Annotated in this window: 54 protein-coding genes and 1 pseudogene (2 of these 55 cut by a window edge); 22 read left to right on the plus strand and 33 right to left on the minus strand. The window is 68.9% G+C overall.

Going from position 1 to position 55,883, the window contains the following annotated elements; all coding sequences use genetic code 11:
• The 7 genes from epsD to D7Y04_RS38250 all read left to right on the plus strand — a co-directional run.
• Positions 1-592, plus strand: the 3' portion of a protein-coding gene (gene epsD / locus D7Y04_RS38220) for an exopolysaccharide biosynthesis glycosyltransferase EpsD (RefSeq protein WP_120599194.1). Its footprint begins 446 nt before the window's first position; the window shows 592 of its 1,038 coding nt (coding positions 447-1,038); its start codon lies off the left edge, out of view; the stop codon is at positions 590-592.
• Between the two features lie 5 nt (positions 593-597).
• Positions 598-1,134 carry a serine O-acetyltransferase EpsC gene (gene epsC / locus D7Y04_RS38225; protein WP_169827560.1) on the plus strand — a complete coding sequence of 179 codons (537 nt, stop codon included), beginning with the start codon at positions 598-600 and terminating at the stop codon, positions 1,132-1,134.
• 61 nt (positions 1,135-1,195) lie between these two features.
• Positions 1,196-3,334, plus strand: coding sequence for a GH44 family glycoside hydrolase EpsB (gene epsB / locus D7Y04_RS38230; RefSeq protein ID WP_121762534.1), 2,139 nt, complete (start codon positions 1,196-1,198; stop codon positions 3,332-3,334).
• A gap of 10 nt (positions 3,335-3,344) precedes the next feature.
• On the plus strand, positions 3,345-4,148 hold the full coding sequence (gene epsA / locus D7Y04_RS38235; RefSeq protein WP_121762535.1) for an exopolysaccharide biosynthesis glycosyltransferase EpsA: 804 nt from the start codon (positions 3,345-3,347) through the stop codon (positions 4,146-4,148).
• A gap of 260 nt (positions 4,149-4,408) precedes the next feature.
• Positions 4,409-7,258: an Ig-like domain-containing protein gene (locus D7Y04_RS38240; RefSeq protein WP_120599190.1), complete on the plus strand. Its 2,850-nt coding sequence runs from the start codon at positions 4,409-4,411 to the stop codon at positions 7,256-7,258.
• An 89-nt stretch (positions 7,259-7,347) separates the two neighbouring features.
• A complete protein-coding gene (locus D7Y04_RS38245; RefSeq protein ID WP_121762578.1) occupies positions 7,348-8,688 on the plus strand; it encodes a restriction endonuclease fold toxin 5 domain-containing protein in 1,341 nt (446 codons plus the stop codon).
• A 14-nt stretch (positions 8,689-8,702) separates the two neighbouring features.
• Positions 8,703-9,416, plus strand: a complete 714-nt coding sequence (locus D7Y04_RS38250; protein ID WP_121762579.1) for an immunity 52 family protein — start codon at positions 8,703-8,705, stop codon at positions 9,414-9,416.
• Positions 9,417-9,425: 9 nt separating this feature from the next.
• On the opposite strand, the gene D7Y04_RS38255 is transcribed toward D7Y04_RS38250, so the two are convergent.
• The 3 genes from D7Y04_RS38255 to D7Y04_RS38265 form a co-directional block, all read right to left on the minus strand.
• Entirely contained in the window at positions 9,426-9,911 is a 486-nt protein-coding gene (locus tag D7Y04_RS38255; protein ID WP_120599189.1) for a cupin domain-containing protein, read from the minus strand.
• Positions 9,912-9,939: 28 nt separating this feature from the next.
• On the minus strand, positions 9,940-10,320 hold the full coding sequence (locus D7Y04_RS38260) for a helix-turn-helix domain-containing protein (RefSeq protein ID WP_120564778.1): 381 nt from the start codon (positions 10,318-10,320) through the stop codon (positions 9,940-9,942).
• 149 nt (positions 10,321-10,469) lie between these two features.
• Positions 10,470-10,979 (minus strand): hypothetical protein, encoded by a 510-nt coding sequence (locus D7Y04_RS38265; protein WP_121762536.1) that lies wholly within the window; start codon positions 10,977-10,979, stop codon positions 10,470-10,472.
• A gap of 312 nt (positions 10,980-11,291) precedes the next feature.
• On the opposite strand from D7Y04_RS38265, the gene D7Y04_RS38270 reads away from it, so the two are divergent.
• Complete coding sequence (locus D7Y04_RS38270) at positions 11,292-11,561, plus strand: hypothetical protein (RefSeq protein ID WP_147454858.1); 270 nt, start codon at positions 11,292-11,294, stop codon at positions 11,559-11,561.
• A gap of 37 nt (positions 11,562-11,598) precedes the next feature.
• On the opposite strand, the gene D7Y04_RS38275 is transcribed toward D7Y04_RS38270, so the two are convergent.
• Positions 11,599-11,988 carry a response regulator gene (locus tag D7Y04_RS38275; protein ID WP_233601772.1) on the minus strand — a complete coding sequence of 130 codons (390 nt, stop codon included), beginning with the start codon at positions 11,986-11,988 and terminating at the stop codon, positions 11,599-11,601.
• Positions 11,989-12,111: 123 nt separating this feature from the next.
• Between D7Y04_RS38275 and D7Y04_RS46055 the strand changes: the two are divergent.
• From D7Y04_RS46055 to egtD, 4 genes and pseudogenes are all read left to right on the plus strand, one after another.
• Positions 12,112-12,339, plus strand: a pseudogene (locus D7Y04_RS46055) (TRIC cation channel family protein); the annotation flags it as partial.
• 128 nt (positions 12,340-12,467) lie between these two features.
• The gene (locus tag D7Y04_RS45295) at positions 12,468-12,773 is read left to right on the plus strand and encodes a TRIC cation channel family protein (protein WP_233601773.1); all 306 of its coding nucleotides are present in this window, start codon (positions 12,468-12,470) and stop codon (positions 12,771-12,773) included.
• Positions 12,774-12,983: 210 nt separating this feature from the next.
• Complete coding sequence (egtB, locus tag D7Y04_RS38290; protein ID WP_121762538.1) at positions 12,984-14,318, plus strand: ergothioneine biosynthesis protein EgtB; 1,335 nt, start codon at positions 12,984-12,986, stop codon at positions 14,316-14,318.
• A 7-nt stretch (positions 14,319-14,325) separates the two neighbouring features.
• Positions 14,326-15,348: an L-histidine N(alpha)-methyltransferase gene (gene egtD, locus D7Y04_RS38295; protein ID WP_121762539.1), complete on the plus strand. Its 1,023-nt coding sequence runs from the start codon at positions 14,326-14,328 to the stop codon at positions 15,346-15,348.
• 98 nt (positions 15,349-15,446) lie between these two features.
• Here the strand turns inward: egtD and D7Y04_RS38300 are convergent, their stop codons facing one another.
• The 6 genes from D7Y04_RS38300 to D7Y04_RS38325 all read right to left on the minus strand — a co-directional run bounded on the left by D7Y04_RS38300 (position 15,447) and on the right by D7Y04_RS38325 (position 19,232).
• A complete protein-coding gene (locus D7Y04_RS38300) occupies positions 15,447-15,623 on the minus strand; it encodes a hypothetical protein (protein WP_233601774.1) in 177 nt (58 codons plus the stop codon).
• 278 nt (positions 15,624-15,901) lie between these two features.
• A complete protein-coding gene (locus D7Y04_RS38305; protein WP_121762581.1) occupies positions 15,902-16,351 on the minus strand; it encodes a CoA-binding protein in 450 nt (149 codons plus the stop codon).
• A 51-nt stretch (positions 16,352-16,402) separates the two neighbouring features.
• Positions 16,403-16,963, minus strand: coding sequence for a hypothetical protein (locus tag D7Y04_RS38310; RefSeq protein ID WP_370457306.1), 561 nt, complete (start codon positions 16,961-16,963; stop codon positions 16,403-16,405).
• A 2-nt stretch (positions 16,964-16,965) separates the two neighbouring features.
• Positions 16,966-17,412, minus strand: a complete 447-nt coding sequence (gene bacM / locus D7Y04_RS38315; RefSeq protein ID WP_014400844.1) for a bactofilin BacM — start codon at positions 17,410-17,412, stop codon at positions 16,966-16,968.
• 3 nt (positions 17,413-17,415) lie between these two features.
• A complete protein-coding gene (locus D7Y04_RS38320) occupies positions 17,416-18,324 on the minus strand; it encodes a ParB/RepB/Spo0J family partition protein (protein WP_121762583.1) in 909 nt (302 codons plus the stop codon).
• Between the two features lie 116 nt (positions 18,325-18,440).
• A complete protein-coding gene (locus D7Y04_RS38325) occupies positions 18,441-19,232 on the minus strand; it encodes a ParA family protein (protein WP_120596385.1) in 792 nt (263 codons plus the stop codon).
• A gap of 2,321 nt (positions 19,233-21,553) precedes the next feature.
• Here D7Y04_RS38325 and D7Y04_RS44210 point away from each other — a divergent pair.
• Positions 21,554-21,766 carry a hypothetical protein gene (locus tag D7Y04_RS44210; RefSeq protein ID WP_147477283.1) on the plus strand — a complete coding sequence of 71 codons (213 nt, stop codon included), beginning with the start codon at positions 21,554-21,556 and terminating at the stop codon, positions 21,764-21,766.
• Positions 21,767-23,000: 1,234 nt separating this feature from the next.
• On the opposite strand, the gene D7Y04_RS38335 is transcribed toward D7Y04_RS44210, so the two are convergent.
• Positions 23,001-23,393, minus strand: a complete 393-nt coding sequence (locus D7Y04_RS38335; RefSeq protein WP_121762541.1) for a VOC family protein — start codon at positions 23,391-23,393, stop codon at positions 23,001-23,003.
• Positions 23,394-23,492: 99 nt separating this feature from the next.
• On the opposite strand from D7Y04_RS38335, the gene D7Y04_RS38340 reads away from it, so the two are divergent.
• Positions 23,493-24,446: an oxidoreductase gene (locus D7Y04_RS38340; protein ID WP_121762542.1), complete on the plus strand. Its 954-nt coding sequence runs from the start codon at positions 23,493-23,495 to the stop codon at positions 24,444-24,446.
• 25 nt (positions 24,447-24,471) lie between these two features.
• Here the strand turns inward: D7Y04_RS38340 and D7Y04_RS38345 are convergent, their stop codons facing one another.
• Complete coding sequence (locus D7Y04_RS38345; RefSeq protein ID WP_233601775.1) at positions 24,472-25,260, minus strand: helix-turn-helix transcriptional regulator; 789 nt, start codon at positions 25,258-25,260, stop codon at positions 24,472-24,474.
• Between the two features lie 289 nt (positions 25,261-25,549).
• Between D7Y04_RS38345 and D7Y04_RS38350 the strand changes: the two genes are divergently transcribed.
• Complete coding sequence (locus D7Y04_RS38350) at positions 25,550-26,704, plus strand: NAD(P)/FAD-dependent oxidoreductase (protein WP_233601777.1); 1,155 nt, start codon at positions 25,550-25,552, stop codon at positions 26,702-26,704.
• A gap of 27 nt (positions 26,705-26,731) precedes the next feature.
• On the opposite strand, the gene rsmG is transcribed toward D7Y04_RS38350, so the two are convergent.
• The 6 genes from rsmG to D7Y04_RS38380 all read right to left on the minus strand — a co-directional run bounded on the left by rsmG (position 26,732) and on the right by D7Y04_RS38380 (position 34,461).
• On the minus strand, positions 26,732-27,385 hold the full coding sequence (gene rsmG, locus D7Y04_RS38355; protein WP_120596378.1) for a 16S rRNA (guanine(527)-N(7))-methyltransferase RsmG: 654 nt from the start codon (positions 27,383-27,385) through the stop codon (positions 26,732-26,734).
• 76 nt (positions 27,386-27,461) lie between these two features.
• The gene (mnmG, locus tag D7Y04_RS38360) at positions 27,462-29,303 is read right to left on the minus strand and encodes a tRNA uridine-5-carboxymethylaminomethyl(34) synthesis enzyme MnmG (RefSeq protein ID WP_121762545.1); all 1,842 of its coding nucleotides are present in this window, start codon (positions 29,301-29,303) and stop codon (positions 27,462-27,464) included.
• Positions 29,304-29,780: 477 nt separating this feature from the next.
• Entirely contained in the window at positions 29,781-30,371 is a 591-nt protein-coding gene (locus D7Y04_RS38365; protein ID WP_147454584.1) for a hypothetical protein, read from the minus strand.
• An 82-nt stretch (positions 30,372-30,453) separates the two neighbouring features.
• Complete coding sequence (locus D7Y04_RS38370) at positions 30,454-31,131, minus strand: glutathione S-transferase family protein (RefSeq protein WP_121762546.1); 678 nt, start codon at positions 31,129-31,131, stop codon at positions 30,454-30,456.
• A gap of 37 nt (positions 31,132-31,168) precedes the next feature.
• The gene (locus D7Y04_RS38375; protein WP_120596374.1) at positions 31,169-31,630 is read right to left on the minus strand and encodes a macro domain-containing protein; all 462 of its coding nucleotides are present in this window, start codon (positions 31,628-31,630) and stop codon (positions 31,169-31,171) included.
• An 11-nt stretch (positions 31,631-31,641) separates the two neighbouring features.
• Positions 31,642-34,461: a pitrilysin family protein gene (locus tag D7Y04_RS38380; RefSeq protein WP_199749803.1), complete on the minus strand. Its 2,820-nt coding sequence runs from the start codon at positions 34,459-34,461 to the stop codon at positions 31,642-31,644.
• 230 nt (positions 34,462-34,691) lie between these two features.
• On the opposite strand from D7Y04_RS38380, the gene D7Y04_RS38385 reads away from it, so the two are divergent.
• Positions 34,692-35,102 carry a hypothetical protein gene (locus D7Y04_RS38385; protein ID WP_121762547.1) on the plus strand — a complete coding sequence of 137 codons (411 nt, stop codon included), beginning with the start codon at positions 34,692-34,694 and terminating at the stop codon, positions 35,100-35,102.
• 21 nt (positions 35,103-35,123) lie between these two features.
• On the opposite strand, the gene D7Y04_RS38390 is transcribed toward D7Y04_RS38385, so the two are convergent.
• Entirely contained in the window at positions 35,124-36,110 is a 987-nt protein-coding gene (locus D7Y04_RS38390; protein WP_121762548.1) for an aldo/keto reductase, read from the minus strand.
• Positions 36,111-36,357: 247 nt separating this feature from the next.
• Here D7Y04_RS38390 and sppA point away from each other — a divergent pair, with 247 nt between their 5' ends.
• A complete protein-coding gene (gene sppA, locus D7Y04_RS38395; protein WP_120596370.1) occupies positions 36,358-38,151 on the plus strand; it encodes a signal peptide peptidase SppA in 1,794 nt (597 codons plus the stop codon).
• Between the two features lies 1 nt (position 38,152).
• Here sppA and D7Y04_RS38400 read toward each other — a convergent pair whose 3' ends face one another.
• On the minus strand, positions 38,153-38,716 hold the full coding sequence (locus tag D7Y04_RS38400) for a cysteine dioxygenase family protein (protein WP_233601778.1): 564 nt from the start codon (positions 38,714-38,716) through the stop codon (positions 38,153-38,155).
• 323 nt (positions 38,717-39,039) lie between these two features.
• Here D7Y04_RS38400 and D7Y04_RS38405 point away from each other — a divergent pair, with 323 nt between their 5' ends.
• Positions 39,040-40,050, plus strand: a complete 1,011-nt coding sequence (locus D7Y04_RS38405) for a general secretion pathway protein GspE (RefSeq protein WP_121762549.1) — start codon at positions 39,040-39,042, stop codon at positions 40,048-40,050.
• 10 nt (positions 40,051-40,060) lie between these two features.
• Here the strand turns inward: D7Y04_RS38405 and D7Y04_RS38410 are convergent, their stop codons facing one another.
• The 11 genes from D7Y04_RS38410 to D7Y04_RS38460 all read right to left on the minus strand — a co-directional run bounded on the left by D7Y04_RS38410 (position 40,061) and on the right by D7Y04_RS38460 (position 49,845).
• The gene (locus D7Y04_RS38410; protein ID WP_120576125.1) at positions 40,061-40,669 is read right to left on the minus strand and encodes a Uma2 family endonuclease; all 609 of its coding nucleotides are present in this window, start codon (positions 40,667-40,669) and stop codon (positions 40,061-40,063) included.
• Between the two features lie 77 nt (positions 40,670-40,746).
• The gene (gene mnmE / locus D7Y04_RS38415) at positions 40,747-42,105 is read right to left on the minus strand and encodes a tRNA uridine-5-carboxymethylaminomethyl(34) synthesis GTPase MnmE (protein ID WP_121762584.1); all 1,359 of its coding nucleotides are present in this window, start codon (positions 42,103-42,105) and stop codon (positions 40,747-40,749) included.
• A gap of 59 nt (positions 42,106-42,164) precedes the next feature.
• Positions 42,165-42,392: a hypothetical protein gene (locus D7Y04_RS38420; RefSeq protein ID WP_120576126.1), complete on the minus strand. Its 228-nt coding sequence runs from the start codon at positions 42,390-42,392 to the stop codon at positions 42,165-42,167.
• A 46-nt stretch (positions 42,393-42,438) separates the two neighbouring features.
• Positions 42,439-43,227 carry a hypothetical protein gene (locus D7Y04_RS38425; protein ID WP_121762550.1) on the minus strand — a complete coding sequence of 263 codons (789 nt, stop codon included), beginning with the start codon at positions 43,225-43,227 and terminating at the stop codon, positions 42,439-42,441.
• Entirely contained in the window at positions 43,224-45,044 is a 1,821-nt protein-coding gene (gene yidC / locus D7Y04_RS38430) for a membrane protein insertase YidC (RefSeq protein ID WP_120596366.1), read from the minus strand. The genes D7Y04_RS38425 and yidC overlap by 4 nt, the downstream gene beginning before the upstream one ends.
• 54 nt (positions 45,045-45,098) lie before the next feature.
• On the minus strand, positions 45,099-45,317 hold the full coding sequence (yidD, locus tag D7Y04_RS38435; protein WP_120576129.1) for a membrane protein insertion efficiency factor YidD: 219 nt from the start codon (positions 45,315-45,317) through the stop codon (positions 45,099-45,101).
• On the minus strand, positions 45,314-45,733 hold the full coding sequence (rnpA, locus tag D7Y04_RS38440; RefSeq protein ID WP_014400871.1) for a ribonuclease P protein component: 420 nt from the start codon (positions 45,731-45,733) through the stop codon (positions 45,314-45,316). Before rnpA ends, yidD begins: the two co-directional genes overlap by 4 nt.
• A gap of 15 nt (positions 45,734-45,748) precedes the next feature.
• Positions 45,749-45,901, minus strand: a complete 153-nt coding sequence (gene rpmH / locus D7Y04_RS38445; protein WP_120526629.1) for a 50S ribosomal protein L34 — start codon at positions 45,899-45,901, stop codon at positions 45,749-45,751.
• A gap of 227 nt (positions 45,902-46,128) precedes the next feature.
• The gene (locus D7Y04_RS38450) at positions 46,129-47,841 is read right to left on the minus strand and encodes a protein kinase (protein ID WP_120596365.1); all 1,713 of its coding nucleotides are present in this window, start codon (positions 47,839-47,841) and stop codon (positions 46,129-46,131) included.
• Entirely contained in the window at positions 47,838-48,755 is a 918-nt protein-coding gene (locus tag D7Y04_RS38455; protein ID WP_158627666.1) for a DUF2381 family protein, read from the minus strand. The genes D7Y04_RS38450 and D7Y04_RS38455 overlap by 4 nt, the downstream gene beginning before the upstream one ends.
• Before the next feature lie 370 nt (positions 48,756-49,125).
• Positions 49,126-49,845 carry a hypothetical protein gene (locus D7Y04_RS38460; protein WP_147477284.1) on the minus strand — a complete coding sequence of 240 codons (720 nt, stop codon included), beginning with the start codon at positions 49,843-49,845 and terminating at the stop codon, positions 49,126-49,128.
• Positions 49,846-50,145: 300 nt separating this feature from the next.
• Between D7Y04_RS38460 and dnaA the strand changes: the two genes are divergently transcribed.
• Positions 50,146-51,501 carry a chromosomal replication initiator protein DnaA gene (dnaA, locus tag D7Y04_RS38465; protein WP_120598953.1) on the plus strand — a complete coding sequence of 452 codons (1,356 nt, stop codon included), beginning with the start codon at positions 50,146-50,148 and terminating at the stop codon, positions 51,499-51,501.
• 5 nt (positions 51,502-51,506) lie between these two features.
• On the opposite strand, the gene D7Y04_RS38470 is transcribed toward dnaA, so the two are convergent.
• Positions 51,507-51,947 carry a CBS domain-containing protein gene (locus D7Y04_RS38470; RefSeq protein ID WP_120598958.1) on the minus strand — a complete coding sequence of 147 codons (441 nt, stop codon included), beginning with the start codon at positions 51,945-51,947 and terminating at the stop codon, positions 51,507-51,509.
• 184 nt (positions 51,948-52,131) lie between these two features.
• Here D7Y04_RS38470 and D7Y04_RS38475 point away from each other — a divergent pair, with 184 nt between their 5' ends.
• Both D7Y04_RS38475 and D7Y04_RS38480 read left to right on the plus strand, forming a co-directional pair.
• Entirely contained in the window at positions 52,132-52,947 is an 816-nt protein-coding gene (locus tag D7Y04_RS38475) for a hypothetical protein (RefSeq protein WP_121762553.1), read from the plus strand.
• A gap of 10 nt (positions 52,948-52,957) precedes the next feature.
• Entirely contained in the window at positions 52,958-53,725 is a 768-nt protein-coding gene (locus D7Y04_RS38480) for a hypothetical protein (RefSeq protein WP_147477285.1), read from the plus strand.
• Positions 53,726-53,734: 9 nt separating this feature from the next.
• Here D7Y04_RS38480 and D7Y04_RS38485 read toward each other — a convergent pair whose 3' ends face one another.
• Positions 53,735-54,556 carry a hypothetical protein gene (locus tag D7Y04_RS38485; protein ID WP_121762555.1) on the minus strand — a complete coding sequence of 274 codons (822 nt, stop codon included), beginning with the start codon at positions 54,554-54,556 and terminating at the stop codon, positions 53,735-53,737.
• Positions 54,557-54,688: 132 nt separating this feature from the next.
• On the opposite strand from D7Y04_RS38485, the gene D7Y04_RS38490 reads away from it, so the two are divergent.
• Positions 54,689-55,883: the 5' portion of a pitrilysin family protein gene (locus tag D7Y04_RS38490; protein ID WP_121762556.1), read on the plus strand. It continues 212 nt past the right edge of the window; only the first 1,195 of its 1,407 coding nucleotides appear in the window; the start codon lies at positions 54,689-54,691; its stop codon lies beyond the right edge, outside the window.

Here is a 55,883-nt window from a genome sequence, read left to right on the forward strand (position 1 = left end):
CAACCGCATGGCGGAGGAGCTGTCCGTCCCCGGCGTGAAGGCGCACGGCAACCACCTCTACACGGGCAACGTGTCCTTCCCCCGCGCGGACTACGTGGGCGTGGGCGGCTTCGACAAGACGCTGGGCCAGTCCGAAGACGTGGAGCTGGGCGTGCGCCTGGAGAAGGCTGGCTGCGCATTCCACTTCGCGCCGGACGCGTACGTGCTGCACGGCAGCGACCACGTCAGCTTCGAGAAGTGGATCCGCCGCGCCCACCGCTACGGCATGTTCGACACCCACGTCTCCGTGAAGCACCCGGACGTGAAGGGCGTGAACCCGTGGCGCCTCTTCTTCGAGACGAACCTGCTCTCGCGCCCGCTGCTCGCCTCCGCTGTGGTGGCGCCGCAAGCGTCCCGTAGGCTGACGGAGGCCGTGGTGAAGGCCTCCAGCGTGGCGGACAAGCTGGGGCTCACGGGCGCCGCGTACGCGGGCACCTCCGTGGCGTACGGCATGGAGTACCTGCGCGGGGCCCGCACGGAGGCCGGCGGCTGGGTGGGCGTCGCCAAGGGCCTCGCGCGCTACCTGCAGGGCCGGGGAAATCCCCAAGGATGAAAGCCATGTTCGGAGCCCTCATCTCGGACGCGTTGGAGATGGCCAAGGCGGCCACCGGTACGACGGACGCGAAGTCCATCGCCAAGGTGGTGCTGACCAGCGACTCGTACCGCATCACCGCGCTCAACCGCGCGCGGGAGGCGGCGCTGGCCTTCCACATCCCGCTGGTGAACCACGTGCTGCGCGTGGCCCAGACGGCGGTGATGGGCATCGAAATCGGCAAGGACGTGACGCTGGGCAAGGGCGTGTACTTCGTGCACAGCCTGGGCGTCGTCATCGGCGGGGACTCCCGCATTGGCGACCGCGTGCGCTTCTACGGCAACAACACCGTGGGCACCGCCAAGGACAACGGCTACCCCACCATCGAGGACGACGTCTGGATTGGCGCGGGCGCCCGCATCCTGGGGCCCGTGCGCATTGGCGCCCGCTCGCGCATTGGCGCGAACGCCGTGGTGCTCCAGGACGTGCCGCCGGACAGCGTGGCGGTGGGCATCCCCGCGCGCATCTTCCCGCGCAAGGACCTGGACGAGGTCCCGCTGTAGCCGTTGTGGATTGCTGATCCGCTGTACCGGGTTCGTTCCGGGGGATGCGTTGAGGAAGGTCATGGCAGAGACGAAGCACGGACGGTGGAAGCGGACCGTCATCCTCACCTGCGCGGTGCTGGGCGGCGGCGCGGGCGTGGCCATGGCGCAGCAGGGCTCGACGAAGGACGCGGCGCCCACCGCGCAGCCCGCCGCCACGGACACGGTGGCCGTGTACGACGGGGGCATCCAGGCCGGATGGAAGGACATCGGCTGGGCGCCTCGCGAACTTCCCAAGGGCGCGCCCGCGCGACTGCGGATGTTCAACTACGGCGGGTGGATCCTCTACCGGCCCAAGCTCCCCGGCGCGTACGGCGCGCTGACGTTCCGCTTCACCGCCCCGGAGTCCTACGGCGAGTTCCTGGACGTGCGCCTGGACGCCCCCGGCGCCACGACGTTCCCGCACGTGCGGATCAGCCCGGAGTTCATCGTCAAGAAGGACCGCGAGTGGGCGGAGGTCGTCGTGCCCATGGAGATCCTCAACCCGCGCAGTCAGCCCTTCGACCGCCTGGTGCTGCGCGCGTCGAAGGAGGTGGGCCGGGACTGGGTGCTCTTCGACAAGGTGGCCCTGGTGCCGCTGTCGCCTGACGTGGCGGCGGCTCGTGCAGCCGGTGGTGGCCGCATGGGCCGGGGCGACGGCCGCGAGTCGAAGATGATCATCGACTGCGCCTCTCCGTCCAAGCCCATCAACCCGCTCATCTACGGCATCGCGCTGGACGGCAACAAGGAGACGACGGACACGCACCAGTGGAAGCTGGGCGCCACCATCCGCCGCTGGGGCGGCAACCCCACGTCCCGCTACAACTGGAAGCTGGGCCGCGCGTGGAACACCGGCAACGACTGGTACTTCCGCAACGTGCAACTGGGCTTCGGCGCGGATGACTTCCTGGAGTCCAACCGGAAGAACAACGTCCAGTCCGCGCTCACGCTGCCGCTCATCGGCTGGGTGGCCAAGGACACGTCCGCCGTGGGCTTCCCGGTGTCCTCGTTCGGCCCGCAGCAGGCCCAGGACGACACCGACCCCGCGGGCGGCAACGGCGTGCGCCGCGACGGCACGCCCCTGGTCCCCGGCGCTCCCACGACGACCAGCGTGCAGGCCCCGCCGGAGTTCATCTCCGAGTGGGTGAAGTCGCTCAAGGCCGCCAAGCGCGGCGTGAACATGTACATCCTGGACAACGAGCCCGCCCTCTGGAGCTCCACGCACCGGGACGTGCACCCTGAGCCGCTCACCTACGACGAGCTGCTCAAGCGCACCATCGAGTACGGCTCCGCCGTGCGGAAGGCGGATCCGGAAGCGGTCATCGCCGGTCCCGCGGAGTGGGGCTGGACGAACTACTTCTGGTCCGCCGCGGACTTCGCTCCCGGTCGGCCGCCGTACACGGACCGCCGCGCGCACGGCGACGTGCCCCTGCTGCCCTGGTACCTGCGCGAGCTGCGCGACCACGAGAAGAAGACCGGCGTGCGCCTGCTGGACGTGGTGGACGTGCACTTCTACCCGCAGACCAACGTGGGCCTGGGCCTGGAGGGCGCCACCGACCCCGACACCAACGCGCGGCGGATCCGCTCCACCCGCGCGCTGTGGGATCCGACCTACAAGGACGAGTCCTGGATCGCCGAACCCATCCAGCTGATCCCTCGCGTGAAGCAGTGGATTTCGGAGAACTACCCCGGCCGGGGCATGTCCATTGGCGAGTACAACTTCGGCGCCATGAAGCACATGAGCGGCGGCCTGGCGCAGGCGGAGGCCCTTGGCCGCTTCGGGCAGCAGGGGCTCACGTCCGCGTTCTTCTGGCAGTACCCCGCGGAGAACAGCCCCACGTTCTGGGCGTTCCGCGCGTATCGCGACTTCGACGGGCGAGGCGGCCGCTTCCAGGACAACGGCCTGTCCACCACCGCGGCGGAAGGCACCAGCCTCTTCGCGTCCCGCGATGCTTCCGGCAAGAAGCTCACCGCCGTGCTGCTCAACTTCGACCCCGAGCAGGCCGCCCAGGCGCAGCTGGAGTTCAAGGGCTGCGGCTCGCTCAACACCGTGCGCGTCATGGGGTACTCGGGCGCGCCGGGCGGTTTCACCGAACAGGCCACCGGCAAGCAGGCCGAGCAGACCCTGTCGCAGCGCCTTCCCCCCTACTCCATCACCGTGCTGGACCTCACGGTGAAGTGAAGACGACGCCTTGACCACCGTACACGCCCCCGCCGCCGCTGCCCCTCGCCCGCGCCTGAACATCGGCCAGCTCACCATCGACCAGCTCACGTTCCCGGAGGCCATCACGGCCATTGGCGAGCTGGTGGACGCGCACCAGGGCGGCTACGTCTTCACCGCCAACGTGGACCACGTGGTGCTCGCGGAGACGAACACGCGCTTCCGCGACGCGTACTCCAAGGCCACCATCTCCGTGGTGGATGGCATGCCCATCGTCTGGGCGTCGCGCATGCTGGACGTGTCCCTGCCGGAGCGCATCGCGGGCTCCGACCTCATCCTCCCGCTGGTGAAGATGGGCGCCGAGCGCAAGTGGCGCATCTTCCTGCTGGGCGCGGGCCCCGGCGTCGCGGAGAAGGTGGGCAAGCAGTTCCAGGCGGAGTACCCCGGCATCGAGGTCGTGGGCTGGGACTCGCCCATGGTGAACCTGGACGCGGGCGACGCGCAGAATGATCCCATCGTCGCGCGCATCCGGGAGATGGATCCGCACCTGCTCTTCGTCGCGCTCGGCAGCCCGAAGCAGGAGGTGTGGATTTCCCAGGTCGCCCAGAAGCTGGGCCCCACGGTGGCCATCGGCATCGGCGCGGGGTTCGACTTCATCGCCGGCACCGCCAAGCGCGCCCCCGAGTGGATCGCCAAGGCCGGCTTCGAGTGGCTCTACCGCCTCACCCACGAGCCCAAGCGCCTGTGGCGCCGGTACATCCTCAATGACTCCCAGTTCGGGATCATCCTGCTGCGCGAGCTGTGGAAGCGCACCCGGGGTTCACAGGAAGGCTGAGTCCCCAGGGATTCGTGTGACTGGCCGTATGTCCTTGATTTCTAAGGCTTGGGGGCTTTGCCCCTCCCTGGACAGTTACAGCCAAGCTTGAGTATTCTAGCCCCGCACGCCTTTCGCGGGGTGCTTCTTCCAGCCGGACGCGGGTTTCGGATCACCGGGGCGCTGAGGTGAGGCGCGGGTGGACGGGCCGGGGTGTGCGCTGGGGGCCCTGAGCCTCGCGTCCGGGTGTGCCCACCCGTAGGCCCCCTGGACGTTCCCTCATGTCATCAGCCGTATCCCGTTCGTCGCCCCGTTGGGCGGCGCGACTCGTCACGTTCGCGGTGATGTTGCTGTCGGCCTTCAGCCTCCCGGCCGCCGCCGCCACCAACACGGAGGCCACGCAGAAGGCCATCCAGTTCCTGAGCGCGGACGTGGCCAACTGGACCACGCACGAGAACTGCATCGCGTGCCACCGCCAGGGCGCGGCGGTGTTCGGCCTGTCGAGCGCCAAGGCCAATGGCTACAACATGGCGCAGGCGGCGACCAACGGGCGCACGCTCCAGCAGAACCTGGACGCCATCACGGCGCGCATCAAGACGGACCAGCTGCCTTCCGGTCACTGGCTGTATCAGGGGTCCTCGTTCCCGAACTCCAAGACGGGCTGGGCGTCGTTCGGCCTGGCGGGCTTCGACCAGTACGTGTCCACGCAGTACAGCAGCGCGCTGGTGATGGCGGCCAACTGGGCGCTGGGCACGCAGCAGTCCAGCGGCCGGTGGAACGAGGACCACAGCGGCACGCCGGTGAACCACGGCAACGTGCCCATCACCGCGCGCTACATCGTGGCGCTGGCGCAGGCGAAGCAGCGCGTGGATCCGGCGAAGGCGGCGCAGTACCAGGCGGCCATCGACAAGGCGGCCGCGTACCTGCGGGCCAACATCAACACGGCCACCACGGGCGTCTTCGACGACGGCATGCCGTACACGTTCCAGAAGTCGTGGGCCATCGTGGGCCTGAAGGCCGCGGGGCCGGGCGCCAATGGCGTGAACACCACCACCATCAACACGCTGGCGAACCAGCTCATCGCGATGCCCGCGGTGAGCGGCAAGGGCTGGGGCCGCCTGCCGAGCGACGTTTCCGACGACTTCGCCACGGGCATCGCCGTGTACTCGCTGTGCCTCGCGGGCAAGGAGCCGGCGAGCAACGCGCGCCTGTTCAACGCGATTGAGTGGCTGAAGACGAAGCAGGCTGCGGACGGTGGCTGGGAGCCGGGGTCCCCGGCGCGGGACATCCCGACGACGTTCGCGTCGCTGGGCCTGGCGTGCTTCGGCGACTTCAGCGTGGAGGTGTCCGTGGTGGGCGAGGACACCAAGATGTTCTCCATCCCCAACCTGGAGCCGAAGGAGACGACCTACACGATCAAGGTGAAGAACCACGGCTACCAGGCGGACACGTACACGCTGAGCACCGCGGGCGGCCTGCCGGGCTGGACGGCCACGCTGAGCCGGCCCACGGTGTTCCTGGCCTCCGGCGCGGAGTCCACGGTGACGGTGACGGTGCGCGCTCCGGCGAACCTGCTGCCGTCGCTCTTGTCGGAGGTCACGGTGACGGCGGCCTCGGGTGGCGCGGCGGGCGTGTCGGCGTCGGCTCGCGTGCGGACGTACACGCCGCCGGAGCCTCCGGTGACGGGCGTGGCGACGACGACCACGATTCTCTCTCCGGCGGCGAACGCGAGCGTGACCATTGGCAATCAGGCGACCTTGTCCGCGCGGGTGCGGAATGCGTCGACCAACGCCGTGGTGACGGGGTCGAAGAAGGGCGTGGTGACGTTCTTCGTGGCGGGTGTTGCGATTGGCGCGGATGACGACGCGGACGGCGACGGCGTGTTCTCCCTCAATTGGACCATCGCGACGGACACGTGGTCCGCCACGGGCGCGCAGGACTACCGTGCGGTGTATTCCGGTGTGACGTTGCAGCCGGCCAGCCCGAACCTGCTGGGCAGCACGGCGGCGCAGACGCTGGTCATCAATCCCTATCCGTACACGGCGCCGGAGGTCATCATGGGCAACCAGCCCGCGTTCCTCCGCGAGACGACGCTGAACGCGTGGGGCTTCGTGAAGCCGGCCACCAACGGCGCGTTCATCACCTACGCGGCGTTCATCGTGAACGGCGGCACCCCGGTGGTGGTGAACCCCGAGCTGAGCGGCGGTCTGGTCTACGTGCCGGTGGAGCTGGTGGAAGGGCCGAACATCATCCAGCTCACGGGCCGCGACAACCTGGGCGGTGTCACGACGAAGCAGATCAACCTGACGGTGGACCGCGTGCCGCCGGTCATCACCATCCAGTCGCCGGTGTCTGGCCAGGTGGTGGGCGGGCTGGTGGATGTCATCAGCCAGATTGACGAGCAGACGCCGACGCGCGTGGAGACGCAGTGGGTGAACACCACGCTGCTGGAGTTCGGCACCGGTTCGGTGACGCACCCGGTGAACCTGCCGAACTTCGGCGAGCAGGGCATCCTGGTGCGCGCCACGGACTCCGCGGGCAACGTGACGGAAGCCGTGGTGCATGTGTTCGTGGATTCCGGCTCGCCCACGGTGACGACGGACACGGCGGACGGGGCCACGTTCGGGCCTCGTGCGAACAACTCGCTTCCGTATGTGATTCGCGTGTCTTCCGTGTCCGCGACGACGGTGAAGCTGGGCAGCCAGCAATTCCAGCTGCCGCGCGGCGGCGGTGAAATCCAGACGTCGGTGACGCTGGCGTCGGGCGTGAACACGCTGACCATCGACGCGACGAACGAGGCGGGCCGCACGACGCGAGTGACGCGCACGGTGCGCTACGACACGCAGGCGCCCACCGCGACGATGGTGACGCCGGCTCCGGGCAGCACGGTGGGCGGCGTGGTGACGCTGACGGCGCGGGTGACGGATGCGCTGAGCGGCATCAAGAACGTGGCGTTCACGCGGGACGGGTCGGGCATCCGCGCCGGCACGCTCCAGTCGAACGGCACGTGGACCGCGTCGCTGGACACGCATGAGTTGCTGGATGGCACGCACACGGTGGATGTGTGGATGACGGACGCGGTGGACAACTTCGTCATCCAGAGCTTCAGCTTCACGGTGAAGAACAACTAGCCGTCTGTCGTTGACGGCGGTGCCCCTTCGGGGCGGAGGGTCCTCACGGGCCTTCCGCCCCGTTGTCTTTGGGGCGCATGCTTGTCGCCATGGATGCGCACAGGGCCGGCGTGTGGATGTTGTTGTTCGTGCTGCTCACGGGCTGCGCCAGTGGGCCCACGGTGCGGTTGCACACGGAGCGGGAGACTCGGACGTATGCGCCGGTCCGTTCGGACCGCCGTGTGCCGGTCAGTGCTCGGGAGTTCGAGGAGGCGCTGGCGCGATTGGTATTGGAGGTGCCGCTGACGGTGCGGTCACCGAGGGTGGTGCGCACGGTCGCGAAGAAGGGGGCGCAGCTGGACCTGGGATTCGGGTTCATGCTGCGGGACGGGTATGGACGGTGGTGCCGGGCGCATGAGGCTCCGGGGGACTGTCTGTCGTTGCTGGAGGATGGGGCGGGCTTCAGTGAGTTGGACCGGCTGACGCTCGCGGTGGGCATGTCGCTGGACCCTCTGCGCGCGAGTATTGGCGCGGCGCTGCAGGACACGCTGAACCCGGAGTTCTTCATGACCGTGGTCTCGGGAGCGATTGCGTCCTGGGTGGTGCTGGCCGCGGCACCGGAGCCCGTGTTCACCAAGGCCGCGGCGGTGATTGCCGCTGTGTTCCTGGCATACGTGGGCGTGCAGTCGTTCCTCGCGGTGGTGCGGGCGTGCGGTGCGTTGAAGGCAGCGACGGACCGGGCGCAGACGTTCCAGGAACTGGAAGAGGCGGCGGAGGTCTTCGCGCAGGCACTGGGGCCGGAGGTGGCGCGCGTCTTCGTGCTCACGGTGACGATGCTGGTGAGTCACGGCGTGACGGTGGGGCTGTCCTCCGCGCTCGCGTGGATGCCGCGCTTCCCGGACGCGGTGAGACTGGGCTCGACACAGGCGGGCTTCAACCCGGCGCGCGTGCTGGATGTGAGCGCGGTGGCGGTGGTGGACGGCGTAGTGGAAGTGACGCTCGCGTCCACGGCTGTGGCCATGGCCACGAGGGGCCCGCCTCTTCCGAGCAGCACAGGAGGCCCGGGCAAGTGGGTGCAGGTGAATGAGGTGATGTCCAATCGAGCCCGCGACTATCAGGCCCAGGTGACTGGAGCGCCGAAGGGCTCCGCGTACCGGGTCAAGGTAGGAGACGAAGAGGTCGACTTCGACGGCTACGACCTGGTGGAGGATCTGCTGCTGGAGGCCAAAGGCCCGGGCTACGCGAAGTTCATCAAGGACAACATGACACTGAAGGAGTTCTTCAAGGGCTTCGACAAGGTGATTGACCAAGCCAGGCGCCAGGTCAACGCGGCGGGAGGACGGCGCATCCGCTGGATTGTCGCGGAGGAGCGATTCGCCACGTTTCTCCGTAAAGCATTTGAGTCGACTCGCCTCCCAATTGAAGTGGTCCCCATCTCCCCAATCAAGTGAGGCATGCTGAGGCCATGGTCGAGACGCATTTCGCGGGTTGCTACTGGCTGGTCCGACCCGAGCCGATAGAGGCCTGTGCTCGACGCCTGGAAACCTTCCTCGGAATGATGGGCCCGCTTGAGCCCATCTGGAACCGTTGGCATCAGTCCGCAGCAACCTTTGAAAAGGCACGCAAGCGACAGGTCCAACCAGATGCCATGACGCTCGCGAAGCTCCTGGGAAAAAAGAGCAACCGGATTGGGGATGGTTCCAACTTCTGGCTCTGGGCCGGGGAGTCGGCGGATGAAACCTCAGGGGTCAATGGCTACTGCGGCGGCTCGTCGCCATACTTGACCTCCACCTGCATCCTTAACTCGCTTGGCCAGAGTGAGGTCGCGAAGCGCGTGGTGACCGCGCCAGTCATGACCGGCGTGGTGCGCGCCATGGCGCTCGCGTGGGAACCCGAGTTCGCCCTGGCTGCCTCCGACCAGCACCGGGAGCTCGTGGCGGTGCCCATGATCGAAAACTACATCGGCTGGGTCACCTACTTCGCCGACTTCCGCGGTCCCGTGCCTCCACTGCCCTCCCCCGTCCAGGTGGAGCACATCCCCAACCGGGGCACGCTCATCACCCTCACGCAGGAGAAGTTCAGCGTCTCCAACCCCGCCCACGTCGCCCTCGCCGCCGACGTCCAGGCGCGCCTCCAGGCGGCGGGGCTGCTCACCCCGCTTCGCCCCTGGGGCACCTGAGCCGCGCCTTCAGCGCCGCCCGGCCTTCGAGAACCTTCGCAGCAGCGTCTCGTGCGCCGGGTGGCGGGCCACCAGCGCCTCCTCCTCCGGCAATTCGAAGTCCGCGAACTCGAACCCCGGCGACACCGTGCAGCCCACCAGCGTGTACGCGCCCAGCGACTCCGCCGCCTGCAGCACCCCCGCTGGCACCAGCACCTGCGGCTGATGGCCCTGCGTCACGTCCCGCCCCAACACCGGGGACTCCACCCGGCCGTCCTCGTGCACCAGGTGCAACGCCAGCGGCTCCCCGTCGTGGAACAGCCACAGCTCGTCCGCGCCCACCACCCGGTGCCACGCGGAGAACTCCCCCCGCTGCAACAGATAGTAGATGGCCGTCCCCGCGGACCTGCGCCCTCGCAGCGTCTGCACCTGGAACGCCGCGCGGTAGGTCTCCCGGTAGTAGCCGCCCTCGGGATGGGGCTTGAGGTCCAGCCTCCTCACCAGTTCTTCAACCATGGTGGGCACAGTCTAACGCCACGTCCCCTCAGGGCTTCTTCTTCTGCTGCTGCATCGCGGACGCCACCAGGTTCATCAGCTTCAGCTGCACCGGCGTCAGCCGCCGCAGGTTGCGCATCAACCGCCGCATCTCCGGCACGTCCTCTTCCGTCCGAACCCGGGGCTTCTCCTTCGGCGGCGGGGCCGCGAACTCCTCCCCCAGCCCCAGCAGGTCGTGCGGCGGGATGTTCAGGACGACGCACAGACGGCGCAGGTTCTGGACGCTCGGCAGCATGTGGCCACGCTCCAGCCGGCCATACACCTCCGACGCCATGCCGATGCGGTCCGCCACGTCCGCCTGCGTCAGACCGAGCTTCACCCGCACGTTCCGTGCCGCCGAGCCGAGGATTCCCGCCAGTTCCGTGTCCATGCCCTTGTCCCGGGGTGCGAAGCGCCTCCATGGCACCGGGCGCTGGGCATAACCCTGAAGGTCGGGTCATGTCACCTTACCTCTGGCGTTTTTTCCGCCTCCCCCATCCGACCCGGGACGTCCCTTATGAAACGCCCATCCTGCCCCTCTCAGGGGGTGGGCTCGGGCACGGGCGCGCGCCGGCGCTCGGCCGCGGTGAAGAGCAGGGCCATGGGCAGCCCCAGGAACACCGCGTGCCACACAATCTGGAGGAACTGCGGAACGCTCAGGAACCAGGGGAAGTAGCCGCGCCCCAGCAGTTGGAAGTTCACCAGCCACACGAAGATGCCGAAGAGCATCCCCACCGCGGCCTGGAACTCCCAGCGCCCCCGCCCATCCAACGGCAGCATCGCGTCCAGCAGCGCGTACACCACGCCCCAGCCCGCCGCGATGACCAGGTGCACCCCCAGCCCCACCGCCACCGCCAGAGCCGTGGACACCTGCGGCGTGAAGGCCGGCGGCCCCAGCACCACCGCCGCGCTCATCCGCACTGGCACGAGCGGCCCCTCCCCCGCCGCCACCGCCAGCGCCGTCTCCGCCAGCGCCAGCAACACGCCCGCCGCCAATCCAAACAACAGCCCGTTCGTCAGCGACCAGGGAGTGGAAGTCCTCCGTGCCATGGTGTGCCTCCTCGGGGGCGTGCGGGCGCCGGAAGCGGCCCCGTCCCCTCAAGGCTGCGCACCCCTCGCGGAAGGGGGCAGCCACCTCGCCCCCCGGGCCCGCCCCAGCCCCACCCGGCCGGACGGACAGGGCCCCTTCCCCCCTCTTCCAGGCCTGCCATACGGCCAGTCATTTCTTCCCCCACGATTTGGTCGAGTCCGTAACTTCTTCAGACGTCACCGCCGACCCACCGCGAAAGTGCCCGGAATTCCCGGGAGCGGAGGTCAGGCACGCGGTTCGCAATAGCGATGGAGTGTCGAGGAACCGAACCCGTGTCCCAGTCTTCCGCAAGAAATCGCCTGGTCCTGCCCTACCGCGTCCACTACGCACCGCCTGCGTGGCGGGAGGTGGGGCGGATGTCCTCCGAGGCCTTCGAGGCCCTGCAACAGACCCTGGCCCGGCTGGCGGAGCGGACGAAGTCGCACGACTCGGTGGCGGGACCCGTGCGGCACCGCGTGGATGGCCACGACCTGGAGCTCGTCTACGAGAAGGACCCTCGCGCCAGCACGCTCACGCTGCTCGCGGTGACGCGGCTGGGCTGACCCACGAAGGGCCCTCGTTCGCGCGAGGCCCCCGGCTTCACGCGATCCGGCCGGACAGCCGGCCCACGGTGGCCAGCAGCTCGTCCGGGACGATGGGCTTCTTCAAGAGGCCGCCCGTGTCCGGCAGCGCCTCCGTCCCCACGCCCGACAGCAGCAGCACCGGTACGGCCTTCAGCCGCGGCCAGTCCGCGCGCAGGTGGCGCAGGAACTCCGGACCGTCCATCACCGGCATCCTCAGGTCCAGCAGGATGAGGCTCGGTGGGGGCAGGTGCTGGAGCTCGTCCAGGGCCTCTTGGCCATTGGCGGCGACGGCGACCTCGTAGCCGTCGGCTTCCAGGATTTCGGCGATGGCGGCGCGAGCATCCTCGTCGTCCTCCACCACCAGCACGGGCTTGTGCGGCGCGGGCTGAACCATGTCCCGCAGCATAGAGACCCCCTCCCCCACACGGACACGCCTTCCCGGAATACCCCGACAACTGGTGGACAGATGGCTACCCTGGAGGATGACCCCCTTGGGGCCGGAGCGGCCACTCTGGGAGGTTCGGGGGGCATGCTGACGCTGCCCGTCTACCTGGAGCTGGGCGCGGTGGGGCTGGGGGCCCTGTCGGGGGCGCTGCACGCGCTGCGGAGGGAGCTGGACGCCATGGCGGTGCTGGCCCTCTCCATCTGCACCAGCGTGGGGGGCGGCATGCTGCGCGACGTGCTGCTCGGGCAAACGCCCGCGGCGCTGCGCTCTTCGCGCTACCTGCTGGCGGTGGGCGCGTGCGCGGTGCTGGCCGTCCTCTTCGCGCCGTGGCTGTCCCGGCTGCACCGGGCGCTGGACGTGGTGGACGCACTGCTCCTGGGCATGTGGGTGGTGCTGGGCTGGAGAAGGCGCTCGCGTTCCAGCTGCCCCTGCCGTCCGCGGTGTTCCTGGGGCTGGTCACCTCCGTGGGCGGCGGCGTCATCCGGGACGTGCTCCTGGGCGAGCGCACCGCACTGGTGTCCCCCGGCGAGCTGTACGCCACCGTCGCGCTGCTGTGCGGCCTGCTCTACGTCGCGCTCGCGGTGGGCCTGAAGCTGCCCGCGCCCCTGGCGGAGGCCGCCGCCATCGCCGGGGCCAGCCTGCTGCGCCTCACCGCCATGTGGCGCCAGTGGCGGCTGCCGCACCGGTTCGACTTGCTCCAGTTGCTGGACCGGATCCACGCGCGCCGCCCGCGCGGGCCGCCCTGAGGCTGGAGCCGCGTTTCCGGAATATCTTTTGGACAGAAACGAACTTTCCGGTCCAGAATTCTCCGACAGGTGCCCGCAACCCCGTTAGGACCGCGGATCATTTCGGAGGGGAAGCAGGCTCGCAAACGTGTGCTCCCTCACGGGTCTGTCCCACCAGGGGGGCCCGGGGGGTTAGCGGGGCCTGGAGCCCCTTCCTACCTTGGGCCGACCATGTCGCTGAGGAGCCAGGAACAGGGGAGTGCCCGCGTCCGCCAGGCCGTGTCGTGGAAGGCCCGGGCGTGGCGGGAGCTGGAGGCGGGGCGTGAGCGCATCCAGGCAATGCTCGCGCCGCTGCCGGAAGCGGAGTTGATGCGGCAGCACTCGCCGCTCATGTCCCCGCTCGTCTGGGACGTGGCCCACGTGGCCAACTACGAGGAGCAGTGGCTGTTGCGCGCGCTGGGGGCTCCGGCCTTCACCGACCCTGCGTTCGACGCCATCTACGACGCCTTCCGCCACCCGCGAAACACGCGCTCCGCGCTGCCCCTGCTGGAGCCGGAGGCCGCCTGGGCCTACGCCACCCGCGTGCGCGAGGCGGTGGGCGCGCACCTGGAGACGCTGCCCGAGGACAGCGCGGATCCGCTGCTCCACGGCGGCTTCGCCTTCGGCATGGTGGCGCAGCACGAGCAGCAGCACGCGGAGACGCTGGCCGCCACGCTGCAGCTGATGACGCATGTGGCGTACCACCCGGTGGAGTCCCTGCGCCCCCAGCCCGGCGCGGTGCCTCAGCACGAGGTCTTCATCCCCGGCGGCCCGGTGCACCTGGGCGGCGACGACCCGTGGGCCTACGACAACGAGCGGCCCCGGCACGTCGTGGACGTGGCGCCCTTCCTCCTGGACGCGCACCCCGTCACCACGGGGGACTTCCTCGTGTTCGTGGAGTCCGGCGGCTACGAGGATCCGCGCTGGTGGGATCCGAAAGGCTTCGCGTGGATCCAGGCGGAGAAGATCCGCCATCCGCTCTTCTGGAGTCCGCAGGGCCACCACGTCTGGCTGCGCCGCCGCTTCGGCACGGTGGAGCGTCTGCCCAAGGACGAACCCGTGCAGCACGTGTCCTGGTACGAAGCGGACGCGTACGCGCGCTGGGCCGGCAAGCGCCTGCCCACGGAAGCCGAGTGGGAGAAGGCCGCGCAGGGCAGTGACGGCGTCACTCGCGCGCACCCGTGGGGGGACGCCGAACCCACGGACGCGCACGCCAACCTGGGCGGGTCGCGCTGGGGTCCGTCGCCCGTGGGCAGCCACCCTTCGGGCCGCAGCGCGGACGGCGTCTGGGGCTTGCTGGGCGACGTCTGGGAATGGACCGCCAGCGACTTCCAACCGTACGCGGGCTTCCAGGCCTTTCCGTACCGCGAGTACTCGGAGGTCTTCTTTGGAGACACGTCCAAGGTGCTGCGCGGCGGCGCCTGGGCGAGCGCGCCGGTGGCGGTGCGCAACAGCTTCCGCAACTGGGATTTCCCCATCCGCCGGCAGATCTTCGCCGGCTTCCGCTGTGCACGCGACGTGAAGTGAGGGCCACATGAGGATGAGGACGGAGCAGGGCGAGGCACGCATCGCGGAGGGCTACTCGGCGCCGGGCGTGAAGGTGGACGTGCATGTGCAGCCCGGGGACGCGCGGCGTTCGCTTCGCGCGGAGGTGCTGGAGGGGCTCTGCCATGGGCCCAAGGAGCTGAGCCCCAAGTGGCTCTACGACGAGCGCGGCAGCCAGCTCTTCGACGACATCACCCGCCTGCCGGAGTACTACCCCACGCGCCGCGAGCGCGAGATTCTGCGCGCCCACGCGGACGACGTGGCCCGGCTGAGCGGCGCGGACACGCTGGTGGAGCTGGGCAGCGGCACCAGTGAGAAGACGCGCCTCTTGCTGGACGCGATGGACGCGGCCGGACAGCTGAAGCGCTTCGTGCCCTTTGACGTGAGCGAGGCCTTCCTGCGCAAGGCCGCGGAGGGTCTGGCTCGCGAGTACCCGCGCATCGCCGTGCACGCGGTGGTGGGCGACTTCGAGCAGCACCTGGGCCGCATCCCGGGCGGCGGCCGGCGGCTCGTCGCCTTCCTGGGCGGCACCATCGGCAACCTGAAGCCCGCGCAGCGCGCGCTGTTCCTGCGCGAGCTGGCGTCCGGACTGAAGCCCGGTGACGGACTGCTGCTGGGCACGGACCTGATCAAGGACCGCGAGCGCCTGTTCGCCGCCTACAACGACAGCGCGGGCGTGACGGCGGACTTCAACCGCAACGTGCTGCGCGTGATCAACCGCGAGCTGAACGCGGACTTCGACCCGGAGGCCTTCGAGCACCTGGCCCCGTTCGACGAAGCGAACAAGTGGATCGAGATGCGCCTCATCTCACGCAAGGCCCAGTCCGTGTGGCTGAAGGACCTGGAGCGGCGCGTGGAGTTCGCGGAAGGCGAATGTCTGCGCACGGAGGTGAGCTGCAAGTTCTGTCGCGAGCAGGTGCAGGCGGAGCTTGGCGACGCGGGCCTCGACCTGGCCGCGTGGTGGACGGACGCGGACGGAGACTTCGCGCTGTCGCTGGCGATGAAGCGCTGAGCGGGAGACCGCTTTCAGCAGGGGCCGCCCGGCGCTGCTTCAGGAGCGCCGGGTCAGGGCCCGAATCCAGACGATGACGACGGGTGCGACGGTGCGGCCTAGCGGCGACGCGGAGGATCGCGACGCACGGGCACCGGCACCGGAGCCGGCTGCTGCGCCGGGCGGGTCCACGCGGCCCAGAGCGCGGCGGCCGCGGTGATGACCAGTCCCCCCGCCGCTGCTAGCTGCTCACCCAGGGGCCCGATCTCCACGGCGGCCAGGGGGAGGGGAAGCATCTCGGTGAGCGTCATGCGCGGACTCCTTACGAGGGGCACAGCGTGAAGACCCGGGGCGGGCGGGCGCTCGGCACAGGTCGGGAGGCTAAGGTTAGGAAGTCGGACGGCTTTCGGGAAGTCCCGGAGACTCCAGCTGACAGTACGTGGACGGAATTGCACCCCGGGCCGGGCCCGAAGTCCATCCCCTGCCAGTCGCAGCCACCAGAAACATCACGCTCCTCACGTAATGGGGACACCCGGGCCGCGCAGGACGTTCCCGGGTTCCCCTCTGGCGCCGCTTATCGGGCGTCCGGGTGGCGCTTCTTCCACTCCACCTTCATGCAGTGGTCCTGCACCACGCGGATGCCCGCGCGCGCCAGTCGCTCGGCCGCGGCGTCGTTGCGGATGCCCAGTTGGAACCACACCGCATGCGGCTTCTTCTCCAGCATACCGTCCACGTGCGCGGTGATGTCGTCCGGCCGCAGGAACACCTGCACCACGTCCACCTCGCCGGGCACGTCCTTCACCGACGCGGAGATGGGCTCGCCCAGGATGCTCCCTTGCTCGCCGTGCGTGGGCACGGGCAGCACGGTGAAGCCGTGGTCCTTGAGGAACTTCGGGATGGCGTGCGCGGGCTTGTCCGCCTGCGCTTCCGGACGGATGCCCAGCACGGCGATGCGCTTGGTGCGCGCGAGCAGCTCGCCAATGCCTTCCGCGTCGTCGATGAGGTTCTTGCGCCAGTCGTCCATGAGGTCTCCGCGCTCCTTCATAAGGAGGTCGCGCCCCTCACGCAGGGACTGTCAGCGGGGCGCGGCCTGGACCTGGATGGTACGGCAGGCCTCGGTGGCCAGGCGGACTTCCTCTTGGGAGGCACCGGGAAGGCTGGCGCAGAGGAACAGGTCGTCCCCCACGCGCCGGGCGCCGAAGAACGCGGGCGCCTCCGGGCCCAGGCCTCCATCCGTCAGGGACGGGGCCATGGTCACGCGCAGCAGGGCGAAGGAGGGAGTGTCCTCTTCCTGGTCCAGCGACAGCGTGAACTGCTTCATCTGCTGACGGACGTTGTCCGCCAGCGTCTCCGAGGAGGGCATCTGCTCGCCCTGCCCCGGCTTCAAATCCACTCGCAGCGCCGGGCGGCCGGGAGGGCCCGCCTGGAAGCTGCCGTCGGTGGCCACCTGCGCGGACCAACCCGGCGGCAGCGGCACCTTCACGCCCGAGCGCAGCCCCGCGTCCTCCGCATGGATGTCGTCGACCGGCGTCTTCTTCTGGCAACCCTCGCAGCCGCCAAGCAGGACGCCGAGCGAGACGACCCCGAGGCCGATGAGCCCCGGGACCTTCCGCGCGTGGGACGCGACCATGCGCACCGTTACTTCTTCTCTCCGGGCGGGGGCGGGTTACCGCCGCCCTTGCCGATGTTCTCCATCTTGAGGGAGCCCTCGAAGATGACGCCGCGATCCATGGAGAGCGACGGCGTCTCCAGGTTGCCCTTCACGCGGCCCGGCTGCTTCAGCTCGATGAGCTGCGTGGCGCGCACGTTGCCTTCCACGGTGCCGTTGATGATGACGGTGCCGGCCTGAATCTCCGCCTGCACGCGGGCGCCGTCGCCAATGACGAGCACGTCCTTGGTGACAATCTGCCCGTTGAACTTGCCGTCGATTCGAACCTGACCTTCGAAGGTGAGCTTCCCCTCGAACTCGCTTCCTTTACCCAGAAGCGTGTGAACCTCACCCGGACGCGTCGACACGAAATCCTCCTCCCGTTTGAACAGGGGCTTGCTGGGTGCTTCGTCTTTCTTCCCGCCAAGGAGCGCCACGCCCTACTCCTTCCTCAGAAGCTTCAACAGCCTGTCGAGGTCATCGTAGGAGAAGAAGTCGACTTCCAGGGTGCCTTTTCCCGGGCTTTTCTCCGACAGACGGACCTTTGTTCCCAACCGACGCTGCAACTCCTCGGTGAGCGCCTTCACCTGCGGGCTCACCTTGGGCGCCGGCTTCCCTGCATCCTTGCCGCCCTTCGCGGACTTGCCCTGCTGGACCAGCCGCTCCGTGTCGCGCACGGACAGCTTCTTCTCCGTCACCTGCTTCGCCAGGTTCTGGAGCTCCGGCAGCCGGGGCACGCCGAGCAGCGCGCGAGCGTGGCCCATGCTGAGCGACCCGTCCGCCACCATGGCCTTCACGTCCGGGGGCAGGGCCAGGAGGCGCAGCGCGTTGGCGACGGTGGAGCGCTCCTTGCCCACCTTCTGGGCCACCTGCTCCTGCGTGAGCTTGAACTCCTCCACCAGGCGCCGGTAGCCGTCCGCCTCTTCAATGGGGTTCAGGTCCGCGCGCTGGAGGTTCTCCACCAGGGCGAGCTCGAAGGACTCGGCCTCCGTGACCTCGCGGATGATGGCGGGGATTTCCTTCAGGCCCGCGGCCTGGGACGCGCGCCAGCGGCGCTCGCCCGCGATGATGAGGTAGCCGTCGCCGCCCTTGTTCGGGTTCTTCCGGACGAGGATGGGCTGGAGCAGTCCCTGCGCCTTGATGGACTCGGTGAGCTCGTGGAGCTTGGTCTCGTCGAAGTGGCGGCGGGGCTGGAGCGTGTCCCGGTGGATGGACTCGATGGCCAGCTTGAGCACGCCGGGCTTCGGCGGCGGCGCGGCGGGGGCCGGCGCGGCGGGGGCGGCCTGGGGGATGAGGGCTGAGAGGCCCCGGCCCAGGGCGCGCTTCTGGGTGTCAGCGTTCTTCTGCACGGCGGTTGGGAACTCCCGCGCCGGCGTGGGGCCGGCGCGCATGGGCCTTGAGTGCTTCACGGCGAACCGGGCACCCGGTCCCACCATTCACATCGCTCTATTAAGGAGGCGACCGGTCAGGCGACCCGGCGCTTGGACGGCTTGGGGGAGTCCCGGCGCATCAGCTCGCGGCCCAGGGCCAGGTAGCTCTCGCAGCCCTTGGACTTGATGTCGTACAGGATGATCGGCTTGCCGAAGGACGGGCACTCGGACAAGCGCACGTTGCGCGGCACGACGGCCTGGAAGACCTGGTCCTTGAAGTAGCCGCGCACCTCGTCCACGACCTGGTGGGCGATGTTGGCGCGCGCGTCGAACATGGTCAGGAGGATGCCCTCCATCTTCAGCGAGGGGTTGAGCCCCTGCTTGACCAGGTCGATGGTGTGCGTGAGCTGGGACAGGCCCTCGAGCGCGTAGTACTCGCACTGCAGCGGGATGAGGACGGAGTCCGCGGTCACGAGCGCGTTGAGCGTGAGCAGGCCGAGCGAGGGCGGACAATCGATGATGATGTAGTCGTACTTGTCCTTGAGCGGCAGCAGGGCTTCGCGCAGGCGGAACTCGCGGCGCTCCAGGTTGACGAGTTCGACCTCCGCGCCGGTGAGGTCGGGCGTGGCGGGGATGACCTGGAGGAAGCGCAGCTCGGTGGGGTGGATGAGCTCGGATGCGGGGCGGCCGCCGAGGAGTGCGTCGTAGACGGTGCCGGTGAGGTTCTCGCGCTTGAGGCCCAGGCCGCTGCCGGCGTTGCCCTGGGGGTCCATGTCCACCAGCAGGGTGCGGCGCTCCGCGGAAGCGAGGCTCGCTGCGAGGTTGATGGCGGTGGTGGTCTTACCCACGCCGCCCTTCTGGTTGGAGATGCAGATGATACGACCCACGTGGCCCATCCTCTCTCGCCCCGGCTGACGCCAGAGCCCCGCCCGCGGTTCGCGCGGACGTGCGCGCGAATCGGAGCCTGATCAGGCAGCTAGCACGGGGTTCGAGGATGGATCAATTTCCCATCCAAGGTGGGACTCAGGCCCTGCCCGTCCCCTCGCTCGGGAGCCCGTGGACGGCGGAATTTCGCGCGAAGGAGGGTGGCTGCGCGTGCCTGCTCGGCTGCTTTCTGGGTGGCGATTCCGTGCGGGGCGGAAGGGTGTTGGGTTTTTCAGGGGGTCGCGCGCGGCGAGTTCGTGGTGGCGGCTTCGGGCGGTTCGCGGGTCCGGCGTTTCACGTGGAACGGGTTGGGCTTTGTGGATTGGTGCGGCGCGGGGATTTCGCGCGGGCCGGTGCGGCGATGCGGTCAGTGCGTTGAGTTTGGGCGTCCGGTTCGAGCTCGCGTTCGGCGCGGGTGGGTGCGCGCCTGTTTGGGGACGCGGTGGCCGCGTGAGTCCGCGCCCCGGTCCGGCGACTTCGGGTCGTGGGTTCCAGATTCGAGGTGGCGTGGACGCATGAGCTTCTCAAGCTCGCCGCTGAACGAGGCGTTCCATCCATCTGGGGTGATGCCCTCCACGTGAGGTCCACCTCCGCGGATCCCTGGAGCGCCGACCGGATGCGAGTCCGTGTCCCGTTGATGGATGGGACCGCATCAACGCCGCGCGGTTCGCGGTGCCGCCGGCTGGCTTCCGGTTCGACGCGCCAACTGGATACGACGTCCCGCCGGGCACCTTCGCGGAACCGAGCCGCCGAACGCGGTGCCACCGCCGCCACTTCACGTGGGCCGCGCCGGTGGTTTCACGTGGAACGCGTATCGGCGCCAGATGCTCCGCCATGTCGGCCTCGGGTGGTGAGTTGGCGGTTCGTGCGGCGCACCGCATGGGGTGAGCGAACCACCGCGCGGCACGGCTTCCATCATCGGTTCCGGCACCCGCGCGGACCATGGATGGCGATGCCTGGATTCGTGGCGTCGAACGGGCGATGCGGCCAACGGACTTCGACCGTGAACCGTCATCGCAGGGACCAACCGCACGTCACCGCCTTCGGACCATGGAGCCGCGCTTGATGGGGGCGCGGCACACGATGCGAGCCCGCGCCTCATGACATGGGGCGAGTCGCCGGGTTCCCGTTCGTGTCCCCGTCAGGAGGATGCGCCGGGCCCAGCCATGACCACCGGCGGTTCCACGTGGAACACGCGCCATGCCGCTGCGAACACCACACCGCGAAAGACCGCCCCTGTGTTTTTCGCGAACCGCGCCAACCGAAGTCGCTCACGCCAAGCGTTCCCGCATCCGCATCAGCAAGCCCGAGCAGCGTGATGCGGCCGGACGGTCTGGGCACTTCCCACGAACCCCGTTCAACGCGGGCGAGGACATCGCAGGTGCGCGTTCACATGAACGGCCGCCCACCGATGCGAGCACCGCCACGCGGAAGCACGGTCTGACTTTTCAGAACCGGGCCCGTTGAAGGCCGTCCATCCAGGCCGGACGTTCCACGTGGAACTCGCATGAGGGCGAGCATCGCCATGCGGAGGAACAGCACGCCGTGCTTCGCGGACCACGCCAACGACAGGCCGCGCATCCATGCCGCGCGTTCCACGTGGAACACGCATGAGTGCACGGACCTCCCATGCGGAAGAACGGTTCGCGCGTTTCGTGGACCGCGCCAACCCAAGGCCGCGCACGTGCCGGCAGGTTCCACGTGGAACACACGCACGCGGTGGCGAGCACACGATGCGAAGCGCGGCATCCCGCGCGGATCCCATCAGCCCAAGTCCGTGGTTCAGGGCCGCTGCTTCACGTGAACCCGTCACTCCGTTTCGAACAGGCGGCGCGAAAGAAGGCTCAGCATCTGGCGTGGACAACGACGGCTCCAAGCCATGGCCCAACACAGGCCACGCCGTTCCACGTGGAACACGGCATGCGGTCGCGAGCACATGCGCGAAGGAAGGCCTGGCATCCATCGCGGACAACGGCACCCCATCAAAGCGGCAGGCCCGCGTGGCCCGTTCCACGTGGAACACGCTCACGCCATCTCGCGCGCATGCAGCGAGCACCAGTCCAGCATCTGGCGTGAACCACATCTGTCCGCCCCCTTGGTTCTCACGTGGGACGTTCCACGTGGAACACGCGCATGCGGTCGCGAGCACAAGCAGGTGAAGGAGCGGTCCGAAAGCCCTGGTGGTCTGACCATGCCCAGGCAGTGGATCCACCGGCACGTTCCACGTGGAACACGCGCTCAAGCCGACCCAACCACCGCGCATCGAAAGAGCCTTCAGCGCTTCATGCGAACCATGGTCGCGGAAGGCACGGTCCACCGCCATGAGGTTCCACGTGGAACACGCTCACGCATCCGCGAACTCACGCAGGTGAAGACCAGTCCCGAGCTGTTCCTGAACGCGGCGCTTCAAGGCAATGGATCCACCGGGACGTTCCACGTGGAACACGCAGTCGTCTCCATCCGCTTCACCGGCCATGAACTCGCTAGTGCCTGTTGAGCGCGTGGCTCACTTCAAGCGCCACATCCATGCCGGGACGTTCCACGTGGAACACGTCACGAAGGCCGCGAAGTGGAAGTGCCTGAACCACTTCCAGCACGCGCGATTCGAACCGTGGTTGGGGAAGGAGCAACCAGCCTGGGGCTCCCTTTCATCCACCGCGCTTCGCATCCGCCATCCATGAACCGCCGCATGGATGCTTGTCCGGATCCGATACCCAAAGGCCTGCGAACCGCAGTGCCGCGAGCCTGATGTGGAGCCGGTCACGCGGTCTCTTCTTCATCCCCCAACAGCACATCCGATGCGCTGCCCCTCGCGCTGACGACCGCTGTCCGAGCAACCAGGGGCGCCCCTTCTTGGAACGTGTTCCACGTGGAACGTGCGAAGCCGCATGAGCGCCAGCTCCCCTCCCCTTCGCACCATCAAGCGCTCCAGGTCAGCCACGGTTCAGCGCCACGGCGAACAACCGCGTGTCGCTTCAACGCTTGTTCGCCAGCGCCTCCACACGCGGACCGGAGGTCGGCCGTGTTCCACGTGGAACACCGGTCGGCCACTCAGCCCGTGCCTCCATCGCTTCGTTCTCTTCAGCGATGCCCATCACGCACCGGATCCGATGGTGGGCGGAAGCTCATGCTTCGAAGCCCCGCGCATGCGCATGCATGGGTTCGAAGCAGCGGCGTGATGCGTTTCCACGCGCCTGGCCCATGCGCGGACAACGGCGTGAGTCCAGTGCTTCGCGAACAGGATTCCACGCGGACTCTCGTGGTGCTCAGCCAGGACTCAAACGCATCAAGCTCCAGGTCCGTTTGCCGGACCTTCAGGCCGCGCGTGTTCCACGTGGAACATGGGCATCACGCGCAGCCACGTTCCACATCGAAGCTCTCGCGTGGACGTGTTCCACGTGGAACGCGGAGCCGCAGAACTCATGAACGCATCCCGCGACTCAGCCTTGGACGTTCCACGTGGAACAGGAAGCCGCCCACCTTTGGAGCAGGGAGTCCGGCCCGCATGCGCTTTCGCGCAGAGACCTCAAACATGCGTTCGTCCGCGTGGAGGTCCAGGGGCTCAAGTCGATGCCGCGATTCACTGCGACGGACCCGAACTCCGCTTCATCACGCGGCTGAACTCGATGACGTGTTCCACGTGGAACGCGAAACCTCAGGACCTGCGAACGCATCCGGGCGATTCGGCCTCAGACGTTCCACGTGGAACACGCGCCGCCGCGCTTCACCCTTCAGCGCGACCAGGCGGCTCGCTGAAGCACGACTCGGTAGCCATCCGGATCCTCGAAGGTCCTTCCGTTCGCATCCCAGTACGGATTGCGCGACCGCACCGGCGCGAAGCCCGCGGCCTCCATGCGACGGACCCGCTCCGCCCATGCCTCCCGGTCCGGTACGTAGAAAACCAGGAGGTGGTCTTCGGATGGAGCTCGCGGTGCTTCGTGTCCGTACTCCACCGTGAACTCCAGGTGATACGGCGCGCCCGCATGTCCAAGCATCACGCCGTCGAACCCCTCGTGGTCCTCGAAACCTCCGAGCACCTCGAAGCCCAACCCGTCCCGGTAGAAGCGCACCACCGCGTCCAGGTCCCGTGTCGGCCTCGCGACCCGCAGCTTCACCGCGTCCATGTGCCGCCCTCCCCTTCCCGGATCCGCATCCGGGTGGTGCCAGACATAGGATGAATTGACGCTCTTTTCGCGCGAACCCAGGGACGGCACCTTGTGCCCATGACCACGAAACAGCAGCCCCTGAACTCCGGCTTCGGCGCGACCACCACCGCACGCGAAGCACTGGGCAACACCCGACTGGATGGCACCGTCGCCATCGTGACCGGCGGCTACGCAGGCATCGGACTGGAGACCACCCGCACGCTCCACGCCGCGGGTGCCACCGTCATCGTCCCCGCGCGGACTCCCGACAAGGCCCGCGCCGCGCTCGCTGGATTGGAGCGCGTGGAGCTGGAGCCCATGGACCTCTTCGACCCGGCATCCATTGATGCGTTCGCTTCGCGCTTCATCGCGTCCGGCCGGCCGCTGCACCTGCTCATCAACAACGCGGGCATCATGGCCTCACCGCTCACCCGCGACGCGCGTGGTTTCGAGTCCCAATTCGCCACCAACCACCTGGGCCACTTCCAGCTCACCGCTCGGCTCTGGCCCGCGCTGAAGCAGGCGAACGGCGCGCGCGTGGTGTGCCTGTCATCGCGCGGCCACTTCTTCGCCGGCGTCGACTTCGAGGACCCCTTCTTCCAGCAGCGCCCCTACGACAAGTGGGTCGCTTATGGGCAGTCGAAGACCGCGAACATCCTCTTCGCCGTCGGACTGGATGCGCGCGGCGAGGCCCACGGCGTGCGCGCGTTCGCCGTCCACCCCGGAGGCATCCTCACGGACCTGGCCCGGCACATGTCCGAGGAAGAGGTCCGCGCCTCCATCGAGAACTCCAACAAGATCGAACCGCTGAAGACAGTGGAACAGGGCGCCGCGACCACGGTCTGGTGCGCGACCAGCCCCCAGCTCGCGGGCAAGGGCGGCGTCTACTGCGAGAACGTCGACATCGCCGTGATGGCGCCCGCCGACGCCACCATCCGGCGCGGCGTGAAGGACTGGGCCGTGGATCCGAAGCAGGCCGACCAGCTGTGGTCCGCGAGCGAGGCGTGGACCGGCGTCCGCTTCAATCCGTGATGATCAGCCCGCGGATTCGCGGGTGCTACGTCCGGTCCGGACCGGGCAGCGACGACGGTTGGAACAACTTCCGCGTGCGCTCCAGGTTGGGACCGGGACGCGGCGAGTAGAAGGACACGCGCAGCTCCCGGCCGTCGGGTTCCGAGTACGTGAGCGTGACGTTCTCGAACGCGATGGGCCCCCACTTCGGAAGGAGGAACACCTTCACCATGGAGGCGGTCTCCACCACGTCGTGCTCACTCCAGAGGCGTGCGAACTCCGGGCTCGCGGATTGGAGATTCTCCGCCAGCGCGTCGAACTCCGACCGGTCCGCGGCTCTCGCGGCGTCCATCCGGAATCCCGCCACCGCGCGGCGCACCGCCTCATCCCACGAAGGCATGCGCGCGCGCCGCTCTGGATTCATGAACAGCGCCCACAAGCCGTTGCGCTCCTCTAATGAAGAGGCAGGAAGTTCCAGGTCCGCGTAGAGGACCGTCGCCGCCGCGTTCCACGCAACGATGTCCCACCGTCGAGTGGAGACGAGCGCCGGAAAAGGATGCGCATCGAGCAGTCGTTGAAGCGCGTCGCTGACCGACTCCGGTGAGCGCACGGGCATGGGCGCGGGCCGGCCGTGCGCCAACGCGAAGAGGTGCAGACGTTCCGTCGGAGTGAGACGGAGCGCGACCACCAGGCGCTCCAGCAGTGGTTCGGAGACGTGGATGTCCCTCCCCTGCTCCAGCCACGTGTACCAACTGACTCCCACGTCGGCGAGCCGCGCCAGTTCCTCGCGGCGAAGACCCGGCGTGCGCCGCCGCGAACCGGAAGGGAGTCCCACGTCCTCCGGATGCAAACGCTCACGGCGGCTGCGAAGGAATTGCGCGAGTTCGACGCGCCCGGAGCTGCGGGAGGTGTCCGTCACGCGGCGGAACGTTAGGCGAACCGTCCGCGTGAGGCATCGACACCGTGTGTTCCACGCATCCCACGCGGGCGCTCGTGAGGTGCCCTCCCCTCTCAAGCGGCCGCGGATCCACTCACGTCGTGACGAGGATCCGGCGCGCTCAACCCCCGGCGGTCCCTTTGGGTTGCATAGGAGCCTATCTCAATTTACATAGTAAGCTATGCACATGACCAAGACAGTGGGAATCATCGGGGGGGGGCCGGGTGGGCTGACGTTGGCGCGGATCCTGGCGACACGGGGCATCGCGGCCTCGGTGTTCGAGCTGGATGAGCACCCGCTCGCCCGTCCCCAGGGAGGTTCGCTGGACCTGCACGCCGACTCCGGTCTGCGCGCGCTTCGCGAGGCCGGACTGGAGGCGGAGTTCAAGGCCGTCGCCCGGTATGACGACCAGGGTGACGCCATCTACGACGCCCAGGGCACGCTCCACTTCCAGCACAACGAGGCGAGCGACGGCGACCGGCCGGAAATCGACCGCACGCAGCTGCGCTCCCTGCTGCTGGAGAGCCTCTCCGCGGAGCGGATCCGCTGGGGAAGCAAGGTGTCCGCCGTAGAACCGCTCCCCGACGGGCGTTACCGCGTCGCGGGTCCGGCGGGTTCGCTTGGCGAGTTCGACCTGGTGGTGGGCGCAGATGGTGCGTGGTCGCGCGTCCGTCCGCTCGTGTCCTCAGCGACACCGGCCTTCACGGGCGTGCTCTTCATCGAGCTGCAAATCGACGACGTGGACACGCGGCATCCAGAGGTCGCGAAGCTGCTCCCGCGAGGGAAGATCTCCGTGGTCGGAGGCAACCAGGGCCTCATCGCCCAGCGCAGCAGCCACGGCCACGTGCGCGCCTACTTCATGTTCCGGGTGTCCGAGGCACAGCTCCAACAGGGGCTCGTGGACACGTCCTCCCCTGCCCGGGCTCGCGAACAACTCAAGGCGCTGCTCCCGGGTTGGTCGCCGTCCCTGCTCGCGTTCATCGACGCGTGCAATGACACCCTCGCCGCGCGCCCCATCGTCGCGCTTCCGGTAGGCCACCGGTGGACGCACCGGCCGGGAGTGACGCTGCTCGGAGACGCGGCCCACGTCATGCCGCCCTTTGGCGGCGAGGGCGTGAACATGGCGATGCTCGACGGACTGGAGCTGGGGCTCGCGCTCGCGGTGGACTCTGACTGGAGCCAGGCCGTGAAGGGCTACGAGGCGGCCATGTTCGAGCGCGCCGCCATCGCGGCCGAGGGCTCCATGCAGGGCATGGACTTCCTCTCCGAGCACGCGCTCGAGCACGTGCTGGAGCACTTCCGTGGGGTCCAGCAGGAGCTGGCGGCCCTGGGCTCGCACTGAAGCCGAGCCCGAGCGCCCTCCCCTCCCCTACTGCTTCGCGAACACCGCGACCTGACGCTCGGCGCCGGAGAACGGGAGCCGGTACGCCCGAGCAGACACCACGCGCAGGTTGCGTTCCGCCGCGCGCGCCTGGAGCTCCGCGTCCGTCTGCTGTTTGCCTAGCATCGCCACCACGCGTCCGCCCTCCTCCACGTACGCGGGCGCCAGGTTCAGCCAGTCCGGCAGGTCCATGAACGCGCGCGCGATGAGCACCTGCGCGCGCGGAATCCCCTCTGTCTCCGGCTTCCCTTCCGCCCGAGCGTGCAGCCCGCGCACGCCGACGAGGCCCAGGCTGGCGGCGGCGGCCTTGATGAACGCGATCTTCTTGCCCACCGTGTCCACCAGCGTCACGCCCATCTCCGGCAGCTCCAGCTTGAGCGGCAGCCCGGGGAAGCCCGCGCCCGCGCCCAGGTCCAGGAGCGACGTCGCGCCCTTCACCTCCGGCAACACCGCGAGCGAGTCCAGGAAGTGCTTCTCCAGCACCTCCTCCGGCGCGGTGATGGCCGTGAGGTTCACCTTCGCGTTCCACTTCAGGAGCTCCGCCATCAACCGCTGGAGCTTCGGGCCCACGTCCGGTCCCACGGTGATGCCCAACGCACTGCATCCGGATGCCAGCTGATCTACGAACCGCGCGTTATCCACAACACCTCCACCCCGAAGGGCCCTTCAAGTCCTTGGAATCACTCAGGAGAAATTCATCCCCAGAAATATCCACACGTTATCCACAGCCCTGTTCCTGATCACTTGACGGCCCCTGTCCCCGCTTGAGCGCGACCAGGAGCAGGGACACCGCGGCGGGCGTCAGGCCCGGAATCCGCCGAGCCTGCCCCACCGTCCCGGGCCGGTGCGCGGACAGTTTCTCCACCGCCTCCGTACCCAGACCGCGCACGTCCGTGAAGCGGAACGTGTCCGGGATGCGCCAACGGTCGGACGCCTCCGCCTCGCGCGCCGCGGCCCGGGCGGCCTGGGCGATGTAGCCCTCGTACTTCACCTCCACCTCCACCTCCTCCGCGACCTCGGGGGTGAGGGCCGGGAAGTCCTCTCGCTCTTGCGCCAGCTGCGCGTACGTCACCTCCGGGCGCTTGAGCCGCATCGCCAGGCCGGCGCGCTTGAGCCGCGCGACCTCCGCCGTCACCGCCTGGGCCCGAGCCTCCGCGCGCTCCAGGGCCTCCTTAGGCAGGAGCCCCACTCGATGTCCGTGACGCGCGAGCCGCAGGTCCGCGTTGCCCTCGCGCAGCTTGAGCCGGTGTTCGGAGCGGCTGGTGAACATGCGGAACGGTTCGTCCACGCCCTTCGTCACCAGGTCATCCACGAGCACCGCGCCATGCGCTTCGTCACGGCCCACGACGAGCGCCGGTTCGCCCTTCACCTGGAGCGCCGCCTGGATGCCGGCCCACAGGCCCTGGAAGGCGGCCTCCTCGTAGCCGGAGGTGCCGTTGAGCTGGCCCGCGAAGAACAGGCCCGCGACGGCCTTCGTCTCCAGCGTGGGGTGCAGTTGCGTGGGCGGCGCGAAGTCGTACTCCACCGCGTAGCCGTAGCGGACCACCTCCACGCGGGACAGGCCGGGGATGGTGCGCAGGAACTCCAGCTGCACGTCCGCGGGCATGCTGGTGGACAGGCCCGCCGGGTACACGAGCGGCGACGTGGGCCCTTCCGGTTCGAGGAACACCTGGTGCCGTTCACGAGCGGCGAAGCGCACCACCTTGTCCTCCAGCGACGGGCAGTACCGGGGCCCTCGCCCCACGATGTCCCCCTGGAACAGCGGCGAGCGGTGCAGGTTGTCGCGCAGCAGTTGGTGCGTCGCCTGCGTCGTCGCGGTGAGGCCGCACATCACCGAGGGCCGACGCGGGAACGGCAGGCCCTGCTCCAACTGGGTGCGCCAGGAGAACGGCCGCACACCGACGTCTCCCGACTGCGGAGTGACGGCATCCCAATCGATGCTGTCGCGGGACAGGCGCGCGGGCGTGCCCGTCTTGAAGCGGCCCAGCGTGAAGCCGAGCGCGTGCAGCGACTCCGACAGGCCGCGCGCGGCTTCGTCTCCCAGTCGGCCGCCGACCTCCTTCTGCTCGCCCACGTGCATGAGCGCGCGCAGGAAGGTGCCGGTGGTGAGGAGCACCGCGCGGGCCACCACCTGGGTGCCGTCTCCCAGCACCACGCCCTTCACCCTCCCCTCTTCCGCGACGACGGCAGCGACTTCGCCCTCGTGCACGGTGAGGTTCGGCTGGGTGAAGAGCACGGCCTGCATGCCGGCGGCGTAGGCGTCTCGGTCGCAGAGGACGCGAGTGGCCTGCACTGCGGGGCCCTTGGAGGGATTGAGGATCTTGACGTGCGTGCCCGCGAGGTCCGCCGCGCGGCCCATCTGTCCACCGAGCGCATCCAGCTCGCGCACCAGGTGACCCTTGGCGGTGCCGCCCACGGCGGGATTGCAGCTCATCACGGCGGCGCGCTCGCGCTTGAGCGTCACGCCCAGGGTGGACAGACCCATGCGTGCGCACGCGAGCGCCGCCTCGCAGCCCGCATGGCCCAGGCCCACCACGACGATGTCGTATCGGAGTTCCATCGCGTCCCGGGGGGTATCACGCCCCGGCGCGTCCGTGGCAAGCCGGGCATGGGGACACCGTCCACCTGGCTGGTTCCCCACCCGCCTGGGCCGTGGCCCAAACACAGACATGGCCTGGCCAAGTTTGGGAGCACGCGAGGCGGGCAGTGGGAGGGGTAACAACGCCGCCCGCCTCGCGCGCACCAGTCATCGTGGATCCGTCAAGGACGCGCCTGACACACCGGTGGCGTCTCTGGCCCTTCGACGGCGATGGCATCCATGGGACCTTTCCCGCACGAGTCCCCCGGACCTCGTGCCTTCACATGGCGTCGCACACACGGGAGCCAGACCTACCCGTGCGGTGAGGGCGCATTGGGCTTTCGGACTCGAACCAGCGAGGCCGGCGGACCTCCCGTGTGCGCGACGGGGAAGGGTATAGCGGGGGGGTCTGACATTGCCGGTTCCAGGCCCTTCACCAGGGCCCGGAACCGCTCGGCGTCAGCGGGTGGCCGGGGGGTTCGACCGGCTGGGGCAGTGCACGTTCTCCGGGCAGCGCCCGTCCGACTTGGGGATGCACGCGCCGCAGCACTCCATCTCGTCCGGCTGGCACGCCGGCACGCACGCGCCGCACTGCAACACGCCGCCGCAGCCATCGTCCGCGGTGCCGCACTTCAGGCCCAGAGTGGCGCACGTCGCGCGCTGGCAGACGCAGCGGTCGTCCACGCAGGACTCGTTGGGTTTGCACCCGGGGCTGCAGGTGCTGATGGGGCCCGTGGGGTCCTTCTTCGGCTCGGCGGGCACGGGCGGGGCCACGCAGCGGCCGTTGGTGCATGTGCCCGCCTGACAGTCGCCGCAGTCGATGAACCCGCCGCACCCATCCGGCGTCCGGCCACAGGCCACCATTGCCTGCGAGCACGTGGCCGGCGCGCAGCCATCCGGCGCCACGTTGTCCCGCGACGCGCGCACGGTGCCGCCGCTCGGCGTGCACGCGCCCCACAGTCCCAATGCCAGACACAGTCCGGCCCACCGCCCCAGGCTCCGCACCACTCCCATGTCATCCACTCCCTGGGCTCCCGTCTCGGGAGCCATGAACGGCCCCATCATGCGCACGCCGGGCTCGGATGTCCGGATGTTCGGGGCCATGCGACGGGGCAGGGGAGGGGAGGGCGCTTCAGCGCTGGATGAGCCCGCGAGCGCTCTCGATGCGCTGCGCGGCGGTCCGAGCGTCCTCCTGCTTGCGAGGCGTGGGCACGTCCAGTCCACGCTGCGACGCGGGCCGGTTCTCGATGGCGGCCAGCCACCGCTGCACGCCCGGCAGCCCGTCCAGGGACACGCCCGCCCACTCGTGCGAGCGCACCCACGCCCAGTTCGCGATGTCCGCGATGCTGTAGTCACCGGCCAGGTACTCGTGGTCCTTCAGCCGGCTCTCCAGCACCGTGTACAGGCGGCGCGTCTCGTTCTGGTACCGGTCGATGGCGGGCTGAATCTTCTCCGGGAAGTAGCGGAAGAAGACGTTGGCCTGCCCCTGCATGGGACCCACGCCGCCCATCTGGAACATCAGCCACTGGATGACTTGCGAGCGGCCCTTGGCGTCCGTGGGCATCAGCCGGCCCGTCTTCTCCGCCAGGTAGATGAGGATGGCGCCTGACTCGAAGACGGCGAAGTCGCCCTCCGCGCGGTCCACGATGGCGGGGATGCGGCCGTTGGGGTTGATGGCCAGGAACGCGGGCTGCTTCTGCACCCCGGTGGAGATGTCCAGCGCATGCACGGTGTACGGCAGCGCCAGTTCCTCCAGCGCCACGGAGACCTTGAAACCGTTCGGCGTGCCCCACGTGTACAGGTCGATCATGTCACCCTCGCTTCGCGTGTGAAGAGGTGCGCTCCGTCTAACGGCGGAAGCGCACCACGCGCACGTCGAAAGCAGGGGCATCCCCCAATGCCTCGCGCATCAGCTCCAGCGCGCGGTCCTCGTTGAAGCTCCCGGAGCCCGCGCCGATGATGGGGAACGCCACGGAGCGGAAGCCGTGCTCCCCGGCACGCTCCAGCGCGTTTCGCACCGAGTCCTGGATGGACCGCGCGGACGCACGCCAGAGCATGTTGATGCCCGCGACGTGGATGATGCCCTTGAAGGGCAGGCGCCCCGGCCCGGTCACCACCGCCGAGCCCAACGGCATGGGCCCCACGCGCGAGACCTCGCGGAACGGCGCCGTGCCACCCCGGCGCTTGATGGCCCCGGACACCCCCTGGGGCAACAGCAGCCACCAGGGGATGATGTTCCGGTTCCACGCGTTGACGATGGCGTCCACCGGCTGGTCCAGCAGGTCGCCTTCCACCAGTTGCACGGGCATGGACGCGGACTTTAGTTGGCCGGCGCCGGAGCCTGCGGGGCCTGCTGCTTGGAGACGTTCGCGAAGTCACCCGCGCGCACGAGGGTGGCCTTGCTGAAGTCCAGGTGCTTGGACAGGGCCTTGCGCACGTCCTCGGCGGTCAGCTTCTGGAGCTTCGCCTCCAGCTCCGCGTCGAACTTCAGCGTGCGCCCCAGGTACAGGTCTTCGCTCAGCTGCTGCGCCAGGTTCCCATCCTGCGCTCGAGCGGACTGCCGGTACTCCAGAAGTCCCGCGCGCGCCTTGTCCAGCTCCTGCTGCGTGAAGCCCTTCTGCACGGCGCGGGTGACCTCCTCGCGCATGGCGGCCTCCAGCTTCTGGGCGTTCTGCGGCGCGTAGATGGCGTAGGTGAGGAACCAGCCCACGGTGTCCAGCTCCTGGGCGGACAGGCTGCTGCCCACGCCATAGGACAGGCCGTCCTGCTGACGCACGCGCGTGGCCAGCCGCGAGTTGAGGAAGCCACCGCCCAGCATGAAGTTGCCCATCATCATGCCGGGCCAGTCCGCGTCGTCGTCGCGAATCTGGAGCAGCTGTCCCGCGAGGAAGTACGCGTTGGCCTTGTCCGGCGTCTCCAGCACGACGGACTTCGGAGCCACGTCCTGGAACGTGCGGGGCACGCGCACGTAGGGCGCCGGGCTCTTCCATCCGTCGAGCAGGGGACCCACGAGCGAGGTGAGCTCCTTCGCGTCGAAGTCACCCACCACCGCGAGCTCCCCGCGCGAGGCGCCGTAGAACTTGCGGTGGAAGTCGCGCGCCTGCTCCAGCGTGACGGCCTTCGCGTCGGCCAGGCGTTCATCCAGGGTGGGCACGTAGTACGGGTGGCCCTTGGGGTACTGGGTGCTGAGCACGCGCCAGAACGCGATGCTGGCCTGGGGCTGCGGCTCGCTGCGCTGCGACTCCAGCGAGGCCAGCCGCTCCTGCTTGAGGAGCGCGAACTCCTTCGCGTCGAAGGAGGGCTCGCGCAGCACCTCGGCCACCAGCTTGAGGACCTCCGGGAGGCTCGCGCGAGGGCACTCGATGGAGACGCTGGCACCCATCGCGCCGCCGTCCACGCCCACGCGGGCCTTGAGCTTGTCGAGCGCGTCGTAGAGCTGCTGGCGGGTGTGCTTCGTGGTGCCGCGCATCAACATGCCGCCCGCGTAGTTGGCGGCGGGCAGCTTGCCGTTCAAGGTCTCCGCGGTGCCCCAGCGCAGGTCCAGCGCCAGGTTGACCATCTCCCCGCGCGTCTTCTTGGGCAGCAGCGCGTACTTCACGCCGTTGGCCAGCTCGCCACGCTGCACGCGAGACTCGATGTTGGCGGGGGAGGGGTCGAAGGCCTCGCCCTGGGCGACGGCGGCCTTGCCCTGGTAGCCGTCCACCATCTTCGCCACGTCCACCGCGGGCGGCAGCTCCGAGCGGTCCGGCTTCGGCGTGGGCACGAAGGTGCCCATCGTGCGGTTGGAGCTCTTGAGGTACGCGTCGGCCACGCGGGTCACGTCCGCGGGCGTGACGGCCTCGATGCGGTCGCGGTGCAGGAAGAGCAGGCGCCAGTCGCCCACGGCGGCCCACTCGGACAGGAGGATGGCGGCGCGCTCGGAGTTGTTGAGGAGCAGCTCCGTCTGCTTCGCGAGGGCCGTCTTCGCGCGGTTCACCTCTTCGTCGGTGAAGGGCGTGCGGGAGGCCTCCTCCACGGTCTTGATCAGCGCTTCACGCACGGGCGGCAGGGGCTGATCCTGGCGAGCCTCGGCGCGGAAGCCGATGACGCCCGGGTCACGCAGCTGGAAGTTGAACGCACTCGCGCGCGAGGCCTTCTTCGTCTCCACGAGCGACTTGTAGAGGCGGCCGGACGGCACGTCGCCCAGCACCTGCGTGAGCACGTCGATGGCGGCGAAGTCGGGGTGGGCGCCCTCGGGCACGTGGTAGACGCTGGAGATGAGCTGGTTGTCGCCCACGCGGCGCAGCGTCACTTCGCGCTCACCGTCCTGGGTGGGCTCCTCGGTGTACGTGACGGGCACGGGATCCGCGGGCTTCTGCAGCTTGCCGAAGGTGGACTGCACGAGCGCCAGGGCCTTCTCCGGCTGGAAGAGTCCAGCGATGACGAGCGTCGCGTTGTCGGGGCGGTAGTAGCGCCGGTAGAAGGCCTGGAGCCGGTCGATGGGGACGTGCTCCAGGTCCGCCTTCGCGCCGATGGTGGCCTTGCCGTAGTTGTGCCAGCGGTACGCGGCGCTCATGGTGCGCTTGAAGAGGATGCCGCGCGGGTCGTTCTCGCCGGACTCGAACTCGTTGCGGACCACGGTCATCTCGCTGTCCAGGTCCTTGCGCGCGATGAAGCTGTGGACCATGCGGTCCGCTTCGAAGGACAGCGCCCACGACAGGTTGTCGTCCGACGCGGGCAGGGTCTCGTAGTAGTTGGTGCGGTCCAACCAGGTGGTGCCGTTGGGACGCGCGCCGCGCTCGGTGAGGGCCTGGGGCACGTTGGGGGTGGTGGGCGTGCCCTTGAACATCAGGTGTTCGAGCAGGTGCGCCATGCCCGTCTCGCCGTAGCCCTCGTGCTTGCTGCCCACCAGGTAGGTGACGTTGACGGTGACGGTGGCCTTGGTGGGGTCCGGGAAGAGCAGGACGCGAAGGCCATTGGGCAGGCGGTATTCGGTGATGCCCTCCACGCTCGCGACGGGGGTCAGGGCGGCCGGCTTCGTCTGGGCGCGCGCGGTCGAGGAGGCAGCGGGTTTCGGAAGGGGAGCCGGGGCCCGGGCCCACACGGGCGGGGCCGCCACGAGCAGGACAGCCAGCAGGGCGAGCGGTGTACGACGCGTCATGCGGTCCTCAGGGTGCGAAGGAGTAGGCACGGGACTTCTAACCGCTCCACCGGGTCCTCCCATCCCGAGAAACCCAGACCCTCCGGGCAGGCGTCCACCCAGGGACACCCGTGGACCGTCCCAGGTCCTGTCCCGCTCTTCCAACCTCACAGGTCGTCATGTATCCTGGCGCGGATCCGATGTCAGGATGGGTTGGTAGGAGACTCGCGCGTCACCAGGGAGGGTACGGAATGGCGAAGGCGATGGGCGGGGACCTGATGCTGCAGATGCTGCAGGAGTTCCGCGAGATGCAGGAGGAGTCGGAGGTGCAGTACGCGCGAACCCAGAAGGCGCTGCGGGTACTCCGCATGAAGTGCCGGGTCGTCTACAGGAAGACCCGGATCTTCGCGGATCAGGTGCGTGCCTTCTCCGAACGGGTCCGCGTCTTCTCGGAAGATGTGGATGGACTCCGCGAGAACATGGAGGAGTTCGCCACGCACGTCTCCGTGCTGGCGAAGGAGGTGGACGGCGTCAAACGCACCCAGACGAAGATGTTCGGTCAGATGGGCCGGATGCTGAATCACCTCGCGGATGCCCAGACCACGGACCGCAAGCGCATCGACGTCCTGGAAGTGCGCATGGACGGCCCAGGGGAGAACTGATCCCGCCATGCGCCTCCTCACTCAGGCGTAGATGCCCCCGGGCGCCATCGCGGAGCCGGCGCCCAGGACCTCCTCCACCTCGCGGACCTCCTCGGACGTCAGCCGGAAGTCCCCTGCCTGGATGAAGCCCTCCACCTGCTTCGCGCTGCGCGCCCCCACGATGGCGGCGGTGACGGCCGGATCCCGCAACGTCCAGGCAAGGGCCACCTCCGCCGGGGAACGCCCATGCCTCGCGCCCACTTCACGCATGCGCTCCACCAGCGACAGGTGATGCGACAGCTTCGGCTCCTGGAAGTCCGCGCTGCCGCGGCGCCAGTCGTCATCTGGCATTGCCTGGATGCGCTCGCGTGTCATCGCCCCGGTCAGCAGGCCGGACGCCATGGGTGAATACACAACCACCCCAATGCCCTGCTTCTGGCAGTAGGGCAGCAGTTCGTCCTCGATGTCCTGATGGATGAGCGAGTACTGCGGCTGCAACGACGTCACCGGAGCAATGCGCCGCACCCGCTCCAGCTGCGAGACATTGAAGTTGGACACGCCCAGCCAGCGCACCTTGCCCTGCCGTTGCAGCTCCGCCAGCGCCGTCCACCCCTCTTCAAGTTCCGCCCCGGCGTCCACCGGCCAGTGCACCTGATACAAATCAATGGCATCCACCTTCAGCCGGCGCAGGGACGCCTCACACTCCTTGCGTACCGAGTCCGCCTTCAACCTGCGGCTGACCTTGCCCTCGTCATCCCAGACCATCCCGCACTTGGTGAAGACATACGGCCGCTTGTCCCGGCCCTTCAGCGCCCGGGCCACCACGTCCTCGGAGTGCCCCAACCCATACACCGCCGCCGTATCCACCCAGTTGATGCCCGAATCCAGCGCGCGCTGGATGGCTTCAATGGACTGCGCGTCGTCCTGCGCGCCCCAGGCGAACACCCAGCCGCCCCCTCCAATGGCCCACGCGCCAAACCCCAGCGCCGTGAGGTCCATGTCGGAATTGCCCAACCGTCGCTTCTGCATCCCGTGCCTCCCGGGGCCGGATACCCCTGGTTCCCCTGGCTCCAAGAAGGACGGTGTGCACCGCGGCGGCCCTCGCCTGGGGCTGGATGCTGGCCCGCCCCCGGGTCACCAGGATGGGCGGGCCCTGACTCCCCGTCCGCCGTCCATCAATGCATCGCACGCAAGCGTCGTCGGACGCGCGCGTTGATGGTAGGCCGCCAGATGGGGGAACGCCCCTCGGGTACTTGGGCACCAGGAGTCCTTCCGGATGAAACGCTTCTTCATTGGCGCGCTGGCCTTCATTGGAGCGCTGTCCATCCTCTTCGTGGTGGGTGTGGTGGGGCTGTTGATGCTCGCGGCATCGAGCAAGCCAGGCGTGCCGTCCAACCTGGTGCTGGAGCTGGACCTGCAGCAGCCGCTGCCGGAGTACACGCTGGACACGTCCCTGGCGGGCGCCTTCGGCGAGGAGCCCACGTCCCTGAGAGACGTGGTGGAGGGCCTGGAGAAGGGCGCCACGGACCCCCGGGTGAAGTCGCTGGTGGTGCGAATCGGGCAGCCGGGCAGCTCGGCGCAGGTCCAGGAGCTGCGGGACGCGGTGAAGGCCTTCCGCGCGTCGGGCAAGCGGGCGGTGGCCTACGCGGACGGCTTCGGTGAGGCGGGCAACGGCACCGGCGCCTACTACCTCGCGAGCGCCTTCGACGCCGTCTACATCCAGCCCTCTGGCGACGTGGGACTCACCGGCCTGGTGATGGAGACGCCCTTCGCGCGCGACGCCTTCGCGAAGTTCGGCGTGAAGCCGGAGTTCGGCAAGCGCGCCGAGTTCAAGAACGCCGTCAACACCTTCACCGACGAGTCCTACGGCCCCCACCAGCGCGAGGCCACCGAGGCCTTCGGCGGCGGCCTCTTCCAGCAGGTGGTGAAGGGCGTTGCGGAGGGCCGCAAGCTGACCGAGGACGAGGTGCGCGCCCTCATCGACCGCGCGCCCTTCATGGGCCAGGCGGCCGTGGACGCGAAGCTGGTGGACGGGCTGCGCTACCGCGACGAAATCCACGACGAGCTGAAGAAGCAGGCCGGAGACGGCGCGGAGTTCCTCTACGTGGACAAGTACCTGGAGCGCGCGGGCCGGCCGCACCAGACAGGCACCACCATCGCGCTCATCTACGGCGTGGGTGAGGTGCTGCGCGGCAAGAGCCAGTCCAACCCGCTCTCCGGCGGCCAGGTGATGGGCGGCGACACGGTGGCGGCGGCCTTCCGCAAGGCGGTGGAGGACCCCTCCGTGAAGGCCATCCTCTTCCGCGTGGACAGCCCGGGCGGCAGCTACTCCGCCAGCGACACCATCCGCCGGGAGGTGCAGCGCGCGCGTGAGGCGGGCAAGCCCGTCATCGTCTCCATGGGGACGTACGCGGCCAGCGGCGGCTACTTCGTGGCCATGGCCGGGGACAAAATCGTCGCCCAGCCGGGCACGCTGACGGGGAGCATCGGCGTGTACAACGGCAAGTTCGTCACGTCCGAGCTGTGGGCGAAGCTGGGCGTGAACTTCGACACCATCGCCTTCGGCAAGAACGCCACCTTCTCCAGCTCCGACAAGGAGTTCACCCCCGAGCAGCGCGCGCAGCTGGAGTCCGAGCTGGACACCATCTACCTGGACTTCACCAGCCGCGCGGCCCAGGCGCGGAACATGCCGTTGGAGAAGCTCCAGTCAGTCGCGAAGGGGCGCGTGTGGACGGGCGAGGACGCGCTGGAGCGCGGGCTGGTGGACGCGCTCGGCGGCTACCCGAAGGCGCTGGAGCTGGCCCGCGAGGCCGCGAAGCTGGAGAAGGACGCCCCGGTCCGCATCGTCGTCTTCCCTCGCCCCCGGCCCACGGGCCAGGTGCTGTCGGAGCTCCTGGGCAAGCACGAGGCGGACAACAGCGATGACGAGGCCACCGGCCACGCCGCCATGTCGTCCCAGGTGCTGGAGCAGGTGCGGGCCGTGTACCGCGTGGGCGCGAAGCTGGGCCTCACCGGGCAGGGCGCGGAGGGGCGCATGCTGTACGCGCCGCTTCCGGAGGTGCGCTGGTAGCTCAGACGTGCAGGGGGACCGGGACGCGGCCTTCGTTGGGCCGCACCGGCCGCCCGAAGATGCTGTGGTAGCGCAGGGCGTGTGACGCGCAGCGGTGGCGCCGCGGATCGAACACGAGACAGCTGGCCACCGGTCCGGCGTAGACGTGCAGCGTGATGCCCGGCGCGTTGCCAGCGATGCTCACCCGGTGGATGGAGGCGCCCGGGTCGCGGAAGTCCACGTGCCCGGCGCCCACCGGCCCCACGCGCACCGGCGCCCCCAGCCGCGCCAGGCCCGGCTGCGTTCCGCCCTCCAGCAGCGGGTAGTTCTCCAGGAGGAACTCGCCGCGCTGGATGCTGAACCAGCACTCCTGGCCGTCATGGTCATGGATGGGCGAGGCCACACCCGGGGACCAGCAGTTGACGATGATCTCCATGCCCTCGTCGCGGTGGACGAGGTTGCGCGTGTAGCGGCCCGGTAGGAAGTGCAGGTAGGGCTTGAGGCTGGAGGGCTCCAGGTGCAGCCCCGCCATCCGCGCATCCACCCCCGCGAGTCCCCCGGGAGCGGCACGGCGCGCGCGGAGCATCCGCACGAATTCTCTCAGGCACGCGTCAGCCATGCGTACAGGCTAGGAACGTCTGCGACATCCGGCCACCCTCGGGTCTGCCAATGAACGTCCGCTTTGTCGTCCCCTCCTCAAGGATTGAGGCAGGGTTCGTTGAAGGACGGTGAAACCGCGGGAAGGCGTGGCCGAACGGCACCTTCTGGGTCCGAGCAGGCAACCCACGCATGGCTGCAACTCGCCTCCTCCGGTTTAGCTGTAATTTTACACCCTCCTGGCGTACAGGAGCAGGAGTGGTGGGCAGGTCGTCCCGGCCGGAGCACGCAGGGGGGCCGGAGGAGAATGAGATGAAGAAGCGTCTGGGGGACATCCTGCTCGCGCGGGGTGTGGTGGATGCATTGCAGTTGCAGTCGGCACTGGCGTACCAGCGCAAGTGGGGCGTGGCGTTGGGGCAGGTGGTGGTGGACCAGCGCTTCTGCACGGCGGAGGCGGTGTTGTCCGCGCTGGCGGCCCAGTCCGGCGTGGAGTCGGTGGACCTGGACGCCTGCCCGCTGGACGCGTCGCTCGCGAGGCTGATTCCGTGCAAGGTGGCGGAGGCCCACCGCGTGGTGCCGCTGCGGCTGGAAGGGCAGGGGCTCCGGGAGGTGCTGGTGGTGGCCCTGGCCGCGCCGGCGAGCCTGGCCACGCTGGACGTGGTGAAGAGCGTGTCCGGCAAGGTGCGGGTGGTGCCCCGGCTGGCCACGGACGCGGCGCTGGGACGGGCCATCGGGCGGCTGTACCGGGGTGAGCCGGCGACGCCGCAGCGCCGTCCCGGGATGGAGAGCTTCACCCTGCCGGAGTGGGAGGAGTCCATGCCCCTGGTGGTGGGCCAGTCCCTGGCGGAGCTGACGGACATGCCGGCGCCGGAGCCCGTCCGCGAACCCGTGCGACAGGCGGACAGCGCGAACCTGCCCATGCTGGCGCCGCTGGAGTTCCCCTGGGCACCGGCGCCGAAGCCGCGCGTGACGGAGCGCGAGCAGGTGCTCGTGTACGGCTGGGGCGCGGACGCGGCGGCGGGCCTGGTGCAGGTGTTGAGCGGGGCAGGCTTCACGGTGAAGGTGGCGAGCACGGGGGACGTGTGCGCCGCGACCGAGGCGCAGGTGGTGGTGGCGCCGCTGCCCGCGATGGAGGTGCTGGCGCAGCGGCTGCGCGCGCAGGTGCTGGTGGCGGGCAAGGTGCCGGAGAGGGACCTGCCCCGCGCGCAGGCCGTGCATGCGCGAGGCTTCGTGGCGGCGCCGGTGGATCCGGATCTGCTGCTGCGCTCCGTGCGGCGGCTGTCGCGCGCCTCCGAGGAAGCGCGCCTCAAGCACGCGAGCTGAAGCCGCGGCTTCAGGGCACCGCGACGAGCCGGGGCATCTCCTCCGGCGCGTCGGGGAGCCACAGCGAGCCCAGCTCCAGGGGGACGGAAGTAAACGGCTCGGCGCGCACCAGGGCGTCGTCCTCGTGGCTCGCGGTGAGGAGCCAGCCGCGCTTGAGGCGCTGGTAGACCTCCAGCGTGCGCGCGACGGGGTCCACCAGCCAGACGTAGGACACGCCGGCCCGCGCATACAGGGGCAGCTTGCGGGCCCGGTCCAGCGCGGTGGTGGCGGGGGTGAGGACCTCGCAGACCCAATCCGGCACCAGGGTGAAGAAGGCGGCGCCAGGCTCCGGCGGGGCGGCCACGCGCTCACGGCGCCAGGCGGCCAGGTCGGGCACGAGGATGTCCTCGCCCAGGTGCAGCTCCGGCGCGCGCAGGAGGCACCAGCGGCCGTTGCCGCCACGGCGCGTATCCAGCCGCTCTCCCAGCTCCACGCCCATCATGAAGGCCGCGCGAGCGGGCGCCACGGAGAGGCGGGGCGAGGCCACCAGCTCGCCATCGAGGATTTCCCCGACCCACCCCGACGGAAGCGCCGAGAGCAGGGAGTGGGAGGTGGGTTGAAGGTGCTGAAGTGCCGTCATGAATCCTCGGGGAGCGCCGGTGAACGCGAGGCATTCTAGGGAGGGGTCTGACATGCGGACCGCCACCCGCGAAGGCGCTACTTCCCGATGCAGAAGCGCTGGAAAAGGGTGTCCAGAAGCGCTTCGGAAACGCTGGTTCCGGACACCTCGCCCAGGGCCTCCAGCGCGAGCCCCACCTCGCCGGAGAGGACCTCCAGGGTGGACACGCGTGACGCCGCTTCAGCGCGGCCCAGCGCCTCGGCGGTGCGACGCAGGGCGTCCGCGTGACGCTCTGAGACGAGCGCTACCGCGGAGGGGGTGCCACCGCCCCACAACCGCGTGAGCACGGAGGTCCGGAGCGCCTCCACGCCTTCGCCCGTGAGGCCGCTGACGCGCGGCGGGGCAGGGGAGGGGAGGGCGGTGGAGCCGTGTTCCTCCCGAGCCCCCGGCATCACGTCGCACTTGCCGGTGACGGAGAGCACGGGTGTGGCGCCAGCCTCGCGCGTCCACGACGAGGCCTCGTCCCGCGAAGTCCCCGGAGGCAGCACCAGCACGGCCAGGTCCACGGCCGCGAGCAGCTCCCGCGTGCGCGCGATGCCCAGGGCCTCCACGCGTCCGGGAGCTTCGCGCAGGCCAGCGGTGTCGTAGAGGGTGACGCCCAGGCCGTCCCACTCGACGCGGGCCTCCAGCGCGTCGCGGGTGGTGCCGGGCTCGTCATCCACCAGCGCGCGGGCCTCGCCCACCAGCCGGTTGAACAGCGTGGACTTGCCCGCGTTCACCGGCCCGTACAGCGCCACGCGAGCACCCTGGCGCACCAGCCGTCCACGGCCCACCTCCGCGCGCAGCGCCTCCGCGACGGAGCGCAACGCGGTGACACGAGGACCGGCTTCCGCGTCCGCGCCCTCCGCCTCGTCGGGGAAGTTGAGGACGCCTTCCAGGTCCGCGTGCAGCTCGCGCAGCGGCGTCTCCAGCGCGCGGATCCGCTCGGCCAACGCACCGGACAACCCGGCCGCGGCGGCGCGCACGGCCGCCTCCGAATCCGCGGCCACCAGGTCCGCGACCGCCTCCGCGCGGGTCAGGTCGATGCGGCCATTCAGGAACGCGCGCCGGGTGAACTCACCGGGAAGCGCCGGACGCACGCGCTCATCCTCCAGCGCCCGCGCGAGCAGCAGCCGCAACAGTCGCGGACTGCCATGCGCCTGCAGCTCCACCACGTCCTCGCCGGTGAAGGACCGGGGCGCATGGAAGTAGAGGAACAGGCCCTCATCCAGCACCGCGCCCGCGGCGTCCACGAACGACGCCAGGTACGCATGGCGCGGAGTGGGAGAGGCGGGGACACCGGGCGCGAGCCTCCGTCCCACCTCCAGCGCGGCCGGTCCGGACACGCGGAGGATGCCCACGGCCCCCGCGGCGGGCGCGGTGGCGAGCGCGACGATGGTGGCGGAGTCAGACGTCATGGAGGGGCAGGGGAGCACCGGCGGACGGGCGCGCGCACATGACTCCCACCCCCGAGTATCTACCGGACGCCCTGCGGCGGAGTGGAGCCGCGAGCGGCGCGCTCCACGACGTCGCGGTGCTCCTCGATGTACTTCTCCACCTCGGCGTCGTCGACCGCCAGGTCGCGCAGCACGCCCGGGTAGACGAAGCGGAACGCCGGGGACTCCTCGTCCCCTCGCAGGCGGAAGCTCATCTTCAGCACCGCCGCGCCGTACAGCTTGTCCTTCAACCCCTTCGACTTACCCATTCGCTCCTCTCGCGCCCGCCGGTGGCCCCGAAGCGGGCACACCTGCTCAGGCGTCGACGTCGTCCTCGTCGTCGTCCGGCAGCAGGCTCCGCTTGGGCATCGGGGCGGGCTTCGCCGGGGTGAACACCACGCGCCGGTTGCGGCCTTCGCCTTCCGCCGCCACCTTCACGCCACCCACTCCTTCTACTGCCTTCAGGACGCGCGCGCGGTCCTCAGTCTTCATCGCGGCGAACGCATAGAAGCGCCCCAGGCTGGCGGACTTCTCCGCGAGCTTGCGGACGGCCTCCCGGAACGCTGGATCCTCTTCGACCTGCAGCGTGCGCTCGTCCGCCTCCGCGCTCTTCGCGGGGGCCTGCGCCTGCGCGGGCTTCGTGGCCTGCTGCGCCGGCTGCCCACCCCGGGCGTTGCGCTGCTGCGGCTGCGCGGGCGCCGCGGCCCGGGCCGGCTGCTGCGCGGGAGCGGAGGCAGCCGCCTGCGCCACGGACGTGACCGGAGCGGCGGCGGCGGCCTGCTGCTGCGCCGCCGCGTCACGGCGCGGCCGGGGCTCCGGGTGCGCGCCCGCGCCCAGCATCACCCAGCGGCGCTCCACGCCGGGGCGGTGGAGCATCTTGTTGAGCAGGAACTGGAGCGAATCCAGCACCTGGCTGCGCTTGCCCGGCTCCACGCCCGGAGGCGTGCCGGACTCGAAGTGGAGCGCCACGGACAGGCTGCCGTCGGTGGCGTCCTGCAGGTCCAGCCGCGCAGGGAACCCCATCAGCCCGAGGATGTCCGTGAGCAGCTTCTCCACCCGGGGGCGGAAGTCCCCGCCGCCCGCCACCACCTGTGCCCCGCTCACTTGCGTTTGCCTCCCCCGGCGGTGATGACCGCCGGCGTCCCGCCGCCCGTCTGGTTCTTGTTGCGGTCCAGCCACTTGCGCAGGCCCCACTGCTGGCCAATGGAGAGCACGTTGTTCGTGAAGATGTAGAGCGACAGGCCGGCCGGGTACTGGAGCAGCGTGAAGGTGAAGATGATGGGCATCACCCAGGTCATCATCCGCGCCTGCGCCGCGTCCATCATCTGCGGCTGCATCTTCTGCGTGATGATCATCGACACGCCCAGCGCCAGCGGCAGGATGTAGGTCGGATCCTTGTAGGTGAGGTCACGCCAGATGGGGCCGAAGAAGGGCTCGCCGTAGATTTCGAAGCTGTTGCGCAGCGACGTGAACAGGGCGATCCACACCGGCATCTGGATGAGCAGCGGCAGACAGCCGCCCAGGGGGTTCACCTTCGCCTCCTGGTACAGCTTCATGATCTCCATGTTCTGGCGCTCTTTGTCGTCCGCGAACTTCTTGCGGATCTCCTCCATCTTCGGCTGGAGCACCTTCACCGCCTCCATGCTGACCATGGAGCGGTAGGTGAGCGGCAGCAGCACCAGCTTCACCACCACGGTGAGCAGGATGATGGCGACGCCCCAGTTCCCCACGATGCCGTGGAAGAACTTCATGACGGCCAGGAGGATCTTGCAGACCACCGCCCAGATGCCGAAGTCGACCGTGTCCTCCAGCATGGGGTGGAAGGCCGTGGTGGACAGGCCGGCCACGCCGCGCAGCTCCGTGCCGGGCACGATGCGCAGGAGGTCGGGGTCCTTGGGGCCCGCGTAGCCGCCGAAGCGGAACGTGGCCACCTGGCCGGGGGCCACGTTGAGCGGGAAGCCCGCGGACACCTCGCGAGCGGTGGGCGTGGCGGTCAGCGTGCAGTGGCCCTGGAGGGCGCCGTCCAGCGGGTAGAGCGCGGACAGGAAGTACTGCTGGTTGATGCCGAAGAAGGAGATGGGCCCCTTCGTCTCCTCGGGCGGCTTGTCGCCCGGGGACAGGTTGTGGAGCTTGTCCTCCACCCAGCACGTGGAGCGGCTCAGGTTGCCCACACCGCCAAAGAAGGACGGGGCGTGCTCGAACTCCGGATCGATGGCACGGCCGTAGTGCACCTTGAGCTCGCCCGCCTGCGCCTGGGCGGAGGTGTTGCGCACCTGGAGGGTGTAGGTGAACTCGAAGCCCTCGCGAGGCCACAGCACCGTCTTCGTCACCTCCCACGGACCCTGGCGGCCGGTGAACACCACGCTGCCGCCGTTGTCGGTGGGGCCCTCCTGCACGGCGTAGCGGGTGTTCGCCGCCAGCGGAGAAGCGCCCTCAATCGTCACCGCGAGCGGCAGGGGCTGGCCGGGGACCGGGTGCGCCACGTTCATCTGCGGCGGCGGGGGGATGTCCTTGCCGAAGAGCTTCTCGAAGCCCTCCTTGACGGTGAGCGACTGCTGCTCGCGCATCTTCGTGCCCTGGAGCACGGCGGAGGTGAGGCCGGCGCCCTCCGAGGAGAAGGTGTACTTCACCTCCGGACGGGCGAACTCCGCGGTGCGCGCGGGCGGCGGCGGGGCCTCCGCGTGGGTGCCCGCGTCCTCGCCTCCCACACCCGGCGGCGGCACGGCGGCCATGCCCGGGGTGCCGGCGTCCAGCGTGGCGGCGACTTCAACGCCCGCGTCCGTCCCCTCCGCGCCCGGGGGCGGACCCTTGGGGGCGAAGAAGAAGGTGTAGGCGGCGGTGGCGGCGAAGGAGAGGGCGAGCGCCAGGAGCAGCCGCTTCTGTGAATCGTTGGACTGGGGCGACAGCGGGTCGTTCGTCATGGAGTTCCCTATGCCCCGGCGGCACGGCGCCGGAGGGCGGGCGGAAGCAAACCGTCAGGGGACGGGATCGAATCCACCGGGGTGGAATGGCTGGCAGCGCAGCAGGCGCCAGACGGTGAGGGCGCTGCCCTTGAACCCGCCGTGCTTCTCCAGCGCCTGCATGGCGTAGGTGGAGCACGAGGGATGGAACCGACACGCCTTCGGCAGCAGCGGCCCCAGGAACCGCCGGTAGAAGCGGATGGGCAGGGCGATGACGAAGGCGAGTGGACTCATGGGGCGGGCTCTTTAGGAGGCACGCGCGGTGCCGGAAAGAGCCGTTGCAGCTTACGGGTGACACCGTCGAACGCACGGGAAACTTGCGCGAAGGAGGCTTCCTTCGCCGAGGAGCGAACGACCAGGACTACGTCGAGACCGGGAGGCCATTGCCCGCGGTGCTTGCGGAACAGCTCGCGGAGCACTCTGCGCAGGCGTGCGCGCACCACCGCGTTGCCCACCTTGCTGGAAACGGTGAGGCCTACGCGGGAGTGCGCCCGGGAATTGCGTTGAACGAGGGCCAGGAGGCAGTCGGACGGAATCTTCTGACCGCCCTCCTGGACTTCAAGAAACTCACGCCGCTGGAGCAGGCGAAAGGCCTTGGGGAAGCGCTCGTCGGTTGCCTGAGGCACCCGCGGCGCCGCTCCCTCGGCCATCGTCCGTGCGTCCAGTTACTTCTTGAACGACGACACCACCAAGCGCTTACGGCCCTTGGCGCGGCGGCGCTTGAGGACATCCCGGCCGCCCTTGGTGGCATTCCGCTTACGGAACCCGTGGGCGCGGTTGCGCCGGATCTTCGACGGCTGGTACGTGCGCTTGGACACAACGACTCCTGAGAGCTGAAGGCGGCACCTGGGAACTTCCGGCGCGACCCGTACAGTGGAAAGGGGGCGTCCGTAACCCTAATTCTTGGACAAGTCAATCAAGGATCACCTGCGCCGACCGTACAGCCCTGCGCCGGGTGGACCGGGCGATCATGTAGGAAAAGGGGAGACGGGGCAAGGAACGGCGCATTTCGGCCGCTGCGATCCAGGGCCTCGTGCCGACATGCTCAGGGCCAGCTCCAGACGGCGGCCGCCGGGAGTGCCCGGGGAAGGACGACGGAGCCGGAGTCAGAACCCTGCAGCTTCGGGACACGGCCATCATAGCCACCCAGCACGATGCAGACGGGATAGGTACTCCCATCCGGGAGTCGGGCTTCGGTGTAGCGGATGATGACGGCCTCCGCGCCCTCATCGTAGATACCCGGGCCCGTCCACAAGCGCCCGTAGAGCAACGTGCCGTCGGGCAGCGCCGGATCCGCCCAGGAATAACCAACGATGCGTCCAACGACGGGACCATCCTGATAGGTGCCTAGTTGGCTCTGGTCGCCAGGCTGGTTGATGTCGACGACGGCCTTGAATTCCTTGCGGATCTTGAGGCGCTGGAACATGGCCTGCGTTGAAGCATCGGGGCAGCGCACGCCAGTGTCGGGCCGCGTGGGCACGCTCGGGCAGGCAAGCCCGGCCGTGGCACACGCCAACGCGGCAACGTGCCGGAACAAGGGAAGGCGCCGGAGGGCGGAAACAGTAGAGGCAGGCACGAGCGAGCTTCCTTTCTCAAATGGGGGCGCGAGCATGCTGAGCGCGAGCCACAGGGCCAGAAAAACCGCCAGCGCGCCACATAGCGCCCATGCGACTGCGCGCCTGCGGGTCCGCCCTGGAGTTGAAACCACTGCCCTGGACTGGGGATCGTGCTCCGACGCCTCATCTTCGACAGCGAGCGGCTCCTCACAGCGCTCCGCCTCGCTCTCGGCTGACGTCTCCGAGGTGCCCACATCCTCTGGCAACGGCTGCTCAAGGGAGATCTGCCACTCCGGTTTCTTCTTCTCCTTCGCTGCGTCCCAAAGGGCCTGCAGGAGGGCTTCGGTGCCGGCGTACCTGTCCTCGGGGCGCTTCGCGAGCAGCCGTAAAGAAATGTCACTCAGCGCACGCGGAACCCTTGGGTTGAGGACGTGGGGGGCGGAGGGAACCTTCGTCGCGATGGCGAGGACGAGCTTGTCGTAGGGCAGCTTCGGGTCAAAGGCGTAGCCATCGGTGAGTGCCTCGTAGAGCAATGCTCCCAAGGAGTAGAGGTCGCCCGCGGTGCCAGGCTCGAAGGCCGCTCCCTCTTTCCAGGAGCCTTCGGCCAGGAAGGTCAGGGACTCCGGAGGAAGGAGGTGTGGCGAGGTTGGGGGCACGCCTACCGTCAAGGTGGCCATGCCCGGCTGCCGGGCCACGCCGAAATCGATGAGGACCGGCTGCCCATCCTGCTTGCGGATGAGGATGTTGGCCCCCTTCAAATCCCGGTGCCACAGCTGACGCCGATGCAACTTGTCGACGAGCCTCACCACTTCGGTGAAGACGTCGAGCAATCGCGCGGCGGTGGGCTTCACCCGCCAACACCACTCGGTGAAGGTCTCCCCCTCCACATAGTCCGTCACGAAGTAGAGGTAACCGGAAGGGCCCAACCAGTGGTCCAGCGCGTGGACCTTCAGCCCCGTGTCGTAGGCCATGTGGATGGCGGCCTCGCGCGAGACACGGCCATCCGCGTCCTCCTCCTCCTGCACGTGCTGGCCTGCGGGCCGCAGAGCGACCTTCAGCGTGAAGGGTTGTCCGGGATGTTCCTCGCGCTCCACCTTGAAAAGGCGACCGCCACCGCCTCCTCCCAGAAGTTCGAGGATTCGCCAGGGGCCTACCTGGTTGCCGGGCGCAAGATGGTCGGGATGCAGGGGCGACATCGTCATGGAGTGGTCCTCCTCAACTGTTGGATCGCCTGCAGCCACACGCCGCTGATGCGCAGGGTCCGGCCACTGGTTGGATCCGACAACTCAAGTCGTAGCTCCTCTGGAGGTTGCTCCGAGGGCGCTCCAATCTCCACGAGCACAAGGCCCGCCTCACCTGAGCCGAGTTGAGCCTTCTCCATGCGCACGGACTTTACTGGGACTGTCTGGCCACGCATGGTGACGAGGCGAACACCTCCAGCACTCCAAGCGCGTTGACCCACGAGGTTGAGTACGTGAACCGCGACGACTGCCCAGGTGCTGGTCCTGTAAACCATGCCCCTCTCCAGCTTGAGCCCATTCGCGTTCTCCGGAAGATCATCCTTGTCCAACTCCTTGACGCTGACAGAGGGGTCCAGGAGTCCGGAGAAGATGAGCCCTGATGGACCGCCGTCGCCGCACCTCCCTTGAAGCGCGGACAGTTGAGCCTGCACCTGGGCCAACTCCTGTTGGAGCGCCTCCGCACTGCGTGCGCGGCGAAGGACCTCGACAGCCGCGTCCACCTGGTCGCTGGCGGGGACGAGCACGAAGATGACCTCCTGCGGAGCAGCCCCATCCGCGAAGCGGACGGTGAGGAGCAGCCGCTCGTCATCAGCCAGGTCCACCTTGGGCTTCAAGGTGACGGTGCGCTCCTCCACGACGAAGCGCTCGAAGTGCGTGTCCCGGCCCTGCACGACGACGCTCTTGGGGAGGAGCGGCGAGTCGAAGGTGAGGGTGGTGAGCGTCCCCTTCGCGACCTGGACGGAAGCATCCACCGGGCTCGAAAGCAGGGAGAGCGCACGCTGCCGAAGTTGCCGGGCGGGAGGGGAGGGCTGAGCGACGGCAGCGCCTGCTATCAGCAGCGCGAGAATCGAAAGCCGACATGAGAAGTAGGGCACGTCCTGAAAGACCTCCAGGGTTCCACCCTAGCAGGGTTGGTCCGCTCCCCCCACGACACTGGAGACGTGTCCTGGGTGTCGTGTCCGAGTGAGTTTGGAATGACAGCCAGGAAGGCGACCCCGGCGCTCAGCGGCAGGGGCCAACGCACATCCAACGCAGACCGGGTGGACGAAAACGAATGGGGTTGGACGTCGAGACCTATTCTGGCCCCTACACCCTCAAGCCCGACTGTAGCGGCACCCTGACGCTCACCGACACCCTCGGAGTCACGACACACTGGGACATCTTCGTCACGAGGAACGGGGAGGACCTGACCTTCATCCAGACCGACGCTGGCTCCGTCACCTCCGGCTTCGAGATCCGACGGGATCAGCCTCGCGGACGGTCCGTGCCTTGGCCGCTGGGAACCGCGAGCGGATGGTTCCAGTAGAGCGCATGGATGCGCTCGACCTCCGCGTGGAAGTCGAACTGGAAGCCCCCGGGCACACAGAGGACCGGGGCCTCCATGCGGATTTCCCGCGTGAAGGGGATGCCCCGGAGACTCAACGCCTCCTCCAGCTGCGTCTTCGTGGTGGCGGGCTCCAGGAACCAGCCCGAGAGTTCCAGGCTGGTGAAGGCCCCCACGCCATCGTCGATCTCCAGCCACTGGAGCCGGCCGCGCTCCAGATACAGCTGCACGACGCCGTAGAACCAGAGGACGGCACCCGGGTTCCACTCGATAGGCATCACGTCCTCGGGGACTCCCAGCAGGTCCACCACCTCCTCGGCGGTCATCGAGGGCCGTAACGGCGCCAGGCTCCCGACCTTCAGCGCGCGCACGAAGTCGATGGTCACGTGGCGGTCCCGGCGAACGTCCTCGAAAGCGGTCACCTCTGGATGCCAACGCCGGACCTGATCCAGCGCCTCCATCTCCGAAGTGAAGCCTTCGGGAGGAAGACCCTGAAGAGGCAACTCCTTCGGCGTGGACCCCAGGTAGTCCTCATACAAGGAGAGTTCGTACGACGCGGGCTCACCCGGTGGCGCGTACCGGCGGAGCACGAACGTCCGTCCCTCCTCCGTCGTCGCGAAAACAGTCCTGCGCTCAGTCATGGCCATGCGTTCATGTCCCAGGCAGCGGGTGGGGTCCGGACGTCCACCTGCTGACACGCTGACATGCTCACGGCAACGGCAGATCCGTTCAGGTGGCTCCACGGACCACCTCGCACAACCCGGCGGAACGGCTCGCGCCGGAGGCGAAAATGCGGATCCACCGGGAGTGATCATCCCCACCCGTCAGGGCGTCCCGCTGATCCGTGCTACAGGCCGGTTCCTTGATCAGCCGGAGAGCGGGTGTTAGCACCGCCAGACGCCCGCGGGTTCCCTCCTTCCGCGCCGTCCCTGAGCCTCCAAGTGAACGCCCTCGCCCAAGCCCCTTCGCCTTCGCTTCCCAGTGCCGGCGTCATCTGGACCCGCACGCTGGAAGCCATCCGTCAGGAGGGGCTGCACTACGCCCTCACCTGGCTGGAGCGGATGCGCCCCATGGAGGTGCGCGAGAACGCCCTGGTCCTGGGCGTGCCCGACCGCTTCTTCCGTGACTGGGTGGATGACCACTACCGCTCCATGCTGGAGACGCACCTGGCCCGGCTGGAGCCGTCCCTGGGCCGCGTCGCCTACGAGGTCGTCGTCGGCCTCCCGCAGTCCGCGGACCTGCCGCCCACACCCACCGTCAAGGTGAACTCGCTGCGGCCCGCGCGGCTCAACCCGCGCTTCACCTTCGACACCTACGTCGTCGCGGACAGCAACCAGCTCCCCGCCGCCGCCGCGCAGGCCGTGGCCCACCGGCCGGGCCACAACTACAACCCGCTCTACATCTACGGCGGCACCGGCCTGGGCAAGACCCACCTGCTCCAGGCGGTGGGCAATCACATCTGGGAGAAGGACCCCACCCAGCGCATCGTCTATCTCTCCAGCGAGCAGTTCACGAACGAGTACGTGGAGAGCGTGCGCGAGCACCGCATGACGGACTTCCGCCGGAAGTTCCGCGAAGAGTGCGACGTGCTGCTCATCGACGACATCCAGTTCCTGGGCAAGCGCGAGGAGACGCAGAAGGAGTTCTTCTACACCTTCGAGACGCTCTTCGGCCTCAACAAGGCCATCGTGCTCACCAGCGACATGGTGCCCGCGGAAGTGCCCGGCATGGAGGACCGCCTGCGCAGCCGCTTCGCCATGGGCTTGATGGCGGACATCCGCGAGCCCTCCTACGAGACGCGCGTCGCCATCCTCCAGAAGAAGGCGGAGCAGGAGGGCCTCGACCTGCCGGACCCCGTGGCGCACTTCATCGCCAAGCACGTGCAGAAGAACGTGCGTGAACTGGAAGGCGCGCTCGTGAAGCTGTCCGCGATGCACAGCCTCACCAAGCAGCCGGTGACGGAGGAGTTCGCGTCCCAGGTGCTGCGCGACATCCTGCCCGCGCAGCGCGCCGTGGACGTGGACGCCATCCAGCGCGAGGTGGCCCGCTTCTACAAGGTGACGGTCGAAGCGCTGAAGGAGGACCGGCGCCACAAGGCGCTCGCGCACGCACGCCAGGTGGCCATGTACCTGAGCCGCAAGCTGACGAAGAGCTCCTTCCCGGAGATCGCCTCGCGCTTCAACAAGGACCACTCCACCGTCATCTCCGCCGTGCGCAAGGTCGAAGGCCTGCGGGAGACGGACGCGGCCGTGCACCGCGACCTGTCGGAGCTGGAGACGAAGCTCGGCGGCATGTAGCCGTCTCAGGGTGCGGCCGGTTGTGACGGGGCGGACACCTCCTCGAGCGTCCTGCCGCTCTCCTGGTCGCTGAGCTCCGCCGAGACATCCCCCAGCGAGAGGATGCCCACCAATCGCTTCTCCCGGTTCAACACCAGGATGCGGCGGATCTGCGAGGCCCTCATCTTCTGGGCCGCCTGGGTGAGGTCGTCGTCGTCGTAGACGAACTCCACGCCCCGGGTCATCGCCTGGGCCACCTGGGTGCGCTCGGCGTCCAGTCCCTGCGCCACCGCGCGGATGACGATGTCCCGGTCCGTGACGATGCCCACCAGCTCGTCGCCGTCACACACGGGGATGGGGCCCACGTTCAGCAGGCGCATCTTCTCCGCGGCCATCCTCAGGGAATCAGACGGGCGGACGACCTCCACGTCGGATGTCATTACGTCGCTCACTCGTTGCGTTGCCATGGTGTCTCTCCTGTGGGGTTCCTCCTTCAGCGTGGGCACCGGCCTGTCCGCTGGCATGCGTTGCCCTCGCGGGTGTCTGTCCATTTCCCCGGGCTTCGGGCATGCTGAGGCTTCGTGGGCCCTCCGGGGTCCGCGCATCGGGACGCCCGGCCGGAGGCGCTCCCCCTCACGCGTTGCTTCCGACATGCCCTCCATCCCCTGGTTGCGTGCTTCCGGCCTTGCTGTCGCCGTGCTGTGTCTGTCTGCCTGTAAGAGCGGCTCGGACACCACCGAGCTGCGCTTCGGCATCAACCCGACGACCTACATGCGCCCGCTGACGGAGGAGGCATCGCCGTCCCGGCGGACGGCGATGGAGTCTCCACTACCGCCGCCCTCCTTCCGCTCGAACGACGGCCTCGTGTTCACGGTGGAGGTCGTCTACTCCACGCTGTTCGACGTGCGTCTGGAATTGCCTTCCGGGCGCGAGTGCTCGGATTACAAGGACACGCTGGCCCCGTTGATGACCTGCACCGACGCGGCGGACGGAAGGCCCGGGACGCTGAGCGTGCGGGAGCCCTTGTTTGTGAATTGGATGAACGCGGTGAACCTTCCAAACGGGCCGCTCCGTATCCCTGAAGGAGGCTATTCCCGCATCGAGGCCCGCCTGGGCCAGATCGAGCCCGAGCTCTCCAGCTTCATCATGGACGCGAGCTTCACCTGGGAGGGCAAGCGCCATCTCCTGGCAGTGGCCTTCACCTCCACCGAGGCCCTGCGCTTCGAGCCACGAGGCCCCTTTGACATCGCTGGCTCCGGAGAGAACACCGTCGTCGTGGGCGGCCTGGACATCGCCACGTGGCTCGAAGGCATCCCCGTGGCGAGCTGTCTGGCTTTGGGCGACCTGACCCTGGACAACACCATCCTGCGCCTGGAGACCGGGAAGGGCGCATGCGCGGGCGCCGCCGAGCGCGTGAAACAGAACATCGAAGCCAGCACCACCATGCACCTTGCTTCCCACCGGTGAACCCATGTCCATGACCTCACGTTTGATTTATCTGTCTTTGATGTCCCTGGGCCTGTCCGGTTGTGGTGACAGCCATCCCCGGCTCATCTTCTCGCTGAGCTCGAGCCTGCCGGGCGCATCTTCCCTGGGGGTTCCGGCCTCCGGCGTCCGGGCCATGACGGACCCTGCCTCGCCGCCCGAAATCACGTCGGGTGACGGGTTGAGATTCTGGTTGGATACCGCCGTCGTAAGCGTGGCGGACATCCGTCTGGAATTGGGCGAGGGTCTGACCTGCGAGGACGTGAGGGAGGAGCTCCCCGAGGGCGCCGGGTGCGTCCAGTCCGGAGACGCCCCGAGCACGGTCACGCTCGCGGGCCCCTTCTTCATCGATCTGGATTCTGGGGTGTCCTCGCAGGGCGAGAAGGAACTGCGGATCCCCCCTGGCAAATACCGGCGGATCGACTTCGTGCTGTGGGAGGGCGGATTCAAGGCCTCCACCCGGCTGGAGCGCGGCTCGCAGAGCTGGACCATGAAACTCACCCTGCCCGAGGGCACGGCGCTGGGCTTCGAGGTCCCCTACGCCCTCGCGGTGGAGGAAGGCGGCTCCCTGCGCGTGACGTTCCGCCAGTCCACCTGGCTGAAGGACCTCCCACTGGGAGCGTGCCTCCAGAGCGGGGACCTGCCCCAGACGGACTCCGAGGTGATCCTGAACGCCGCGACCGGCGAATGCCAGGGCGCGGGGGACACGGTGCGGGAGGCCCTGCGCACCCAGGGGGCCCTGGGCGCCCGCCCGTTCTGACCACCGCGGTCAGTAGTGGATCAGGTCCGCCATCCACGGCAGCAGGATGAGCCACCACAGCAGCGGACTGACCAGCCCCAGGACCAGGCCGGCAATGGCCTGGTTCCGGCGGCCAATGGGCGGGGTCGCCGCCGGGTCCACGCGCGTCAGCGCCACCGCGCCGCAAATCACCGCGATGGGTGAGAGCAGGGGCATGGCCACCGAGCCGAAGCCGAACCGCAATGCCTGATGCGCCATCGGGTTGTTGAAGCGCTGGTCCCAGAGAAACTTCAGCGCCCCGGGCGTCACCGGCAGCCGGAAGAAGAGCTGGTTGCGCACGTCCCGGTGGATGCGCAGCCCGGTGAGCACCCCGGGGATGGCGCACAGGAAGTAGAAGAAGCGCCCGTCCCGATTCATGGCATCCGCCGCCACGGCCATCACCAACGGCGTGACCAGCATGGCGTGCCGCGCCCAGCGCTGGCCCAGGAAGAAGGCCACGCCCACCGGAACGGGCAACAGCAGCAGCAGCGTGAACAACGACGACTTCGTCGCGCGCAGACCCCACTGCGCCAGCGCGGCGGCGGTGGCCACGCAGAGCAGCAGCGTCACGCCTCCCACCACCCATGCCCAGTCATCGCGCTTGCCCCAGTAGCGCTGGCGCAGGGCCTCCAGGTAGTTCACGTCCGGGCGCGCCGCGCAGGCCGTGCAATACAAACGCACGCCCAGGCCCGCCACGGACGTGGCGCAGTCCGCGCAGAAGAAGCTCCCGCAGCGGGAACAGGTGCCGCCCGCGGGCAGGTCCGGGTGGACCGCGCAGCGGCCCTGCTGGGAGAGGGGCACCTCCAGGCTCATGGCCGCAGTGTCGCACGGCGAGCAACACCCGGCACCCCAGGGCCCACCCCGTCTCCTTCCGGCTTACAGGCCCCAGGGCGCGTGCTAAGCGCGCGACAGAACGTCCTGAACCGTGGAGGAACCTTGTCCCGATTGAAGGCCCTCGCCGCAGCGGCCCTGTTCGTGGGGCTTCCGGCGCTCGCTCAGACCCCCGAAGCGAAGCCGCTGGAGCCCGGCCGCGAAAACCTGGCCATCCCGTATGAGAAGTACACGCTGCCCAACGGCATGGAGGTCATCTTCTCCGTGGACCGCAAGCTGCCCGTGGTGGCCGTCAACATCTGGTACCACGTGGGTGCCTACGACGAGCAGCCGGGCCGCACCGGGTTCGCGCACCTCTTCGAGCACATGATGTTCCAGGGCTCCAAGCACGTGCCGGACGACGTGCACATCGGCCTGCTGGAGCAGGCGGGCGCCACGGACCTCAACGGCACCACCAGCTTCGACCGCACCAACTACTACGAGACCGTGCCCAGCAACCTGCTGGAGACGGCCCTGTGGTTGGAGAGCGACCGCATGGGCTTCCTGCTGGACGCGCTCACGCAGAAGAAGCTCGATACGCAGAAGGAGGTCGTGAAGAACGAGCGCCGCCAGAGCGTGGAGACGGCCCCCTACGGCGAGGCGCAGGAGAAGGCGTGGCAGGTGCTGTTCCCCGCGCCGCACCCGTACTCCGGCAACGTGATTGGCTCCATGAAGGACCTGGACGCGGCCACGGTGGAGGACGTGAAGGGGTTCTTCCGCAAGTGGTACGCGCCCTCCAACGCGACGCTCGCCATCGTGGGCGACTTCGACCCCGCGAAGGCCAAGGCGCTGGTGGAGAAGTACTTCGGCACCCTGACCTCTGGACCCAGGCCCCAGCGTCCGGACGTGAAGCCGGTGAAGGTCCCGCGTGAGACGGTCATCCGCCACGACGAGAAGGTGGCCACGCTGCCCCTGCTCACCATGTCCTGGCTCACCGCCCCGTACCTGAAGCCCGGGGACGCGACGGCGGACGTGCTCGCCACCGCGCTGGGCACGGGCCGCGCGAGCCGCCTGTACCGCCGGCTGGTGCTGGACAAGCAGCTGGCGCAGAGCGTGGACGCCGTGCAGCAGAGCCAGGGCGCGCAGTCCGTCTTCTCCATCGAGGCGGTGGCCCGGCCCGGCGTCACCACGGACACGCTGAAGAAGGAGATCGACGCGGTGCTGGACGAGGTCCGCAAGGAGGGCGTCACGCAGGAGGAGATTGTCCGCGCGCGCACCCGCTATGACACGCGCCAGCTGGCGGGTCTGCAGGCGGTAGGCGGCTCCGGCA

The sequence above is a fragment of the Corallococcus sp. AB038B genome (genome assembly GCF_003668955.1).
GTDB lineage: Bacteria > Myxococcota > Myxococcia > Myxococcales > Myxococcaceae > Corallococcus > Corallococcus exiguus.

What these genes read in the sequence shown, in the direction of transcription:
- D7Y04_RS38460 (WP_147477284.1), bottom strand. Translation starts at nt 49,845, where the DNA reads ATGACTGAGCGCAGGACTGTTTTCGCGACGACGGAGGAGGGACGGACG.
- epsC (WP_169827560.1), top strand. Translation starts at nt 598, where the DNA reads ATGTTCGGAGCCCTCATCTCGGACGCGTTGGAGATGGCCAAGGCGGCC.
- D7Y04_RS38340 (WP_121762542.1), top strand. Translation starts at nt 23,493, where the DNA reads ATGACCACGAAACAGCAGCCCCTGAACTCCGGCTTCGGCGCGACCACC.
- rnpA (WP_014400871.1), bottom strand. Translation starts at nt 45,733, where the DNA reads ATGGCCGAGGGAGCGGCGCCGCGGGTGCCTCAGGCAACCGACGAGCGC.
- D7Y04_RS38260 (WP_120564778.1), bottom strand. Translation starts at nt 10,320, where the DNA reads ATGGACACGGAACTGGCGGGAATCCTCGGCTCGGCGGCACGGAACGTG.
- D7Y04_RS38385 (WP_121762547.1), top strand. Translation starts at nt 34,692, where the DNA reads ATGGCGAAGGCGATGGGCGGGGACCTGATGCTGCAGATGCTGCAGGAG.
- D7Y04_RS38350 (WP_233601777.1), top strand. Translation starts at nt 25,550, where the DNA reads ATGACCAAGACAGTGGGAATCATCGGGGGGGGGCCGGGTGGGCTGACG.
- D7Y04_RS38470 (WP_120598958.1), bottom strand. Translation starts at nt 51,947, where the DNA reads ATGGCAACGCAACGAGTGAGCGACGTAATGACATCCGACGTGGAGGTC.
- egtB (WP_121762538.1), top strand. Translation starts at nt 12,984, where the DNA reads ATGTCGCTGAGGAGCCAGGAACAGGGGAGTGCCCGCGTCCGCCAGGCC.
- D7Y04_RS38300 (WP_233601774.1), bottom strand. Translation starts at nt 15,623, where the DNA reads ATGCTTCCCCTCCCCCTGGCCGCCGTGGAGATCGGGCCCCTGGGTGAG.
- D7Y04_RS38410 (WP_120576125.1), bottom strand. Translation starts at nt 40,669, where the DNA reads ATGACGGCACTTCAGCACCTTCAACCCACCTCCCACTCCCTGCTCTCG.
- yidC (WP_120596366.1), bottom strand. Translation starts at nt 45,044, where the DNA reads ATGACGAACGACCCGCTGTCGCCCCAGTCCAACGATTCACAGAAGCGG.
- D7Y04_RS38400 (WP_233601778.1), bottom strand. Translation starts at nt 38,716, where the DNA reads ATGCTCCGCGCGCGCCGTGCCGCTCCCGGGGGACTCGCGGGGGTGGAT.
- D7Y04_RS38250 (WP_121762579.1), top strand. Translation starts at nt 8,703, where the DNA reads ATGGTCGAGACGCATTTCGCGGGTTGCTACTGGCTGGTCCGACCCGAG.
- epsB (WP_121762534.1), top strand. Translation starts at nt 1,196, where the DNA reads ATGGCAGAGACGAAGCACGGACGGTGGAAGCGGACCGTCATCCTCACC.
- D7Y04_RS38475 (WP_121762553.1), top strand. Translation starts at nt 52,132, where the DNA reads ATGCCCTCCATCCCCTGGTTGCGTGCTTCCGGCCTTGCTGTCGCCGTG.
- D7Y04_RS38365 (WP_147454584.1), bottom strand. Translation starts at nt 30,371, where the DNA reads ATGGCTCCCGAGACGGGAGCCCAGGGAGTGGATGACATGGGAGTGGTG.
- D7Y04_RS38335 (WP_121762541.1), bottom strand. Translation starts at nt 23,393, where the DNA reads ATGGACGCGGTGAAGCTGCGGGTCGCGAGGCCGACACGGGACCTGGAC.
- D7Y04_RS38390 (WP_121762548.1), bottom strand. Translation starts at nt 36,110, where the DNA reads ATGCAGAAGCGACGGTTGGGCAATTCCGACATGGACCTCACGGCGCTG.
- D7Y04_RS38420 (WP_120576126.1), bottom strand. Translation starts at nt 42,392, where the DNA reads ATGGGTAAGTCGAAGGGGTTGAAGGACAAGCTGTACGGCGCGGCGGTG.
- D7Y04_RS38480 (WP_147477285.1), top strand. Translation starts at nt 52,958, where the DNA reads ATGACCTCACGTTTGATTTATCTGTCTTTGATGTCCCTGGGCCTGTCC.
- D7Y04_RS38275 (WP_233601772.1), bottom strand. Translation starts at nt 11,988, where the DNA reads ATGCTGCGGGACATGGTTCAGCCCGCGCCGCACAAGCCCGTGCTGGTG.
- D7Y04_RS38245 (WP_121762578.1), top strand. Translation starts at nt 7,348, where the DNA reads ATGGATGCGCACAGGGCCGGCGTGTGGATGTTGTTGTTCGTGCTGCTC.
- D7Y04_RS38305 (WP_121762581.1), bottom strand. Translation starts at nt 16,351, where the DNA reads ATGGACGACTGGCGCAAGAACCTCATCGACGACGCGGAAGGCATTGGC.
- D7Y04_RS38485 (WP_121762555.1), bottom strand. Translation starts at nt 54,556, where the DNA reads ATGAGCCTGGAGGTGCCCCTCTCCCAGCAGGGCCGCTGCGCGGTCCAC.
- mnmG (WP_121762545.1), bottom strand. Translation starts at nt 29,303, where the DNA reads ATGGAACTCCGATACGACATCGTCGTGGTGGGCCTGGGCCATGCGGGC.
- D7Y04_RS38450 (WP_120596365.1), bottom strand. Translation starts at nt 47,841, where the DNA reads ATGACGATGTCGCCCCTGCATCCCGACCATCTTGCGCCCGGCAACCAG.
- mnmE (WP_121762584.1), bottom strand. Translation starts at nt 42,105, where the DNA reads ATGACGTCTGACTCCGCCACCATCGTCGCGCTCGCCACCGCGCCCGCC.
- yidD (WP_120576129.1), bottom strand. Translation starts at nt 45,317, where the DNA reads ATGAGTCCACTCGCCTTCGTCATCGCCCTGCCCATCCGCTTCTACCGG.
- egtD (WP_121762539.1), top strand. Translation starts at nt 14,326, where the DNA reads ATGAGGATGAGGACGGAGCAGGGCGAGGCACGCATCGCGGAGGGCTAC.
- D7Y04_RS38405 (WP_121762549.1), top strand. Translation starts at nt 39,040, where the DNA reads ATGAAGAAGCGTCTGGGGGACATCCTGCTCGCGCGGGGTGTGGTGGAT.
- D7Y04_RS38240 (WP_120599190.1), top strand. Translation starts at nt 4,409, where the DNA reads ATGTCATCAGCCGTATCCCGTTCGTCGCCCCGTTGGGCGGCGCGACTC.
- D7Y04_RS38255 (WP_120599189.1), bottom strand. Translation starts at nt 9,911, where the DNA reads ATGGTTGAAGAACTGGTGAGGAGGCTGGACCTCAAGCCCCATCCCGAG.
- sppA (WP_120596370.1), top strand. Translation starts at nt 36,358, where the DNA reads ATGAAACGCTTCTTCATTGGCGCGCTGGCCTTCATTGGAGCGCTGTCC.
- D7Y04_RS38370 (WP_121762546.1), bottom strand. Translation starts at nt 31,131, where the DNA reads ATGATCGACCTGTACACGTGGGGCACGCCGAACGGTTTCAAGGTCTCC.
- D7Y04_RS38375 (WP_120596374.1), bottom strand. Translation starts at nt 31,630, where the DNA reads ATGCCCGTGCAACTGGTGGAAGGCGACCTGCTGGACCAGCCGGTGGAC.
- D7Y04_RS38265 (WP_121762536.1), bottom strand. Translation starts at nt 10,979, where the DNA reads ATGGCACGGAGGACTTCCACTCCCTGGTCGCTGACGAACGGGCTGTTG.
- D7Y04_RS38380 (WP_199749803.1), bottom strand. Translation starts at nt 34,461, where the DNA reads ATGACGCGTCGTACACCGCTCGCCCTGCTGGCTGTCCTGCTCGTGGCG.
- D7Y04_RS44210 (WP_147477283.1), top strand. Translation starts at nt 21,554, where the DNA reads ATGCGAACCATGGTCGCGGAAGGCACGGTCCACCGCCATGAGGTTCCA.